The sequence below is a fragment of the Desulfovibrionales bacterium genome (assembly GCA_028715605.1).
Classification (GTDB): Bacteria; Desulfobacterota; QYQD01; order QYQD01; family QYQD01; genus QYQD01.
On record JAQURM010000009.1, the window covers coordinates 1 to 57,671 of the forward strand.

The 57,671-nt window shown below is 50.9% G+C and carries 52 protein-coding genes and 3 riboswitches (1 of these 55 running past the window's edge); of the genes, 21 read left to right on the plus strand and 31 right to left on the minus strand.

All coding sequences use genetic code 11. The features are described 5' to 3' along the window. Positions 1 to 492 precede the first annotated feature (492 nt). Positions 493 to 714, minus strand: coding sequence for a hypothetical protein (locus tag PHT49_09260; GenBank protein ID MDD5452065.1), 222 nt, complete (start codon positions 712 to 714; stop codon positions 493 to 495). Between the two features lie 322 nt (positions 715 to 1,036). Here PHT49_09260 and ettA point away from each other — a divergent pair, with 322 nt between their 5' ends. From ettA to PHT49_09275, 3 genes are all read left to right on the plus strand, one after another. After that, complete coding sequence (gene ettA, locus PHT49_09265) at positions 1,037 to 2,722, plus strand: energy-dependent translational throttle protein EttA (protein MDD5452066.1); 1,686 nt, start codon at positions 1,037 to 1,039, stop codon at positions 2,720 to 2,722. A 52-nt stretch (positions 2,723 to 2,774) separates the two neighbouring features. Then, positions 2,775 to 3,116, plus strand: coding sequence for a translation initiation factor (locus tag PHT49_09270; GenBank protein MDD5452067.1), 342 nt, complete (start codon positions 2,775 to 2,777; stop codon positions 3,114 to 3,116). 223 nt (positions 3,117 to 3,339) lie between these two features. Then, positions 3,340 to 3,540, plus strand: coding sequence for a cold-shock protein (locus tag PHT49_09275; GenBank protein MDD5452068.1), 201 nt, complete (start codon positions 3,340 to 3,342; stop codon positions 3,538 to 3,540). Positions 3,541 to 3,627: 87 nt separating this feature from the next. Here the strand turns inward: PHT49_09275 and PHT49_09280 are convergent, their stop codons facing one another. The 5 genes from PHT49_09280 to PHT49_09300 all read right to left on the minus strand — a co-directional run bounded on the left by PHT49_09280 (position 3,628) and on the right by PHT49_09300 (position 8,584). Then, positions 3,628 to 5,142, minus strand: a complete 1,515-nt coding sequence (locus PHT49_09280) for an MAC/perforin domain-containing protein (protein ID MDD5452069.1) — start codon at positions 5,140 to 5,142, stop codon at positions 3,628 to 3,630. Positions 5,143 to 5,733: 591 nt separating this feature from the next. After that, a complete protein-coding gene (locus PHT49_09285; protein ID MDD5452070.1) occupies positions 5,734 to 6,318 on the minus strand; it encodes an HNH endonuclease in 585 nt (194 codons plus the stop codon). A 13-nt stretch (positions 6,319 to 6,331) separates the two neighbouring features. Beyond that, positions 6,332 to 6,937: a dephospho-CoA kinase gene (gene coaE, locus PHT49_09290; protein ID MDD5452071.1), complete on the minus strand. Its 606-nt coding sequence runs from the start codon at positions 6,935 to 6,937 to the stop codon at positions 6,332 to 6,334. Next, complete coding sequence (locus PHT49_09295; GenBank protein MDD5452072.1) at positions 6,934 to 7,875, minus strand: RluA family pseudouridine synthase; 942 nt, start codon at positions 7,873 to 7,875, stop codon at positions 6,934 to 6,936. The genes coaE and PHT49_09295 overlap by 4 nt, the downstream gene beginning before the upstream one ends. Positions 7,876 to 8,098: 223 nt before the next feature. Beyond that, positions 8,099 to 8,584, minus strand: a complete 486-nt coding sequence (locus tag PHT49_09300) for a CarD family transcriptional regulator (protein MDD5452073.1) — start codon at positions 8,582 to 8,584, stop codon at positions 8,099 to 8,101. Between the two features lie 132 nt (positions 8,585 to 8,716). On the opposite strand from PHT49_09300, the gene PHT49_09305 reads away from it, so the two are divergent. Then, positions 8,717 to 9,802, plus strand: coding sequence for a hypothetical protein (locus PHT49_09305; protein ID MDD5452074.1), 1,086 nt, complete (start codon positions 8,717 to 8,719; stop codon positions 9,800 to 9,802). A gap of 206 nt (positions 9,803 to 10,008) precedes the next feature. Here PHT49_09305 and PHT49_09310 read toward each other — a convergent pair whose 3' ends face one another. From PHT49_09310 to PHT49_09370, 13 genes are all read right to left on the minus strand, one after another. After that, on the minus strand, positions 10,009 to 10,821 hold the full coding sequence (locus PHT49_09310; protein MDD5452075.1) for a class I SAM-dependent methyltransferase: 813 nt from the start codon (positions 10,819 to 10,821) through the stop codon (positions 10,009 to 10,011). Further along, positions 10,814 to 11,497: an alpha/beta hydrolase gene (locus tag PHT49_09315; GenBank protein MDD5452076.1), complete on the minus strand. Its 684-nt coding sequence runs from the start codon at positions 11,495 to 11,497 to the stop codon at positions 10,814 to 10,816. The genes PHT49_09310 and PHT49_09315 overlap by 8 nt, the downstream gene beginning before the upstream one ends. Then, a complete protein-coding gene (bioA, locus tag PHT49_09320; GenBank protein ID MDD5452077.1) occupies positions 11,497 to 12,852 on the minus strand; it encodes an adenosylmethionine--8-amino-7-oxononanoate transaminase in 1,356 nt (451 codons plus the stop codon). Before bioA ends, PHT49_09315 begins: the two co-directional genes overlap by 1 nt. Next, entirely contained in the window at positions 12,842 to 13,585 is a 744-nt protein-coding gene (gene bioD, locus PHT49_09325; GenBank protein ID MDD5452078.1) for a dethiobiotin synthase, read from the minus strand. Before bioD ends, bioA begins: the two co-directional genes overlap by 11 nt. A 225-nt stretch (positions 13,586 to 13,810) precedes the next feature. After that, positions 13,811 to 14,989: an 8-amino-7-oxononanoate synthase gene (gene bioF / locus PHT49_09330; protein MDD5452079.1), complete on the minus strand. Its 1,179-nt coding sequence runs from the start codon at positions 14,987 to 14,989 to the stop codon at positions 13,811 to 13,813. After that, a complete protein-coding gene (gene bioB / locus PHT49_09335; protein MDD5452080.1) occupies positions 14,976 to 15,977 on the minus strand; it encodes a biotin synthase BioB in 1,002 nt (333 codons plus the stop codon). Before bioB ends, bioF begins: the two co-directional genes overlap by 14 nt. Before the next feature lie 708 nt (positions 15,978 to 16,685). Next, positions 16,686 to 17,393, minus strand: coding sequence for a response regulator (locus tag PHT49_09340; protein MDD5452081.1), 708 nt, complete (start codon positions 17,391 to 17,393; stop codon positions 16,686 to 16,688). A gap of 120 nt (positions 17,394 to 17,513) precedes the next feature. Continuing rightward, positions 17,514 to 20,183 (minus strand): sensor histidine kinase KdpD, encoded by a 2,670-nt coding sequence (locus PHT49_09345; protein MDD5452082.1) that lies wholly within the window; start codon positions 20,181 to 20,183, stop codon positions 17,514 to 17,516. Between the two features lie 119 nt (positions 20,184 to 20,302). Continuing rightward, complete coding sequence (kdpC, locus tag PHT49_09350; protein MDD5452083.1) at positions 20,303 to 20,872, minus strand: potassium-transporting ATPase subunit KdpC; 570 nt, start codon at positions 20,870 to 20,872, stop codon at positions 20,303 to 20,305. Between the two features lie 194 nt (positions 20,873 to 21,066). Further along, entirely contained in the window at positions 21,067 to 23,136 is a 2,070-nt protein-coding gene (kdpB, locus tag PHT49_09355; GenBank protein MDD5452084.1) for a potassium-transporting ATPase subunit KdpB, read from the minus strand. 1 nt (position 23,137) lies between these two features. Then, positions 23,138 to 24,922 (minus strand): potassium-transporting ATPase subunit KdpA, encoded by a 1,785-nt coding sequence (gene kdpA / locus PHT49_09360; protein ID MDD5452085.1) that lies wholly within the window; start codon positions 24,920 to 24,922, stop codon positions 23,138 to 23,140. Between the two features lie 382 nt (positions 24,923 to 25,304). Then, positions 25,305 to 26,099: a hypothetical protein gene (locus tag PHT49_09365; protein ID MDD5452086.1), complete on the minus strand. Its 795-nt coding sequence runs from the start codon at positions 26,097 to 26,099 to the stop codon at positions 25,305 to 25,307. Positions 26,100 to 26,186: 87 nt separating this feature from the next. Beyond that, a complete protein-coding gene (locus PHT49_09370) occupies positions 26,187 to 27,761 on the minus strand; it encodes an ASKHA domain-containing protein (protein ID MDD5452087.1) in 1,575 nt (524 codons plus the stop codon). Positions 27,762 to 28,148: 387 nt separating this feature from the next. Here PHT49_09370 and PHT49_09375 point away from each other — a divergent pair, with 387 nt between their 5' ends. Further along, on the plus strand, positions 28,149 to 28,607 hold the full coding sequence (locus tag PHT49_09375; protein MDD5452088.1) for a hypothetical protein: 459 nt from the start codon (positions 28,149 to 28,151) through the stop codon (positions 28,605 to 28,607). A 39-nt stretch (positions 28,608 to 28,646) separates the two neighbouring features. Further along, a complete protein-coding gene (locus tag PHT49_09380; GenBank protein ID MDD5452089.1) occupies positions 28,647 to 30,062 on the plus strand; it encodes an HDOD domain-containing protein in 1,416 nt (471 codons plus the stop codon). An 11-nt stretch (positions 30,063 to 30,073) separates the two neighbouring features. Here the strand turns inward: PHT49_09380 and PHT49_09385 are convergent, their stop codons facing one another. The 3 genes from PHT49_09385 to PHT49_09395 are packed head-to-tail and all read right to left on the minus strand — an operon-like array spanning position 30,074 to position 33,399. Beyond that, a complete protein-coding gene (locus PHT49_09385; GenBank protein MDD5452090.1) occupies positions 30,074 to 30,439 on the minus strand; it encodes a response regulator in 366 nt (121 codons plus the stop codon). Positions 30,440 to 30,442: 3 nt separating this feature from the next. Further along, complete coding sequence (locus PHT49_09390) at positions 30,443 to 32,314, minus strand: ATP-binding protein (protein MDD5452091.1); 1,872 nt, start codon at positions 32,312 to 32,314, stop codon at positions 30,443 to 30,445. Positions 32,315 to 32,319: 5 nt separating this feature from the next. Beyond that, positions 32,320 to 33,399 carry a spermidine/putrescine ABC transporter substrate-binding protein gene (locus PHT49_09395; GenBank protein ID MDD5452092.1) on the minus strand — a complete coding sequence of 360 codons (1,080 nt, stop codon included), beginning with the start codon at positions 33,397 to 33,399 and terminating at the stop codon, positions 32,320 to 32,322. A 304-nt stretch (positions 33,400 to 33,703) separates the two neighbouring features. Further along, a riboswitch (cobalamin riboswitch) is annotated at positions 33,704 to 33,942 on the plus strand. A gap of 147 nt (positions 33,943 to 34,089) precedes the next feature. Between PHT49_09395 and cobD the strand changes: the two genes are divergently transcribed. The 9 genes from cobD to PHT49_09440 all read left to right on the plus strand — a co-directional run bounded on the left by cobD (position 34,090) and on the right by PHT49_09440 (position 42,281). Then, a complete protein-coding gene (gene cobD, locus PHT49_09400; GenBank protein MDD5452093.1) occupies positions 34,090 to 35,271 on the plus strand; it encodes a threonine-phosphate decarboxylase CobD in 1,182 nt (393 codons plus the stop codon). Next, positions 35,261 to 36,202: an adenosylcobinamide-phosphate synthase CbiB gene (gene cbiB / locus PHT49_09405; protein ID MDD5452094.1), complete on the plus strand. Its 942-nt coding sequence runs from the start codon at positions 35,261 to 35,263 to the stop codon at positions 36,200 to 36,202. Before cobD ends, cbiB begins: the two co-directional genes overlap by 11 nt. 2 nt (positions 36,203 to 36,204) lie before the next feature. Next, positions 36,205 to 36,384: riboswitch (cobalamin riboswitch) on the plus strand. A 29-nt stretch (positions 36,385 to 36,413) separates the two neighbouring features. After that, positions 36,414 to 38,282 (plus strand): TonB-dependent receptor, encoded by a 1,869-nt coding sequence (locus PHT49_09410; protein MDD5452095.1) that lies wholly within the window; start codon positions 36,414 to 36,416, stop codon positions 38,280 to 38,282. A gap of 58 nt (positions 38,283 to 38,340) precedes the next feature. Further along, positions 38,341 to 39,186 (plus strand): ABC transporter substrate-binding protein, encoded by an 846-nt coding sequence (locus PHT49_09415; GenBank protein ID MDD5452096.1) that lies wholly within the window; start codon positions 38,341 to 38,343, stop codon positions 39,184 to 39,186. A gap of 3 nt (positions 39,187 to 39,189) precedes the next feature. Next, positions 39,190 to 40,194: an iron ABC transporter permease gene (locus tag PHT49_09420; protein ID MDD5452097.1), complete on the plus strand. Its 1,005-nt coding sequence runs from the start codon at positions 39,190 to 39,192 to the stop codon at positions 40,192 to 40,194. Next, complete coding sequence (locus PHT49_09425; GenBank protein ID MDD5452098.1) at positions 40,179 to 40,991, plus strand: heme ABC transporter ATP-binding protein; 813 nt, start codon at positions 40,179 to 40,181, stop codon at positions 40,989 to 40,991. The genes PHT49_09420 and PHT49_09425 overlap by 16 nt, the downstream gene beginning before the upstream one ends. Beyond that, on the plus strand, positions 40,988 to 41,686 hold the full coding sequence (locus tag PHT49_09430; protein ID MDD5452099.1) for a diphthine--ammonia ligase: 699 nt from the start codon (positions 40,988 to 40,990) through the stop codon (positions 41,684 to 41,686). Before PHT49_09425 ends, PHT49_09430 begins: the two co-directional genes overlap by 4 nt. 173 nt (positions 41,687 to 41,859) lie before the next feature. Beyond that, positions 41,860 to 42,060, plus strand: coding sequence for a type II toxin-antitoxin system HicB family antitoxin (locus PHT49_09435; GenBank protein MDD5452100.1), 201 nt, complete (start codon positions 41,860 to 41,862; stop codon positions 42,058 to 42,060). Further along, positions 42,060 to 42,281 carry a type II toxin-antitoxin system HicA family toxin gene (locus PHT49_09440; GenBank protein MDD5452101.1) on the plus strand — a complete coding sequence of 74 codons (222 nt, stop codon included), beginning with the start codon at positions 42,060 to 42,062 and terminating at the stop codon, positions 42,279 to 42,281. Before PHT49_09435 ends, PHT49_09440 begins: the two co-directional genes overlap by 1 nt. An 849-nt stretch (positions 42,282 to 43,130) precedes the next feature. On the opposite strand, the gene PHT49_09445 is transcribed toward PHT49_09440, so the two are convergent. From PHT49_09445 to PHT49_09460, 4 genes are all read right to left on the minus strand, one after another. Continuing rightward, complete coding sequence (locus tag PHT49_09445; protein MDD5452102.1) at positions 43,131 to 43,487, minus strand: hypothetical protein; 357 nt, start codon at positions 43,485 to 43,487, stop codon at positions 43,131 to 43,133. An 18-nt stretch (positions 43,488 to 43,505) separates the two neighbouring features. Then, positions 43,506 to 44,273, minus strand: coding sequence for an RHS repeat-associated core domain-containing protein (locus tag PHT49_09450; protein MDD5452103.1), 768 nt, complete (start codon positions 44,271 to 44,273; stop codon positions 43,506 to 43,508). Positions 44,274 to 44,944: 671 nt separating this feature from the next. Continuing rightward, positions 44,945 to 45,277, minus strand: a complete 333-nt coding sequence (locus PHT49_09455; protein MDD5452104.1) for a hypothetical protein — start codon at positions 45,275 to 45,277, stop codon at positions 44,945 to 44,947. Between the two features lie 1,198 nt (positions 45,278 to 46,475). Then, positions 46,476 to 47,687, minus strand: coding sequence for an RHS repeat-associated core domain-containing protein (locus PHT49_09460; GenBank protein ID MDD5452105.1), 1,212 nt, complete (start codon positions 47,685 to 47,687; stop codon positions 46,476 to 46,478). On the opposite strand from PHT49_09460, the gene PHT49_09465 reads away from it, so the two are divergent. After that, positions 47,568 to 47,993 (plus strand): PIN domain-containing protein, encoded by a 426-nt coding sequence (locus PHT49_09465; protein MDD5452106.1) that lies wholly within the window; start codon positions 47,568 to 47,570, stop codon positions 47,991 to 47,993. The two genes, PHT49_09460 and PHT49_09465, sit on opposite strands and share 120 nt — an antisense overlap. Positions 47,994 to 48,149: 156 nt before the next feature. Here PHT49_09465 and PHT49_09470 read toward each other — a convergent pair whose 3' ends face one another. The 4 genes from PHT49_09470 to PHT49_09485 form a co-directional block, all read right to left on the minus strand. Further along, the gene (locus PHT49_09470; protein MDD5452107.1) at positions 48,150 to 48,521 is read right to left on the minus strand and encodes a hypothetical protein; all 372 of its coding nucleotides are present in this window, start codon (positions 48,519 to 48,521) and stop codon (positions 48,150 to 48,152) included. A 13-nt stretch (positions 48,522 to 48,534) separates the two neighbouring features. Beyond that, on the minus strand, positions 48,535 to 49,302 hold the full coding sequence (locus PHT49_09475) for an RHS repeat-associated core domain-containing protein (GenBank protein MDD5452108.1): 768 nt from the start codon (positions 49,300 to 49,302) through the stop codon (positions 48,535 to 48,537). A gap of 442 nt (positions 49,303 to 49,744) precedes the next feature. Then, positions 49,745 to 50,275 carry an RHS repeat-associated core domain-containing protein gene (locus PHT49_09480; protein MDD5452109.1) on the minus strand — a complete coding sequence of 177 codons (531 nt, stop codon included), beginning with the start codon at positions 50,273 to 50,275 and terminating at the stop codon, positions 49,745 to 49,747. A 9-nt stretch (positions 50,276 to 50,284) separates the two neighbouring features. Next, a complete protein-coding gene (locus PHT49_09485; GenBank protein MDD5452110.1) occupies positions 50,285 to 50,740 on the minus strand; it encodes a hypothetical protein in 456 nt (151 codons plus the stop codon). Between the two features lie 53 nt (positions 50,741 to 50,793). Next, a riboswitch (cobalamin riboswitch) is annotated at positions 50,794 to 50,989 on the plus strand. A 544-nt stretch (positions 50,990 to 51,533) separates the two neighbouring features. Here PHT49_09485 and thiC point away from each other — a divergent pair. The 5 genes from thiC to PHT49_09510 all read left to right on the plus strand — a co-directional run bounded on the left by thiC (position 51,534) and on the right by PHT49_09510 (position 57,265). Further along, positions 51,534 to 52,844: a phosphomethylpyrimidine synthase ThiC gene (gene thiC, locus PHT49_09490; GenBank protein MDD5452111.1), complete on the plus strand. Its 1,311-nt coding sequence runs from the start codon at positions 51,534 to 51,536 to the stop codon at positions 52,842 to 52,844. A gap of 379 nt (positions 52,845 to 53,223) precedes the next feature. Next, a complete protein-coding gene (icd, locus tag PHT49_09495; GenBank protein ID MDD5452112.1) occupies positions 53,224 to 54,450 on the plus strand; it encodes an isocitrate dehydrogenase (NADP(+)) in 1,227 nt (408 codons plus the stop codon). Then, positions 54,408 to 55,181: a ComF family protein gene (locus tag PHT49_09500; GenBank protein ID MDD5452113.1), complete on the plus strand. Its 774-nt coding sequence runs from the start codon at positions 54,408 to 54,410 to the stop codon at positions 55,179 to 55,181. Before icd ends, PHT49_09500 begins: the two co-directional genes overlap by 43 nt. Positions 55,182 to 55,190: 9 nt before the next feature. Beyond that, positions 55,191 to 56,438, plus strand: coding sequence for a D-glycero-beta-D-manno-heptose 1-phosphate adenylyltransferase (gene rfaE2, locus PHT49_09505; GenBank protein MDD5452114.1), 1,248 nt, complete (start codon positions 55,191 to 55,193; stop codon positions 56,436 to 56,438). A 68-nt stretch (positions 56,439 to 56,506) separates the two neighbouring features. Beyond that, positions 56,507 to 57,265 carry a hypothetical protein gene (locus tag PHT49_09510; GenBank protein MDD5452115.1) on the plus strand — a complete coding sequence of 253 codons (759 nt, stop codon included), beginning with the start codon at positions 56,507 to 56,509 and terminating at the stop codon, positions 57,263 to 57,265. Between the two features lie 93 nt (positions 57,266 to 57,358). On the opposite strand, the gene PHT49_09515 is transcribed toward PHT49_09510, so the two are convergent. Beyond that, positions 57,359 to 57,671, minus strand: the final stretch of a protein-coding gene (locus PHT49_09515; protein ID MDD5452116.1) for a YkgJ family cysteine cluster protein. It continues 602 nt past the right edge of the window; the window shows 313 of its 915 coding nt (coding positions 603-915); the start codon falls outside the window, past its right edge; its stop codon occupies positions 57,359 to 57,361.

Genomic DNA, 57,671 nt, shown 5'->3' on the forward strand with positions numbered 1-57,671 from the left:
TTGGTGGTGCTTACTCTTTCTTCTTAACAGGAGGTTCCTTTTTTTGGTAGATAGATAATTATTTCTTTCTATGCCACCATTGGGGGTGTAACTTCTGGATGCTTCAATATATAACGCTGGTAAAAAAGTAACAAAACCTTGTTCGATTAATTGCAACCCATTTTCGCGGGCAAGGATTTCCAGGTTGAGTTTAGATTATTGCGATAAATCTATCTCTTTTGCCTTTTGGCTCTCTTATAAATTCCTTCCCTTGTCCCAATAATGGTAATGGTAATTAGATCGTCTTCAATATGATAAATTATCCGATATTCTGGCTTTCTGCCAAAATGGTAAGACCTTTCTCCCTTTAAAGCTCCTATCAGTGGTTCACTGCTAACATAGGGTTCCCTCTCTACTTTTGGAAGATGTTCGAAAACGATCTTTTTTTGGATCGGCCCCGGCAATTTTTTAAGGTCCCGTTTGGCTGCAGGCGAGATTTCCAGGCGGTAGGTTTTATGCATATTCGTTTTGCAGTTCTTTTAATGAAGAAAACCTCTCCCCCCTTTTTTTAGATTCTATCGCCTCTCTGGTTCTCATGTTGACATATTCGATGAAATCGTGGTCTTCTTTTATTTTCAAAAACTCTATATAATTGAGCACTTCCTCTTTTTCCCGGCTTGATAGCATTTTGATACCGTTCAGAATTAATTTATCAACCTTAAGCGCCTGTGTCACGTATCTCCCCCCTTCTGAAGTTTTATCGAACTATAGCACTGTAAACTTTAAAAGGCAATAAGCTTCGGCACTGGCCCGGTCGGTCTGGTTCTCCTTAAGTCGGGAAAACAGATGGTGTGGGAATGTGGAACGCCCTTAAGATTCTAAGTTGACAATGTATTAGGGTGGGGACTGGCGGGACGTCTTGCCCTAGGGCGGACGGTGGATTTGGGCATACTGAAATAATAGGCATTGTCCGGGCGGTATGGTATATTTACAAATTCCATAGGCTTCGACGTGCTGGAAACATTACAAGGTTTGTAAAGAAAGGATTTGGAATCAGATGAGCAATGAACCGAATAAGGTTATTTATTCCATGATCGGGGTAAGCAAGTATTATGATAAAAAGCCGGTCTTGAAAAACATCTATCTCTCTTATTTCTACGGGGCAAAGATCGGAGTCCTTGGTCTCAACGGGTCAGGAAAAAGCTCCCTTCTCCGTATCCTTGCGGGAGTGGACAAAGAGTTCAACGGAGAGACGGCCATTTCCCCCGGCCACACCGTAGGTTTCCTCGCGCAGGAACCGGAATTGGATGACAAAAAGACAATACGGGAGATTGTGGAGGAAGGGGTGCAGGAGATAGTAAATACCCTTAACGAATACAATCTCATTAATGAAAAATTCGCTGAGCCGATGTCGGATGATGAGATGAGCAAGCTTATCGAGCGTCAGGGAGAGGTGCAGGAAAGGCTGGACGCGCTGGACGCATGGGACCTGGATTCACGCCTGGAGATGGCCATGGATGCCCTGCGCTGTCCACCAGGCGATACACCGGTTAATATCCTCTCCGGAGGGGAAAGGCGTCGCGTAGCCCTTTGCAGACTCCTCCTGCAGAAACCTGACATCCTGCTCCTGGACGAGCCCACAAACCACCTCGATGCCGAGACCGTGGCCTGGCTGGAGCGCCATCTGCAAGGCTATCCGGGCACCGTCATCGCAGTGACTCACGACCGCTATTTCCTTGATAATGTCGCCGGGTGGATTCTGGAACTGTACAGGGGACAGGGTATCCCCTGGAAAGGGAATTACTCCTCCTGGCTGGAACAGAAGAAAAACCGCCTGCAGCAGGAGGAGAAAACCGCGAGCGAAAGGCAGAAGACCCTTCAGCGCGAGCTTGAGTGGATACGGATGTCTCCCAAGGGACGCCACGCAAAATCGAAGGCGCGCATCAGTTCTTATGAGGAACTTCTCACCCAGGATAGCGAAAAGAGGTCAAAAGATCTCGAAATCTATATCCCTCCCGGACCCCGTCTGGGTAATGTAGTCATTAATGCCGAAAACGTCAGCAAGGCATATGGCGATAACATTCTTATGGAAGGCCTGACCTTTTCCCTTCCTCCAGGCGGGATTGTCGGGGTCATTGGAGCTAACGGAGCGGGAAAAACCACCCTTTTCCGGATGATCACCGGCCAGGAAAAGCCTGATTCAGGCACCCTCAGGACAGGAGAAACCGTAAAGCTGGCCTATGTCGACCAGAGCCGCGACGACCTCGATCCGAATAAGACCATCTGGGAGGCAATCTCCGGTGGAGAGGATGTCATTCAGCTCGGCAAACGGCAGGTCAACTCACGTGCCTATGTGGGGCGCTTTAATTTCTCCGGAAGTGATCAGCAGAAGAAGGTTTCCATGCTGTCCGGCGGAGAAAGAAATCGTGTCCATCTGGCCCGCATGCTGAAGGAGGAGGCCAACGTCCTTCTGCTTGATGAGCCTACCAATGATCTGGATGTAAACAGCATGCGTGCCCTGGAAGAGGCATTGGAGAATTTCGCGGGCTGTGCCATGGTCATCAGCCACGACCGATGGTTTCTCGATCGTATCGCCACCCACATACTCGCCTTTGAGGGCGACAGCAAGGTGGTCTGGTTCGGAGGGAACTACTCCGAATATGAGGCAGACAGAAAGGCCCGTCTCGGCGTTGCCGCAGACCAGCCCCACCGCATCAAATACAGGCATTTGTCGAGAGGGTAAGCGCTCCGCGAAAGGGGGAGGATAAATACCCCACGCGTACTAAAATTAAACTATGCCCGACGAAAAATCGAAGTTAGTGTATTCCACAGAACAGGCGATCCCCCGGAAGGAGAACCCCGTTGCAAAGAATCTCCAGGCAGGCTTGCGTCCCGCGCAGCAGAAGGTTACTGTCCGGCTTGACCGGAAAGGCCGGGGCGGGAAGTCCGTCACGGTCATCGAGGGCTTACAGATGCCGCGGGAGGAAAGCGAGGCGCTCCTCAAGCAATTGAAGGCGAGGCTCGGCACGGGCGGCACGGTTAAGGATACCTCCCTCGAAATCCAGGGCGACCACCGTGACGCGATCATGATAGTGTTGGAGAAGATGGGCTGCAGACCGAAACGCTCCGGCGGCTGAGAATAGAAAAGGGTCTATAGACAAGGAAGAATTGCGGGATGACTTTTTTAATATAATCTCCCCTTCTATTTTTCCCCTTGACAACTATTCCAGAACATCGTATTGTCACTCAGGAATTTTAGAAGTTTTTGCGTTTACAGAGGCCACAAAGACTTTTGACTTTGTGGCTTTTTTTTGTTGAGGCCTTCTGAGATTTCAATTTATAGAAAAGGAGGTAAAAGAAATGGCACAAGGAACTGTGAAATGGTTTAACGACAGCAAAGGTTTTGGTTTTATTGCTAACGATGATGGAACTGAAGCTTTTGTCCACCACACGTCCATCCAAGGCGACGGATTTAAATCCCTTGCCGAAGGTGACAAGGTCAGCTTTGATACTGAAAAGGGCCCGAAAGGCCCCAAGGCAATCAATGTCGTAAAAGTCTAATTAGCGGGGCAAGGCTCTCTCACTGGAGGGAGCCTTGCATCTTATAATGAAAACCTGCCCCCCCCGTCCTCACCAGACCGTTTTCAGTTAGTCATCTTCCTCCTGCTCATCCACTCTTTCCAGGCAATACGGGCCGTCAGGATCCTCAGGGAAATTACGCCCCTTTACCGCATAGAACGTCCCTGCATCCCAGCTTTTTGCAGAATCCTTTGATTCAATTTTCCATACGCTGGTTTGCGCCCTTGCGTTGAAGCCGATATCATCCCAAATGGGTGTTTTGTTAAGTTTACCTTTCTTTACCAGTTCTTCATGGACGCACCTAAGCCCTTCGATTTCTGAACCATGCGGTTTTTCCCACCCGGTCCTGCTATGCCGGCAAAGGAAAAGATACCCTAAAGCTACATATCTGGGGGGCGGAACAATTTTCCATAAGGACCAAGCCCAATTAAAGCCGGAACCAGCGTCAGTCCAAACAATTTGAAAATCTATGGGCTTGGCAAGCGAGCCTGGTTTGGTTTCTTGGAGAATTACGGTCTTACCATCTTCCGGGCCTGAATAGTGGCCAATCCAATACCACCCAGAGCCGGTTTCAATAATCGGCCGGTAAACGGTCCATGGCTTCATTTTAAGTTTAATAAAAGGAGGTCTGGGGGTGACAGCTGATGGAGTCTGGGAAACCACATTGAAATTCTTGGTTTCTTTTACTTCAATTCCAAGGCTGCGCTGTTTGGCATATTCTCTAAATGCCTTTTTGAGGTCATCAGTCCGTTTCTGTTTTCCTTCCGAAACCAATGTCCAGATTGGAATAAGGCTTTTTACATCAGGGAGTTCTATTAATCTCGGTTGATCAGCGATCGATTTCAACCAATCTGCGTAGAGCCTTGCATTGGGCTCACCTTCTACATCGAGTATTTTTAAACCGCCTACAGTTTTTGTGCGGGTAATCGATCTTTGATTGAATTTGCTAATTTGTTCTTTATAAGTCTTACTGTCTGTAACCGAAATATTACCAATTGCGCTTTTTAAACTCATCTCTGCAACGGTAGTCAGAGTGCTTTCAGATTTGAAAGTCATCTTTTCAACAGCGCAGTTGTAGTCCAATCTCCCACCGATGATGATGTCTGCCAAATAATGTGTCCCATAATTATCGAATAATTCAACAGGATCCATAGCATCAATATCCTGCCGGGCTTCCTCTAATACCATATTTCCTACATGCACGGGTAATCTTAGGCGGTAGGCCCGAACAACATTCTGTACTGTTACAAATTCATATTCTCTGGACTGAAAGAGGGTTTTATCGAAGCCTACCTCCACGGAACCTGAAAAAAAAGCATACTTCCCTGCAATTTTTGTTGTTGAATTAAAACTACTGTAATATTCAAATATATCTTTGCCATAAACGTGAAGATAATCTGTATCCCCCATGGGTATGAAATCAATACATTCTGGTATTTCATATTGTTTCTGTCCCCAGGTCTCTGCTTTCATTTTCCGCCCAAAATCAAACAATGGTGCTTTTACAGATTTATTGTTAGCATACTCTCCAAAAACATCGTAGCCCCGTCCGATAGTTTCGCTACCTGAAATTGCACTACACATTCTAACACCTCCCAGCTATGGTCCGAGATTCAGGTCTAAAGTACTCTTTTCAGCATTTACTGGTCTTATTTGTTGTGACCCCGGGTTAAATACAACGCATATTTTCTGCTTGACCTACTATTAGGTAATGCGTGAGAGCGCTTTTACTTTCGGTCGAAGAAATATGATTATTCGTTTTATGAGAATAACTTATAGTTAGCTCCAGAGAGGAACAACTATGATAATGTTTGCATGAACTACTCAAAGAATCAATCTTAATTATCGACTCCTGCATAATTAATGTCCTATACTTTGGGCAGGACTGGCGGGACGTTCATGCAGAACGTGCTTGACGAATTGGGAATAAGTGGGACATCCGCCTGAGTTTGACGGCATTTACAATATCTCCCGCATCATCTACAGAGTCATGGACAAGAACGTCTATGTTCTGCTGATTGTCGATGGCCGTCGTGACATGCAGACGCTGTTGCAGCAGCGATTGTTAGACGCGTAATGCAGTGCCGGATTTGTAAACGGGAGTTTGATCTGTGGAAGGTCTTGCCGGAATCGCTGGTACGCTTGCCCCTTGGCGTCCATGTTCCCGCTTTGGTCTTAGAACAGCCCCGCGAATTCCAGGAACTTTTTCCATTCCTTTTTCTTGCCGGAGGGGAATTCCTCCATCAGCAACTGTTCCCAGCGCGGGGCATGGGGCTTCTTTAATAAGGTCATGCCGGCTTCTTCGAGGGTCTTGCTCCCCTTTTTCAGGTTGCACTTCTTGCAGCAGAGGACCACGTTTGACCAGATGGTCTTTCCACCCCGGGAGCGGGGTATGACATGGTCAACACTTCTGTCCTTGGAGGCCCGGACACTTTTTCCGCAATATTGACAGGCGTAGGCGTCCCTCACAAACAAGTTGGCCCTGGTAAAGATAATATCTGTCTTGGGAAGCTGATCAAAGCGGGAGAGAATGACGGCCTCCGGGGCCACGATAGAAAAGCTGGGGCTGTGAATCAAACGTCCGTTGTTATGGAATTGTGACACTTTCACCCATTCGGCAAAGGAATGAGTGGTCCAGTCCGATGTGATCACCCTGGCCGTTCCCTTGTAGAGGTGACAGATGGCCCTTTGTACGGTGGTCACATGAACCGCCTGATAGTATTTATTTAATACCAATACCTTATTATCTAATATCTTCAACAAAGGATGCTCCTTATGCAGGATAGCCGCGCAAGATAGTCATTAGAGACAATACCTGTTTCCGGGTTTTTTCAGGCGGGCCGTTATTGTCCACCACATAATCAGCCAGTTTTTTCTTTTCATCAATAGGCATCTGAACGGCGAGCCACTTTTGGGCCTCGGCAAGGGATATGCCGTCTCTTCTTATCAGACGGTCCATCTGTACCTCGGGCCGGGCATAAACCAGGACGGTCTTATCAAAACAGTCTTTCCAGCCGGCCTCGAAGAGTAGCGGGACCTCAGCCACCACAAGATCGGCCGTCCCACTTTCCTCAATCTTTCCTAAATCCTTTAAAATAATCTCCTTTACCCGGGGATGGATAATTTTGTTCAAAGCCAGGCGCGCCTTCCGGTCGGAAAAGATAAGCCGCTTTAACCGGCTGCGTTTAAGGCCCATATCCGGGGCGAAATAATCCCGGCCAAAATGTCTATATATTTCCCGCCAGGCCTCCTGATAGGGCTGGGCTATCTCGTTACAGAGCCGGTCGGCGTCGATGACGGTCACCCCCGAGGCCCGAACCATCTTGAGAACAGCGCTCTTCCCGGTAGCCAGGCCGCCTGTAAGACCGATTTTTATCATGAAAGGGCCTCAATTATCTCTTGCATATCAGGGGGCATCGGGGAATGAAATTCCATAAACCGGCCGGTTCGGGGATGTACAAACCCAAGCTCCCTGGCATGCAGTAACTGACGGGAGACACCTTTTATAATGTTTCTCACGGTTATCTTACGGATATCCGCCCACTTCTGTTTACCTCCATAAACCGGGTCTCCTACCACCGGATGCTGCATTGAAGAGAGGTGTACCCGAATCTGATGGGTACGGCCCGTCTTAAGGGTCAGTTCCAGGAAGGTCAATCCGTTGAAAGACTGAATGACCTGCCATATAGTAATCGCTTCTCTGCCACCTGTGCTCTTTACCGACATCTTCTTTCGCTGGGTGGGGTGCCTGCCGACAGGCGCCTGAATAATCCCGCTCTTTTCCCGAAAATCGCCGTACACAAGCGCTACGTACTTCTTATGAACCTCTCCGGCCTTAAACTGTCCGGCCAGTTCCTGATGGGCCCGATCATTTTTGGCGACCACCATCAGACCGGATGTGTCTTTGTCCAGACGGTGAACAATACCCGGCCGCAGAATGCCGCCGATGCCGGAAAGATCCGAACAATGATGGAGGAGACCGTGCACCAGTGTCCCGCTACCGTGCCCGGCCGCAGGATGTACTACAATACCCGGCGGTTTGGACAAGACCAGGATGTCTTCATCTTCATAGAGGATGGTAAAGGGGACTTTCTCCGGTTGAATACCTAAGGGACGTGGCGGTGGGATTTCTATGCTTATCGAATCATGGGGGTTAATCTTATGACTGGCTTTAACCGTCTTTCCGTTAACCTTGACCCGGCCCTCCCGGATAAGACGGTTGATCTGCGAACGACTAAGAGAAACAAGCTTTTTCGTCAAATAGACGTCAACCCGCTGATCTTTGTCCGCGGGTTCCGCATACAATAACTCCGGCATGATATTGTGAAATTTACAATTTCAAATTTCGTAACACTTTAGGTTTCTGAAAAATATGTCTAAGCAAGGTGCTATAAGAGCTAAAATCCCCCTCAATCCCCCTTTTCCAAAGGGGGAAGTGTTTCTCCTCCCTTTGAAAAAGGAAGGTTGGGAGGGATTTAAGAATACTTTTTTAAACAGCTAAACTGATACCAAATTTCGAAGTTGAGACGTGGCCCGGCCGTCATGAGGCGTCAAAAAGCGCTTCAATATCCTGCCTGACCCGGCCTTCTTTCACATTACGGGCTATGGAAAGCTCCTTTACCAGCAGATTCATGGCTGTGTCCAGCATCTTTTTTTCACCAAATGAAAGCGGTTTTTCATCTTTCAATATGTACAAATCCCGCAAAACCGCGGCCACTTCAAATACTGAACCCGTCTTTATCTTATCCATGTACTCCCGGTACCGCTTATTCCATGTCTGGGTCGCAATCTCAACACTTCGATCTTTCAAGATATCCAACACCATGGGAATATCTTTTTTGTTTATAATGCTTCTAACGCCTACTGATTGTAAGTTGTGGGTAGGAATCATGATTACCATGTCGGTATCAATGATCCTCATGATGTAAAAGTTCTGTGTTTCGCCGTTGATCTCCCGGCGCTCAATAGACTCTATCACGCCTACGCCGTGGGCCGGGTACACAGCTAATTCCCCTGCCTTAAACATCCGTCCCAACCCTCCGATTTGAAAGAAACATTTTAATATTATTAATATTTAACATTATTTATTAAATAAGGCAAATACAAATTGACAGAAAGACTGCCCCCGTGTTATGGATGCGCGTTGTAATTTACTGTCATGACGTTAGACCCTATCCCATCATTCACGGCCAATGGACTGGCGTCCCTGATCGGCAGCCTGCCCTTTAAAGACCATGAGCAGGCCCTGGACATGATGTTAACCTATGTCCCGGAGATCCCGCTATGGATACAACTGCCGTTCTATCCGGAAGAACGGCTCCTCACACAATTTTCCGGGGAACTGCCGGGAGTAGTCATCGAAGGCGACCGGGTATATTTTGACACGGCCTCGCCGGGTTTTGAGGATGAACTCCTTGCTTTTTATGAGGATTACATCTCGGTCTCCGAAGGCAACTCACCCCTTTTAACGTCCCGTTTCGCCTTGGGGCCACATACCGGAAAAGGTCTGGCAGCGTTTATCAACCGTATGGGCAAGTTGGCAAGACCTCCCTACGCCATCAAGGGACAGATCACCGGACCCTTTACCTTCCTGACCGGGATTAACGATCAGGAGAAAAGATGTGCCTTCTATGACGAACGCCTGCGTGATGTTGCGGTTAAGGCCTTGTCACTAAAGGCCGCCTGGCAGGTGGAAGTGCTGCGGCAATTCAAGTCGCCGGTCTTTGTCTCTATTGACGAGCCGGGCCTGGCCGGTTACGGATCTTCTGCCTTTGTCAGTATAAATCGTCAGGATGTAATAACCATGCTCAGAGAAATGGCACAGGCCATACACAGGGCCGGTGGACTGGCCGCTGTGCATGTCTGCGCCAATACAGATTGGTCCCTGCTCATGGAAAGCGATATAGATATTATCAGCTTTGATGCCTATAATTATTTCGACCGGTTTATACTCTACCGGCCGGCCATCCTCTCCTTCCTGGCCCGGGGAAAGATTATCGCCTGGGGCATAGTGCCCACTGCCAACCCTGCTGATATTGAAAAAGAAAGTGTGTCGTCACTGGCGGTACGCTGGAAAGAGGAGGCGCAGAAACTGGCAGGAGACGGGATTACCCCGGTGGCCCTGCTGAGGCAGTCGCTTATTACCCCCAGTTGCGGCACCGGTTCCTTACCCCAGGCCCTCTCTGAACGCGTCCTGTATCTGACCAAAGAGGTCTCCGATCAATTAAGGAAGGACTTACTTTAACCCTGATCCACCAGCAAGACATCATCTGCGGCGTTGCCTTCGATCGCTCCTCCTTGCGGCGTATTGCTCCATACGCCTCAGTCGTCAATCCTCGGCGCCTTGCATCTAATATCTTGCTGGTGTTCAGGAATACTCCGTAATCTGCTGATTTTAATTTTGATAGCCTAATCAGACGGTGTATTTGGGTTAATCCCCAATCCTCCCGGTTAGTTCTGTTTTGTCTTTTGCTTTTTCTGCGGACCTTCGCGGCGAAAAATAGCTATGCCTATAGGCCAGGCATAAGAAATAGCTTCTTTTTCCTGGAGCAAGGCCCCGGCAATATTTTCAGCCGCAGCGGCCTTATTCCCAAAAAAACCAAAAAATACACCCCGCACCCGGAGGACTTCCAGAAAGTCGCTTGCCCTGCGGAATCTCTCCTCCATACAATATCGTTCAAAGCGGATAGGTACCAGGCCCGGCAGACTCCTTACCACCTCGTTCCAGTTTAACCCGCGCGTACCCCGAAACGGATGCCAGGCCGGCTGCATCTCTTTCAGTCTCCGAAAGATGGTCAGAAGCAGGCTGTTCCCCTCTTTTTTCGGAAAGGGCATGATCAAAGGAAAGGAGATGACCAGGACGCCGTTTTCCTTCAGGGCCTTCCTCAAGGCCCGCCGGTCTCCGGGGGACAACCAGTGGTAGGACATATTGGCTATAATGAGATCGAATCTTTTTTCGGAGACCGGGAGGTCTTTGGTATGTCCGTAACAGAATGTGACGGTCCTTATATCCCCTTTCTTTCTGGCCAGCTCCAGCATGGAAGGGGATCGGTCCAGCGCCGTGACCTCGGCCCCGGGGAAATGTTTAACGATCTCTACTGTAGAGATACCCGTGCCGCAACCAACGTCCAGGATTGCCTCCGGCTGAACGTGTTCTTGCGCCAGGATACATAGTTTTTCCGCCAGGTGACTGTAAAAAAAGTGGTGCTGGGGCTGATCGTAGGAGGAGGCCACCTGGTCATAATGGAGAAATGCCTCAGACATGAACCACCTGCCCGGCCAGCCACGCCCATATCACACCCCACGTCTCGCGTGAGGTAAGTATGTCGTGATGGTCACTGTCTTTTATCTCTTTGACGGTGTAATTATCCGGCGACGCTGCCTCAGCCGTCTTCTTTACCACCGGAAGGTCATATTGCCCGAACAATAGCAGGCCCTTTTTATCAGGATCAGCCGGGAGATGTTCGCCCAATCTATTTAGTGTCTCTACCAGGCCGGCAAAAGGAGCAGCCTCCCTGACCCGCCGGGGTCTCAGAACGCGTATCATCTCTTTTTTCCCGCCTGCAAAACCGGTGGAAAGGGGCGGTGAAATGAGCACATTCCAGGAAAGGTCAAGCGACAAGACCAGACGGCCGCCGATGCTGTGGCCTATGGCCGCAACAAAACGATTTTTCTTTAGTTCCTGCCAGTAAGTCAGGCATCTCATCGTATTTTCATAATCAAACAAACCGCCGCACTCCCCGTGGCCGGGCAGGTCTGCGGCTAAGATTGGAATCCTCTTTCCCGCCAGGAATATGGATAGCGAAAGCATCTCTTCCTTACAGCCGCCGTAGCCGTGCAAGACGAATAACCACCCCGGTGACGCATTCTCCGGCTCAACCTCTAAACCGGTAAATTCTCCGCCTCCAACCGGCCTGATATGAATTTCAGTGTCCGCCATCAGCCTTCTTCCGTAACCTTCCTTATAGACCTATAGGTGATGGATACTATCTCCTCCAGTTCTTCCAGGCTCACAGAAAGAGGCGGCATAAGCACAACCACATCCCCCAGAGGCCGGATTATGAGTCCATGCCTGCGTGCCTCCAGGATTACCCGCCTCCCCATCCGCACGGACACAGGATAGGGTCTCCTGGTCGCCTTGTCTTCGACCAGTTCAATGCCCACCATGAATCCTCGTTGACGGACCTCACCGACATGAGATAGTTCATTAAATTCTTTCAGTTTTTCTTTTAAGTATTTGATTTTTGGTTCTAATGATAAAAGAGTCTGATTGGTCTCAAACAGGCGCAGGCTGGCCAGAGCGGCCGCGCAGGCCAGGGGGTTCCCGGTATAGGTATGTCCATGAAAAAAGGTCTTCTCTTCCTCGTAATCGCCATAAAAGGCGGCAAATATCTCTTCCGTGGTCAAGGTCGCGGCCAGGGGCAGATAACCTCCGGTGATACCTTTGGCCAGGGCCATCAGATCCGGGCTGACCTCTTCCTGTTCACAGGCGAAGAGGGTCCCGGTACGGCCGAATCCAGTGGCCACCTCATCGGCAATAAGCAGTATCCCGTATCGCTCCGTAAGCCGTCGCAGGCGTCTGAGATACCCATCCGGCCAGATCAGCATCCCGGCCGCGCCCTGGACGCAGGGCTCGATGATAATGGCGGCCAACTCGTGCGCATGTCCGGCTACCGTATTTTCCAGCTCCTTAAAACAAGCCAGTTCACAGTCCGGATAATCAAGCCCCAGATGACAGCGGTAGCAATAGGCAGCCGGAACCCGCATGGATTTTACCGTCAACGGCCCATAAATACGGTGAAAGAGGTCGATCCCCCCTACCCCGACTGCGCCCAGGGTATCGCCGTGATAGGCATTTATAAAGGAAAGAAACCCGGTCTTTTGCTTGTGCCCGGTCTGCTGCGCGTATTGAAAGGCGATCTTTAAGGCCACTTCTACCGCTGTGGAGCCGTTATCCGAATAAAATACCCGTTTAAGACCGGACGGCGCACGGGCTATAAGCTCCCGGGCCAGCTCAATCGAGGGTACGTTACCTAATCCCAGGAGCGTAGAGTGCGCTATTTGACCAAGCTGGGCCATAATGGCCCGGTCGATCTCCGGACAGCTATGTCCGTGCACATTCACCCACAGAGAAGACACACCATCCAGATAACGTCTCCCCTCGGTGTCAATGAGATAACTGCCCTCTCCGGCAGCGATAATCGGCGCTTCTTCTGCCTCATACTCTTTGGCCTGGGTAAAGGGATGCCAGAGGTAACGCAGGTCATCAGCGCGCAAAGAATTATTATTGGACATGTTCCTCCCCCCAGCGAGAAAGCCGTTCCAGCAGGTTAAACTTTTTATCCACGGCCTGAGCCACCTTTTGAAGGTCCCCTTCTTCTCCCTCTTCCACGGAAAGGCCGGTGATACGTGGTACAATAGCCAGAACCGGCACTCCGGCAAATTTTTCGATGGCGCCGGGATTATCTGTTTCAGCCAAGCCCGGCTTGGCCGGGAAATTATTTATTATTATACCGGCTACTTCAAGACCCCTCTGCCTTGCCACAGACACCGTCAATAGGGTGTGGTTAATCGTCCCAAGGGAAGGCCGGCTGACGATGACGAGAGGAAGCCTGAGCCGGGCCGCCAGGTCGGCCATAAAGGAGTCATCGTTCAGAGGCGCCAGGAGTCCCCCCGCACCCTCTACCAGGACCGCGTCGTACCTTGAACGCACTGCGGCATGATCGCACTCAATCCTTGCCAGATCTATCGTGACACCCGCCCTTGCCGCAGCCAGGTGCGGGGAAACAGCCGGAGTAAAGGCATAGGAATAGACCGGCCCCTCCCCGGTAGAAAGCGCCTTCTGCAGAAAGGCCAGGTCACCTGCCAAGGCCGCATCCCCACCTGCCTTCACGCCGGTTATGACCGGCTTTTCCAGACCGACCCTTACGCCCGCCTCCTGGTAGAGCAAGGCCAGAAGGGACGTGATAACCGTCTTTCCCACGCCGGTATCCGTGCCGGTAATGAATATCGAAGGTAATCTAATCAATGATGATCTCGCAAAAAACCGAAGTATGGACGGCACAGTAAAAAGCTTCAGTTGCAAGGCGCGCAAATCCTATTATCCGTTGACCGTTGACCGTTATCCGTTGTCCGTCAACAAACCATGCACTTACGGTGAACGGTAAACAGTGAACGGTGAACCATGTCATAGCTACGCCGCAGTGATCCGCCGGAGGCGGACAACGCAGCGAATGGACTTTTTACGAAGCCGTCAATCAATGATCCCTTCCTTCCTGCCTAATTCAATCAATGACTCGGCCGCATTTTCCAATTCGGCCTGCTGATGCGCCGCGCTGACCGTAAACCTGAGCCTGGCCTGCCCGGCCGGAACCGTGGGCGGCCGGATGGCGGGTACGTATATGCCGCCTTTTTCCAGTAGGCCTCGACTCATGGCCACGGCCTTTTCCGGGGCGCCGATAAAGATAGGCATAATGGGTGTCTGACTGCCCATGAGATTGAAACCGGCGGATATCAGGATGTCGCGCATATAACGTACGTTGAACCATAGGCGTTCGATAAGGGAAGGTTCTGCCTCTATAAGTTTTAGAGCTGCTGTAGCCGCAGCTATGCTTCCCGGTGGCAAGGCCGTTGTATAAATAAAGGAGCGGGCCTTGTTTACAAGATAGGCTATCAAATCGCCGGACCCGGCGACAAATCCCCCTATGGATCCGATAGCCTTACTGAGCGTACCCACATGGATGTCGATGCCCTTACTCACCCCAAGGTAGGCAGCAGCGCCCTGCCCTTTTTCTCCCATAACGCCTGTACCATGGGCATCATCGACTAAAAGGAGACATCCATGTTGAGAAGAGATGTCTGCGAGCTGTTTAAGCGGCGCTATGTCGCCATCCATGGAAAAGACGCCCTCGGTTACGATTAATATTTGGCTTTTCGTCTCCCGGGCATGGAGCAGATCTCCCAGGGAGTTCACATCATTGTGACGAAAGCGATAGGGTTTTGCCCGGCTCAGGATGCAGGCGTCGATGAGGCTGGCATGGGCCAGCCGGTCACAGAATATAAGATCATCTCTGCCCATAAGAGCGCTTATGACGCCCATATTAGCGGCATAACCGGAGGAAAAGACCAGGGCCTTTTCTGTGCCCTTGTGCCGGGCCAAGGCGTCCTCCAGTTCTTCATAGAGATGGGAATGGCCGCTTATCAGTCTGGAGGCCCCGGCACCCGTCCCATAACGCTCCGTGGCCTTTATAGAGGCCTCAATTACTTGCGGATGATGTGTCAGGCCGAGATAGTTATTGGTGCAAAATAACGTTACTTCTCTGCCCTTAAGATAGCCGCGCGTCGGGCTGACTGGAGTAATGGAGACAAGCTCCCGATAGAGCGAGATGTTCTTCAGATCGGTCAGTTCTTGTCTGAGGTTAGTTACAGGCACGGACACCCTGCTTAATTATAGATGGTTTCAGATTTAACGAAGCGATCATCTCATGGTCAGCCTGTATTTCAGCCCCTTTTGTCGTCAGGTAGTCGCCGATCATGAGTCCATTTATCCCTGCCTTTATGGCTGCCGCCTGTTTATCGCCAAGGACTTTTGCCCTTCCTCCGGCCAGTCTTACAGGAATATCAGGGATTATAATACGGAAAAGGGCGATGGTCATTATGACCTCATCCGGTGTGAGGAGCGGCTGTGCCTCCAATGGAGTCCCGGGGCGGGGATCAAGAAAATTAAGCGGGATGGAATCCGGGTTGAGGTGTTTTATCTCCAACGCGAATTTAACTCGATCCTGAACGGACTCTCCTAATCCTAATATCCCCCCGACACAAATCTCCAGACCAGACTCCCTGGCTATATGAATCGTAGCCAGGCGATCCTCATAGGTCTGAGTAGTGCAAATCCTGGGATAAAAATCGCGGTTCGTCTCCAGATTATGATGGTAGCGCACCAACCCGGCCTTCTTTAGTAAAAGGGCTTCATCGATAGTGAGTTTCCCCAGCGAAACACAGGGCAAGAGTGTTGTTTCCTGCTTAATCAGGCTAATTGCCTCACATACTTTAAGGAGCTCTTCTTTAGAAAGCCTGGCTCCGCTCGTCACTATGGAAAAGCGATGCGCCCCGGATTTTTGCGCTGCCTGAGCCGCCTCTAAGAGACCCTTGGGTTGGCGAAGAGGATAGGCCTTAATAGGGCTTCGGTGATGACTCGATTGGGCGCAAAAGGAACAATCGTGCGGACAAGCGCCGGATTTGGCATTGACGATAGCGCAAAGTTCGATAACCGGGCCATGATATCGCCTCTGTATTTCCTGGGCCATGGAAAGCAGACCTGCGCCCTTACCGCCGGCCACAAAATTTGCAAGCCGAAGGCCATCGTCAGGGGTGAGGGGGATGTTCTCTTCAATCTTTTTCTTAATATCCTTTAGTATCATCCATCTATCCGGTTGTTTTTATCTGAAAATCCCCCTGTATCCCCCTTTTCCAAAGGGGGAATAGATGTGTCCCCCCTTTACTAAAAAAGGGGGGGTGAGGGGATTATTTTTATTGTCCTTTGTCCGCCGCAGGCGGATGTGTGTTTCATAAAAACATAGATGAGAAACATAGGTGAAAAATTTAAGGTTGTCAATAAAGGGGCGTCTAATTTTTATCACGACCAATCCTGGGTGAAAAGACAGAACCGGGGTCCGCCACAACGGCCCGAAAGGATACCTTGGAGATGGCCAGCCTGAGAGAGCGTTATGCAAAGACAAAAGATCAGATTGAGCAATTGGAGAAGCTGATTGCGGGCCTTAAGTTAGTATAACATAATGGTTTTGACTCGGACATTTGTGAATGGAGGCGTACCCTGCGAGGATATTCGATATTTTCTGGGTATATCCGAGAGGACCGTAAAGAGGCATTTCAAACGCGGAAAGGACTAACTCCAGAGGGGCTTCCACCTCAAGCAGGTCCAGAAAAAGGCTATTGTAGAACTACATCACAAGAGCCGTGATCTTTTCGAAATATCCAGGCAAATTGAGCTTCCCGCCAAATACGTGCTCAAAAGCGAAAAAGGAAGGACGAAAAAAGCCATGAATATGAATCTCACCTTATACCCAACAAGCAGCTCCTATTTCCAGAACACGGCATAACGTTGATGCTCAATAATCCACCCGCAGCCGATATCCTACTCCTGGTTCGGTCAGGATATATCGGGGGCGAGACGGGTCCTTTTCAATCTTGTGACGCAGGTTGCTGATATTAACCCTCAGTACGTGAGGTTGCTCAATGTAGGTAACACCCCAGATCTGCCTGAGGATTTGGCGGTGGGTCAGGACCTTCCCCGCATGTACCACCAGCAGGCGCAGCAGTTCGTATTCAGTTGGGGTTAATTGTGTTTCCTTACCATATACCAACACCCGCCGGCGTGTCAGGTCAACATCGAGATCATCAATTCTGAAGACAGGTTCTGGGGCCTGCTGCAAGGAACGTCGCAGAGCAACCCGAATCCGAGCCAGAAGTTCGGCAACTCCAAACGGCTTGGTCAGGTAATCATCCGCGCCGGCATCCAGTGCTTCTACTTTGTCATCCTCCCGTTCCCGCACCGAAAGTACGATGATCGGGACGGGTGACCACTCCCGTATCCGCCTTATCACTTCGACGCCATTGATGTCCGGCAACCCTAAATCAAGGAGAATGATATCCGGCCTGACCGTAGCGACTGCTACCAGCGCAGCATGACCGTTCTCCGCCTGATGCAGGGAGAACTCCCCGGTGTCCAAAACGGTACGCAAAAAACGTTGGATGGCCACCTCGTCATCAACTACAAGGATGCGAGGCAGGTTGGTATTTTGCTTTTCGTTCGGCATAACGTATGTTCACAGTTGTCAGTTCACCGTTGACCGTGTAATCCGTTCACGTTTATCCGTTATCCGCTCCACCGATGACGCGTGGGGCATGACAACCGATTCTTTCCTGTCGGATAACGATCAATGGTTAACGGTTAACGTTATTATTACCCGTAGTCCGCCTTCAGCTCGGTTTTCGGCTCGGATAGTCCCTCCATGCACTTCGACAATTGCCCTGCAAATCGACAGGCCCAGCCCGGTCCCGCGGGCGCCTTCGGGGACGGGAATACGATAGAACTTGTCGAAAATCCTTTTCAGGTCGGAATCCGGAACACCAGGGCCGCGATCGGAGACCTCTATCTTAAGCAGGGGACCATCTACCCTGGCAGCAATCTCAATGCTACTCTCAGGAGGCGAATATTTCAATGCATTATCGAGCAGGTTCACCAGCACCTGTGTCATCAGGGCCATGTCCATTTTGACCAGTGGCAGTCCGGACTGCAGACGCACATCGATTCTTCTACTGCCGAGTTGTTTTTCGAGGGCTGCAAGGGCGCAACCGACAACATCCTGTATGTCGCAGGGTTCCTCCTTCAGCTTGATCGCGCCTGCTTCCAGGCGGGTCATGTCCAGCAGGTTTCCCACAAAGCGATTCAGTCTGGCTGCCTCTTCCCAGGCGGCGTCAAGGAGTTCCTTCCGGGCTTCAGCATTGAGCTGCTCCCCCTTATCCCGGATCGTACCCAGGGCCCCGGTTATGGACACAAGCGGAGTACGCAAATCGTGGGAAACGGAATTGAGAAGCGCCCGCTCCAGACTTTCCCGGGCCTGGAGGATTTCGGACTGCTCGGCCTGCTTGACAAGCCGGACCCGTTCAATGGCAAGGGTGGTCTGGGCGGCAAAGGCCTCCAGAAGCCTTCGACTCTGTGGGGAGGCATAGTCTCGGTCATCCTTAAATTCCACCCCTAAAACTCCCAGCATACTGGCTGAGGTCTGTAAGGGCAAACAGAGTAAGCCTGCTGATATAAGGGTTTCAGTCCCGCGCCCCGCAGCTTGACGGTTCCGAAAAACCCATTCGGCTACTGCCAGCTCCTTCATATCAAGGTGTATGTCCTGATTTGCGGCCCTTATTTTTAACCGCTCGCCCTCTGAGAGAAGGATGGCCACACGGGCATTAAGACTCTCCCCGATATTCTTGATAGCGGCGTCCAGGATAGAGTCGATATCCGCGGCAGCGGCCAGGTCACGGCTCAGGTAGTAGAGACTTGCCGTCTGAGCTTCCCGTTCCCGGATAGTCTCGGCGCGTTCGCGGGCCTTTGCCACAAGGGTACTGATGACCACGCCTACCGCAAAAAGCCCCAAGAAGGTGATCAGATACTCCGTATCGGCAACGCTGAAGGTAAACTTGGGCGGCACGAAAAAGAAATCAAATGCTAAAACGCTCAGAAACGCCGCCATGATCGCCGGTCTAAGCCCAAGGCGAATAGCCGCCAGGACCACTGCAAGTAGGTAGATCATAACCAAATTAGTCGGAGCAAGAAAGCGGCGAACCAGCTCGCATACCAGCGAGGCTGCCGCAACCAGAGCCAAGCTGTTCAGGTATCCGGACCAGAAAACCGGTCTTTTCATCCCTACAATGCCCGCCTCGGGACTCTTTTCGGCAGGGGTTATACTGACGACATAGACGTCAATCGTCCCGCTGAGGCGAATAATCTGGTCCACGAGAGGTGGGTGGAGGAATTCCCGCCAGCGTGGTTTGCGCGGTTTGCCGATGACAATTCTTGTAATGTTGTGTCTGACGGCGTAGTCAACGACTGCTTCGGCTATGGTAGTCGCCGTAACTTGCGCTACTTGCGCGCCGAGGCTTTCGGCCAGCCGGAGGTCGTGCCAGACCTGTTCGCGGTTTTCTGTGACTTGTTTGCCGATGCCGGGGGTTTCGATGTAGAGCGCGTGCCAGGGGGCCTTCATTTCGTCCGCCAGACGGCGGGTCGTGCGGATCAGCCGTTCGCTGAAGGGACTCCCGCTGACGCAGACAAGAAGTCGCTCCGCTGCCGGCCAGGGGCCGTGAATGGAGCGTGACTCCATATAGGCCCGCATCTGATCGTCTACGCGGGCGGCCGCACGGCGCAATGAGAGTTCGCGCAGCGCCATGAGGTTGCCCGGCTTGAAAAACTCCTCTGCGGCCAGGGCAGCCTGCTCGGGAATGTAAACCTTTCCTTCTCGCAAGCGCTGGAGTAGATCTTCGGGGGGAATATCAACGAGTCGAATCTCAACCGCCTCATCAAGGAGGCGGTCTGGGACGGTCTCCCGCACCTTTACCCCGGTAATTTGCGCTACGACATCGTTCAGGCTCTCGAAATGCTGGATATTGACCGTGGTATAGACATCGATCCCGGCTACAAGAAGCTCCTCCACGTCCTGCCAGCGCTTTTCGTGACGAGATCCGGGGGCATTAGTATGGGCCAGCTCATCCACGAGTGCGATCTGGGGATGTCTGGCCAGTACTGCGTCAGTATCCATCTCCGGGAGGAGCACCCCCATGTACTCAATCCGAGCCTTGGGAATGACCTCCAGTCCTTCCAGAAGCGCATCAGTTTCGGGACGGCCGTGCGTCTCAAGATATGCCGCCACTACGTCCCGCCCTTCGCGTTTCCGCCTTTGAGCGGCCTCCAGCATGGCATAGGTCTTTCCCACCCCGGCGGCATAGCCGAGAAAGATACTGAGCTTGCCCCGTCCCTTCTCGGCCTCTTCAGCCTGGGCAATCTTCAGCAGTGCCTCAGGAGAGGGGCGTTTGTCATCATCATTGTTCGTCATGAATGCATGCCGTATCAAAAAAATCTTTTAAATTTATATTATGGCTCCCCAAGGATGCTTTTGCAACGACTATAAGGAGCATATGCCAGGGAAAAGCAACCAAAAGACTCGGTGGCTCGTCATTTCGCCAGCTTATCCAATGCCAGATTCAGCATAACCACATTCACTCGCGGCGCTCCCAGAAAGCCCAACTGGCGGCCTTCGGTATGGGCGGCGACGAGGTTGTTCAACTCTTCTTCGGTCATCTTGCGCATCCGGGCGACACGGGGAATCTGCATCGTCGCGGACTCCGGCGTGATATGCGGATCGAGCCCGCTCGCCGAGGCCATTACCAAGTCCGAAGGGACATCACCGTAACTGGCTGTTTCACGGATGACTTTTACCCGATCCCCCACCTTATCGATAAAATCAGGATTGGCGGGACCGAGATTGGAGCCGCCGGAAGCGGCGGGATTGTAACCGAAGTCACTCGTGGCCGAGGGGCGGGGCCAGAAATATTTCGGGTCGGAAAAAGGTTGCCCGATCAGAGCGGAGCCGACGGTCTGTCCGTTTTGGGCCGTAATAAAACTGCCTCCGGCCTGTTTTGGAAAGACCGCCGAGGCAATGCCGGTGACAACAGCAGGATAGATGCCTCCCAGGAGTATGGCAAGGGCAATTAACAGCAGGATAGCGGATTTAATGTCCTTCATAGTAGTCTACCTCCAAAAAGGGTTTGAAATTCATTATATTCGCTGCTCGCGCCCTTTGGTTGCTAAGGCACAGAATGCACGGGGGTAAGATGTTTTTATATTCATACCACTCTCAGGTGAAAGCGGGAGTTTTCCCCCTCGGTATCCTCTCCGCAAAAAGGAGAAAAGTCTTCTCTGTGCTCTGTGGTAAGAAATCATGCAAATAGTCCGATCACAAGATCAAGCGCTTTTATCCCCATGAACGGTGCAATCATCCCGCCGAGGCCGTAGATGAGCAGATTGTAAATCAGGAGCTTTTCGGCCGGCATGGGACGATACCTGGTCCCCTTCAGTGCCAGCGGGATCAGGAGCGGAATGATAACGGCGTTGAAGATGACCGCTGATAAAATGGCGCTGAAGGGGCTGGCCAGCCGCATGATATTCAGCACTCCCAATTGCGGGTAGATCGAGACGAGCGAGGCAGGAATGATGGCAAAATATTTTGCCACATCGTTTGAAATGCTGAAGGTAGTCAAATTGCCGCGCGTCATCAGGATCTGCTTGCCGATCTCCACGATGTCCAAGAGCTTGGTCGGATTGCTGTCGAGATCAATAATATTGGCAGCCTCACGGGCCGGTTGCGTGCCGGTATTCATGGCCACTGCCACATCCGCCTGGGCCAGAGCCGGGGCGTCGTTGGTGCCGTCGCCGGTCATGGCCACCATATAGCCGGCCTGCTGGTTCTCCTGGATCAGATGGAGCTTGTCCTCCGGCTTGGCCTGGGCCAGAAAGTCGTCCACCTGGGCCTCGGCGGCGATGGCGGCAGCAGTCAAAGGATTGTCGCCGGTGATCATCACAGTCTTGATCCCCATGCTGCGCAATCGCTGGAAACGCTCCTGGATGCCTCCCTTCAGGATGTCCTTGAGATTGATGACTCCGAAGATCTCGGTGTTGCAGCAGACCACGAGCGGTGTGGCCCCGGCATGGGCGATCCTGTCGACCGCGGTCTTCAAGTCATTCGGGATCGCCTTTCCACCCAAATTCCGCACAAAGGCGATGACGGAATCGGCCGCCCCCTTGCGATACACCTTGTCCCCGATGTTCACTCCGCTTAAGCGGGTATCGGCGCTGAAAGGAACGGCCTGGCTGCCTGCGGGAAGCGCCTCCAGTCTAAGGCCGTACTTCTGTTTTGCCAATACCACGACGCTGCGTCCTTCCGGGGTTTCGTCGGCCAAAGACGCCATCAGGGCCGCCTCAGCCAGTTTCTGTCCGCTTTGTCCCCCTAACGGCACGAACTCCACCGCTTCCCGGTTTCCGAGCGTGATGGTGCCGGTCTTATCGAGGAGAAGCACATTGACGTCGCCGGCTGCTTCAATGGCACGTCCGGACGTCGCAATGACGTTCTTCTGAAAGAGGCGGTCCATGCCGGCAATGCCGATGGCGGGCAGGAGCGCGGCAATGGTGGTCGGTGCCAGGCAGACAAAGAGAGCCACCAGTACGGTCAGCGAGACCGGGGACCCGTGTCCAGACGCCCTGGCACTATAGATCGAGAGCGGACTCATATTCGCCACCACCAGCAGAAAGACGAAAGTCAAGGCCACGAGAAGCACCTCGAGGGCTATCTCGTTAGGGGTCTTGCGGCGCTTGGCCCCTTCAATCAGGGAGATCATGCGGTCGAGAAAAGTCTCCCCGGGGTTGGCGGTCACGCGGACGATAATGGAATTGGCGATGACCTTGGTGCCGCCGGTCACAGCGCTCCGGTCTCCTCCGGATTCCCGCACTACCGGAGCCGATTCGCCGGTCACGGCAGCCTCGTTCACCAGTGCGGCGCCGAGGACGACTTCGCCGTCACCGGCAACCAGATCGCCTGCCTCCACGAGAATACAGTCACCTTTCCGCAACTGATTTGCGGGCAGTGTCTCGTACTCGCCGCCGAATTCCGGTTTTTTCAGACGCTTGGCCATGATCTCGGTGCGGGTTTTCCTTAGCGATGCGGCGCGGGCCTTCCCCCGCCCTTCGGCCAGGGCCTCGGCAAAGGTGGCGAAGAGAACCGTCATCCAGAGCCAGAGGGAGACCATGCCGGTGAACCAGACCGGCTCCCTGGTCGCTCCCGTCAACGACATAATAAAGGTAATCAGCGTAATTATGCTGCTCACCTCTACAGCGAACATGACCGGATTGCGCCAAAGGGCACGCGGATCGAGTTTCTTCAAAGAGTCGACCAGGGCCGAGCGCATCAGTGCAGGGTCAAAAACCGAAGTCGGTTGCGTAGTGCGTTTGGTCATCTTACTTACCTCCCAGCATGGTCAGTTGTTCGGCAATCGGTCCCATAGCCAGGGCCGGGAAAAAGGTCAGGGCGCCGACGATCATGATAACCAGCACGAGCCAGAGGACGAACGGGGCCTGATCGGTAGGGAGGGTGCCAAGACTGGGGGGAACATACTTCTTTTCCGCAAGCGAGCCGGCCATGGCCAGGACCGCGACGGCCGGAACAAAACGGCCGAGACACATGGCGACAGCGGTTGTCACATTGTAGAAGACCGTGTTGGCATTCAGGCCGGCAAAGGCGCTGCCGTTGTTATTCGAAGCGGAGGCAAAGGCATAAAACACCTCTGAAAGCCCGTGGGCGCCGGGGTTGGCCATGGAAGCGACTGCTGAAGGGACGAGGAAAGCCAAGGCCGAGAAGAAAAGCACTGCCAGCCCGGAGGTGAGGACCGTCAGGATCGACATCCACATCTCGCGCACCTCGATCTTTTTACCCAGGTACTCGGGTGTCCGCCCGATCATGAGCCCGGCCACAAAGACCGCGATGACCACGAAGGCAAGCATGGTATAGAGCCCTGAGCCCACTCCGCCAAAGACCACTTCGCTTAGGAGGATGAGCATCATCGGGACCATCCCGCCGACTGGGGTGAGGGAATCGTGCATGGTATTGACCGCGCCGCAGGAAGTACCGGTAGTAGCTGTGGCCCAGAGAACGGAGCCTCCGAGCCCGAACCGGACCTCCTTCCCTTCCATGTTCCCTCCCCGGACCCCTAGCCCGGCCACAAGGGGATTACCGCTATTTTCCGCCCAGTACAGGACGCCGGTAGCCAGAACCAGCATGATCAGCATGGCCGCAAAAAGCGCCCATCCCTGTCTGGGACTTCCGACCATGCTGCCGAAGGTGTAGGTCAGGCCTGCCGGGATAAGGAGGATCAAAAAAATTTCCACGATGTTGGAGAGCGGCGTCGGGTTTTCATACGGGTGGGATGAGTTGGCGTTAAAGAATCCACCGCCGTTGGTCCCAAGCTCCTTTATCGCCTCCTGTGAGGCGACCGGGCCCATGGGGACCGTAACCTCTTTCACCATCACTTTCTCGATGACAGGCTGGCCGGAAGCATTCTCCAGAGGATTCCCCTTACCATCCGGCTTCGACTTTTCATAACTAGTCGGCTGTAAAAGCGACACTTTTTTATAAGGGCTGAAGTTCTGGATTACCCCCTGAGATACCAGAAAGACTGCGGCGATAAGGGACAGCGGCAGGAGGATATACAGGGTACCCCGGGTCAGGTCCACCCAGAAATTGCCGAGAGAGGTGGCCTGCCGCCGCGCCAGGCCGCGAATAAGGGCGATCACAATCGCCATGCCGGCAGCAGCGGACGCGAAGTTTTGCACCGCGAGTCCCGCCATCTGGGTAAAATAGCTGGCAACCAATTCACCGCTGTATGCCTGCCAGTTGGTATTGGTTACAAAGCTCATCGCGGTATTGAGCGCCAGATGCCAGGAGAATGCCGGAAATTTCTGCGGATTGAGAGGCAAAAATCCATGGAACATCAGTATGCCAAAGAGTGCCGCGAATGAAACAAAGCTAAAAATCAGCATGGCGAAGGCATATTCCTTCCAGTCCATCTCCGCGTCCCTGTTCACTCCGCAGATACGGTACAGGAGGTTTTCAACCGGTCGCAAGACATGAGTGAGAACGGTCCGCTCCCCCTTGTAAACCCTGGCCATGAAAGCGCCAAACGGCTTTGTTAAGGTCAGTAGAACGACAAAAAGAAGTATCGCTTGCAGCCATTCGTATATATTCATAACGAGTCTCCTATCGCCCAAAAAGGCGGAGTGTCTACGAAAGAGCCCGGTTCGCTGTGACCCGTATCTCCCCTCAGATAGACGGGGTTTTGGAATAGAATTGATAGGTCTTCATAGTTATGCCTCTAGCGATATCAGAAACCATTCTAACTCATTGGGCATAAAGAAGGTCTCAAAATAGTAGGGAAAAGCGTCAAAAATTCATCAAGATTAGAATCTAGATCTGCCGGAAGTAAACAACCTTGCAGATTTATCCAGATGATAAACATAGTGAAAATCTGCGTATTATCAATAACCGCCTGTTCTAAGATTGGAAATGGTTTCTGAGAGACAAGGTTAACTTATTGAAAGAACTTCTATATAGTTAGGTTTGCAAGGTGGGTTAGAACAGTGTAAAGGTAGCGATCATGTTTATTAAATCCTGGATAGCCGCCGGGCTGGACATAGCCTGATTATAGTTGGCCGAGGCCACGAAGACCCGGCTTCTGGCCCGGTCAATGATAACCTTTTGATAAGACTGTCCCATAGTCATCGGGTTCGTAAAGACAGCAAAGGCAGTCTGTGAAGGAAAATCATAGCTTACCGTGGGCATCTGTTGGATAACACCAGACTGAATCATCTGCTGGATGTTTTGCGTGACAAACATCTGGATATCCATTCCCGGCATAATAGGCCCGACACCAATATTAAGGTGTGATCCTTCTCGATTATAGATGGTATTTACCGGGATAGTGGGATTTTGCAGGCCGGCCGGGTTATGCATTACCTGCCAGTTCTCCGGATGCAGTACGGTCAGAAGAAAACCGAGATTCTGATTTATAAAATTTTTCCCGGAAAATTGGGTCGGCTGAGATGGGCTCAGGCTCCGAAGCTGATTAATGACAGCCGGGTCTGCAATCTTACCTTCCGTAAACTGGATATCATTACCCTGGGCTGAGGCCGTCGAGGTGCCGATATTAATCTGATCTACTATGGGCTTTTCCAGGCTCAGGCTGATTTTCCCCTTACCCGGCTCCACAGTAAGCGTCCCCTTTCCTCCGCCCATGGTCCCTTGATAGACAACGTATATCCCGGCGGAACCCAACAACAGGGTGGCAAAAACGATTATGACCAGACGGATCGTTTTTTGTTTCTCTATGCCGAGGGATTCAGAATCCTTGGTGGCGTTTTCATTCATAGGTCACCGATATCGGGTTTTTTAATGAGGTGAGTATAGGGTAAAGAGAGTTTGGGCGTCAAGTGTAATCTGTAGGGATAAGAGATATCAAGGTACAGAAACTGAGGGGAACAGGTTGCGGTCGGTGTGGGGGATAAAGCGGGCGGCGCTGAATCTCTGCATGAATTCCGCATTCACGTTCATCTCGATATAGGTAATACGGTCGCAAAGGCTCCGGGTCTCCTCCCGCAGTGAAAAATTGCAGAGGGCCTGTAAGGCCCCGGTCAGAGAGCTATTCCCTAAAGGGATATACCGTTCGAGGGGCAAATCCGGAAGCATCCCCAGGGTAATGGCCTTTACCGGATCGATATAGTTCCCGAAGGTTCCAGCTACGTAAAAATGGGCCAGATCCTGAAAGCGGAGGCCCACGGAATCAATAATAGTGGCCAGTATGGTGTACATGGCGGCCTTGGAGCGTAAAAGGATATCCACGTCTGCCTGAGTTAAAACCAGTTCCTCCCCTATGCCCGTCTCCCGGCCCGGAACCAGGATGTAGGCCAGTCCGGATGTGGTCTCCTTGAAGCGGGAAGGGTTTCGCTCCGGGACAAACTTTCCCCGCCGATCCAATAGTCCCACGGAGAAGAGATCAGCCGCCAGGTCAATGAGCCCGGATCCACATATCCCCAGGGGAGCTACCCCGCCAATCACCGAGTAAACGGGTCTTAAGGTGTTACGGTCCAAACTTACCCGGTCGATGGCCCCGTCGCCGGCGGTCATGCCCATCTGAGCCACCCCTCCCTCGAGAGCCGGACCGGCCGCACCGGCGCAGGCCATGAGCCAGTCGCTATTTCCCAGAACCACCTCGGCATTGGTGCCCACATCCACCAGGATAGAGACCTCGTTCTGGCGGGCCAGACCTGAGGCCAGGAGCCCGGCGATGAGGTCGCCGCCAAAATAGCTTCCCACATTAGGGAAAATGAAAACTCGGGCATTAGGATGGATGGGGATCTCCAGTTCTCCGGCAAGCGCCGGATCGGGGCGGTTCACCAGAGGGATATAAGGTTCCCGGGGCATAGAGCTTGGGTCCAAACCCATAAAAAGGTGGGTCATGGCCGTGTTCCCGGCCACAGTCATAGAATAGATACTCCCGGTCTGCACCCCTGCTTTAGCGGCCAGTTGGGCGACCATTTTGCCGATCCCTTCCCGCACCACGGCGGTCAACTCCTTGAGGCCGTTCGGGTCGTGGGCATAATGGATGCGGGTAAGGATGTCGGCTCCATATCGAATCTGGGGGTTGTCCATGGAGTGTTCGGAAAGGACCTTTCCTGTCCTCAAGTCCACCAGTGCGCCCACCATCCGGGTTGTCCCCAGATCCAGGGCCAGGCCGAAAAAATCCTTTGTAGTATCACCAGGGCTGATATCCAGAAGCTCCCATTCTTCTCCCTCTCTGACCACCGTGGCCGTCACCCGGAAAGAGGCCTCTCGCATGACACGAGAAGAAAACCCTATCAGGCTGTAGGGTATCCGGACGGACTTAAGGCCCTGCCCGGCTTGCAGTGCTCGCCGCAGCCGGTCAATATCCCCGGTATTATCCTTTAAACTGGGGAGGGGAAGGTCTAGGTATAGCTTCTTGACCCCGGGATCCAAATCTTTGTTTGATATTTTATCCTGACCGGGCAGCATCTACTGCAACCTCTAAAGTTTATGCCTTGCGTCGCTGTCGAACATGCATAGCGAGCGCATTCCCCGCTGCTTGCCATCAGGTCCGACCCTGGCGGGCGACGGGGTTAGCAAGCGAATACGATGCATTTTACCTTGCATACGGAGATTCCCCGTCCGCCCTCCGCCTGGGGCGGACGGGGAGCTTCAACTATGAACAAAATCTGAGACAAAGGTCAATGAAAATTTAAGAAAATATCATTAAAAACTTTCACTTTACAGAGATATGCATTTGTGATGAGATAATAAGGTAGGAAGCAATTTTCGGAAGGCCGGAAATTTATGAACCATTATCTGGAAATTGGGGTGGGCTTGGAACAGTCACAAAAAAGAGAAGAAAGGAGAACAAATATGAGACGGACAGTAACCTTATTAGTAATACTTTCGGTCGTCAGCCTTTTAGTTGCAACAGAAACCTTTGCCCAGCGCGGTATGCGGTGGAGGGGTAGCGGCGGCTGGGCAACAGAAGGTAGGTATGGCCGTATGTACGACCCCAAAACGGTGGAGACCATCAGCGGAGAGGTGGTCAGCGTAGATAAAATCACACCGATGAAGGGTATGTCTTATGGCGTACATCTGATGGTAAAAACAGACAAAGAGACCGTTTCTGTCCATCTGGGGCCGGGGTGGTACATAGGAAATCAGGACGTAAAGATCGAACCAAAGGACAAGGTTGAGGTTACCGGCTCCAGGATCACCTTACAAGGGAAACCGGCCATCATTGCGGCTGAGGTTAAAAAAGGAGAAGGGGTCCTGAAGCTCCGGGATGAAAATGGCCTTCCGGCCTGGTGTGGATGGAGGCGCCGATAGCCTGACTGAAGCCCACCCAATTTCAGTTCCGGCTCCTGGTTGTATCCACGCCATCTGTCCCGCATCCCAACATGGGCAAGAACGACCGGGACTATTTGTCTAAAGTTCTCTCTTAAGGTGGTCGATATACACATTACTGGAGAAAGGTCCCTTGACGGAGGAACAGATAACTTCATAAAGATGAACAGGATCTCGCCTAATGTTAAGGTCTTGGTAGTAGATGATGATGCCGGTATCAGGTTGGCGGTGAAAACCGTGGTACAAAAGATGGGTGTCGAAGATGTGGCAGAGGCAACCAACGGACATAGCGCCCTGAAAATGATCAAGGAAAACCATTATGATCTTATTGTTTCCGACTGGAATATGCCTGAGATGGGCGGTGATGAGCTTTTAAGGGTCGTAAAGGGTAACGAAAAAACCAAAGATACTCCCTTTATTATGCTTACCTGCCGGAGACATCACGATGACGTAGTTAGCACCCTCAGGGCCGGAGCCAGTAATTATGTCGTAAAGCCGTTCAGCATTCAAGACCTGGCTCAAAAAATCTCAAATATAATTTGCCCGCATCCGGAAGAAAGCATAACCGGCAATGCCGATGATACCGGAGATAAGTGGGCAGCATCCCTTGTTGAGCAATTAATAAAAAAACTGGACAGGGGCCAGGTCAATTTACCAATCCTGCCGACCGTAGGCATCAAAATCCATCAGTTGCTGCGTGACCCCAAATTGTCCCTTAATGATATTGCGAAGCTTGTGGAAAAGGAGCCCGTTATTTCTTCAAAACTCCTGGCCATATCAAATTCACCCTTTTATGCCGGTATAGGCAAAAATGATAATCTGGAACGTGCTATATTGAGGATAGGCCTTAAGAGTGTACTCAATACAGTATTTGTACTGATTAACAGGGGTCTGTATGTCATAAAACATGAAAAGCACGAGGCAATAGTTAAGTCCCTATGGGAACATTCCCTGGCCTGTGCCTACGGCGCCCAGCAGACGGCCTTTATGCTAAGAATGGTGGAACCGGATAAATATTTTATGCTGGGCCTCCTTCACGATATCGGAAAGGTGGTATCGCTACAATTATTGCTACATCCGGACACACAGAAGTGGACGCCCGATAGCGACCATTTGATTTCCACCCTGAACCAGATACACAACGAGATAGGGGCGTTTGTATTAAAGAGATGGAACTTTGATCAGGATTATATTGACATTGCTTCTTACCACAACCAGGAGGACATCTCATCGGATACCCCAAAAGAACTATTAGTAATCTACTTTGCCAACCTCCTGGCCCGAGAAATGGGCTATGGTCTAAAAAAATACGAGGGACCAGCTATTATTGAAGATAAGTCTGTATCGTTACTAGGGTTAGACCCTCCAGGAATTGAAGCCATTCGGGAAGACATCCATAGATTTATGGAAGGCGTTAGCGGTCAGTTCTTTCTATAGCTCGCATGCAATCAGCCCAATATTTTCCGGAGCCTGTCTTTCAGGTCGCGGGGGCTAAATGGTTTTTTGATATATTCGTCTGCCCCCGCCTCCATCCCTTGCTGTTCATCCATGCGTTGTCCTTTGGCTGTCAGCATCACGATATAAATGTCCATGGTCTCTGTATCCTTCTTCAATAATTCACAGACCTCATAGCCGGTCAACTTAGGCAGCATAACATCCAGAAGTATCAGATCCGGCCCTTGCTCCTTAGCTATCTTAAGGGCCTCCTCTCCATCCGTCGCGGTTAATAACTCAAAACCCGCCTTCCGAACCACAAAACTGAGGGACTCCAGGATATGTGGTTCATCATCACACACCAGGATTCGTTTGGCCATTTCCTATATCTCCTTGTACCGAGGAACTGTAAAATAAAATGTGCTGCCCTCGCCCAATTGGCTCTCTACCCATATCTTGCCCCCATGATGTTCTATTATTTCCTTGCAGATGGCCAGCCCTAACCCCGTGCCCCCTTTTTTTCGGGTAGCAGATGAATCCACCTGGTGAAATTTCATAAAAATTTTATCAAGCTCATCTTCTGGTATTCCGATTCCGTTATCTGCTACCGCTACCTGAACCCGGTCTTCGTCAACAGCAGCAGAGACAGTAATAAGGCCGTCATTATCCGTAAATTTTATGGCATTGCCCAATAAATTTGTAATCACCTGGGTCAATTTGTCCCGGTCCACGTAAATCTCGGGAAGTCCTTCCTGTACTTTCTTATCTATCACAAGACCTTTTTTTTCAGCAAGGGACGACACGGCAGCCACAGATTCATCTATCACCCTTTCAATATGGTGATAGCCCATCCTCCATACCTGCCTGCCGGATTCGATCCTGGACAGATCCAAAAGGCCATCTATCAATCGTGCCAACCGGTCGCTTTCTTCGTTAATTATATTCAGGAACTTTGTCTGTGTCTCCATATCCTCTCCTGCGTTGTCAAGCAGTATCTCGGAAAACGCCTTGATGGAGGTCAATGGCGTCCTTAATTCGTGGGAGACCGTGGACAAAAAGTTGGTCTTTATCTGGTCTAATTCCCTGAGCCTTGCGTTGGCCGCTTCCAGTTCTGTAGTCCTTTCCCTGACTTTGCCCTCCAGAGTCTTACTATATCTCTCAATCTCTTCTCTCGACCTCTTAAGGTCCTGGGTCATCCGGTTAAAGGATTGTCCTAATTGGCCAATCTCATCATCCCCTTTTACCTCAGCTAAATAGTTCAAATTCCCTCTTGCGACCTCTTCTGTCCCTATCACCAGGGCCTTGATCGGCTTAGTAATACTCCAGGTCAATAAGATGCTGGTCAGAATAATCGCCAGCAGGCCCGCCAGGGTGGCTATCTGTAACTGCCGGTGCGTCCTCTTTATGATGTCATAGGCCTCATCCGTCTTTTGACAGATGCCGACGCTCCACTCCTTTCCCGGAAAATCCAAATGGCCTTTCAGTCTGGAGTATGCACAGACCCGTCCCGCTTTCTGTGCACCGGTAAAATCAACCGTTCCCTCTGGATTGTGCGTTATGCGTCGTCTGAGTATATCTGGAGAAAGTTTTTCAAAAAGCTTTTCCTTATCAGGATGGGCAATAATCACGCCCTCTTTATTGGTCATGAACATGAATCCGGTCCTTCCGACCCGAACCCGGTCTGTAATATCCCATATCTTTCCCATGTTCACCTGACCAGCCACTACCGCCTGCACCCGGCCGGCTTTATTCAGGACCGGAGCCGTGGTCACAAAGATAAATTTTCTCGGATTCAGGATAATATGGACATTAGATACGACAGATCTGCCTTCACGGGCTTCCCTATACCAACTCTTGCTGTTCCAGCTGCCGCGATAGTTATATGTAGTCGAGGTAATAACATTTCCCGTAAGATCGATCAGGGTAATGTCTTCAAAGACCTTGTAAAAATCCTGGACCCGTCTCATCTCGGCTAATTTCTCATCTACATTCGTAAAGCTTGAACGAATGCCGGGACTGGCTGACAGAGTCTTAATGTTCATGTAGGCATTAAAAATGGAGCGGTCGATCTCGGTGCCTACCTGCTTGGTCAATGCCAGGAGATTTTCGCTTACCATATTATTCAGGGATTGCTTCACATAGGTCAGGAAGGATAGGCCCAAAATCAATAATGGCAGGAGCCCGGTAATCAGAAAGAATAAGCTGATCTTTCTACCCAGTCTTTTCCTGAAAATAATTTTTTCTCCAAGGCCCATTTTTCTTATTTGTTCATAAGTTCAGACCATATCTTATTTCTTATGGCGTGTCCCTTTCCTATTTCCTGATCCGTTCCTGCTTCCTTAAAGAACTCACATCGCCGGAGGATTTGCGCTGGCGGGTAAATAGCAGGGTCTTCCAATATCTCCTTCAGTGTATACCTCGCAGCGGCCCTATTGCAGTTGGCATACCAGAGGTAATTGGCTATCTTAGCACTTGCCTCCGGGGCGAGAATGTAATTGATAAATACCTCGGCCGTATACTTATTTCGTGAATCCCTCGGGATACAGATGTTGTCAACCCATATGGATGCTCCTTCTTTGGGAATCACATATTCGATATCTTTATTTTTATCTGCGGCATAACAGGCCTCGCCACTGAACTGGTGAGCCAGCCAGATTCTCCCGGATATGAGATCGCCCCTGGTCTTTATACAGTCATGATAGCCGGCAATAAGGGGCCTCTGCCTAAAAAGTAATAACCGGGCCTCCTCAAGTGCCCGGGGATCATTAGTATTAATGGAATAGCCTTTTGTCTTCAAGGCCATCGCTATTACCTCATCCATGTCATTTAATAAACTTATCTTTCCCCTGTACTTAAAGTCCCACAGTATTTTCCAGCTATTTACCTTTTCCTTAACGAACCTTCGGTTTACGGCAATACCCGTGGTACCCCACAAATATGGAACCGAATACCTGTTGCCCGGATCATAAAAGGGATTTTTAAACATAGGGTCTATGTTTCCAATGTTGGGGATATTTCGGTAGTTGACCGGCGCCAGAAGTTTCAATGCCCTCATCTCCTGTACCAAAAGGCCGCTAATTATGATGATATCGTACTTCGCCGGGTCTGATTGGACGGCAGATAACATTTCCTCTTCATTTTTATAGGTTTCGAGATGGACTTTGACTCCAAATCTCCTTTCAAAATCCCGGATGGTGGTCTCACCCAGATAGTCTTCCCAGTTATAGACATTTAACACCCGGGAAAGGGACCTTTCGTTGCCAGCAAAGGCTACTGGGGCCAATGATGACAATAACAAAAAAATACTTATCGTCATCAGTATCCTTAAAAGCCTGGGCATCTGTTCTCCTTTTAGCGGCGCTGTGAACATGCATAGCGAGCGCATTCCCCGCTGCTTGCGGCGGGGTTAGCGAGCGAATACTATGCTTTTTACCTTACATACGGAGATTCCCCGTCCGCCGTAGGTCCGCCTGCGGCGGACGGGGAGCTTCAATGGCTCAGTCCTACTAACCGTTCTATCCCACCCCCAGAAGTTTTCCGGGATACAATATATCCAACAACTTACGAATTACATCGAATAATTCGCCCCTGAACTTAAATCCTGCCGCAAGAAAGGCCCTTTTGCAGATTTTCAGGGCCTATATATCACTTGACAGTCCACCGGCCGTGCAGTATAAAAACCCTATCCATGGGTTAAAGGGAACCCTGTGCAAATCAGGGACGGTCCCGCCGCTGTATTCGGGGACGAAACCCACCTTTAAAGCCACTGTCAAAAGAATCGGTTTAAACCGTTTAAACAGTTTGAACCGTTGAGTTGACGGGAAGGCGTGGGGAGTAGGCAGATCCGTGAGTCAGAAGACCTGCCCGGGACGTAAATAGAGGCCTTTTTCTTCGCGGAAAAGAAGGGTGAAGTCAAGCGGGTGCAGCCCTTAAGTCCAACTAGTGGGATTTAAGGGCTTTTTGTTTTATGCTTTCTTGACAAGACGGCATAGTAAAAAGCTTCAGTTGCAAGGCGCGCAAGTCCTGAGGAATGAGGCGTACTTATAGCTACGCCGCAGTGACGAAGGATGCCGCGCAACGCAGCAAATGGACTTTTAACGAAGCCGTCTTTTATGGAGGAGATGTGACCAGGCCCATCCACGGTGGCAACATACGGAAAGTCCAGGATAAATATGGCTTGAGTAAATCTGCCGTCCTTGACTTTAGCGCCAGTATCAATCCTTTTGGCCCGCCCCGGGGCGTAAAAGAAGTCATCAAAAAATCCATAGATGACCTGCCCAACTACCCAGACTCCGACTGTCTTGAACTGCGCCAGGCCATCGCCGCCTACTGGAAGATTGACCCGGACAACTTACTGGTCGGTAACGGCTCTACCGAGCTTATCCATCTTATCACCCGCGTCTTGACGCCAAAACAGGCCCTCATCCCCATACCAACTTTTACCGAATACGAGGACGCCGTCCGTCTCGCAGGCGGCAGATGTCTGTTCATCGAGGCCCGCCCGGATAAAGACTTCTCCTGGCCCATGGAAACAATCCTGGGCCGATTAGACCATGCGGACATACTCTTTCTCTGTACACCCAATAGCCCTACGGGTTATCTCATACCCGAGGCTGAGATCTACAACATAATCCATGCCTGCAAAAAATATAAAATTGTCCTGGTCATTGATGAGACATTTCTCGATTTCGTGGATGGCGGCGAACAGTGTTCTTTTGTAACCCTTGCCGCCAGGGCGTCTAATATCATCGTCCTTCGCTCGTTTACCAAGCTCTACGCCCTACCCGGCCTTCGCCTGGGTTATCTGGTCGGCGGCAAGACCCTGGTCAGAAAGCTCAGTCGGATGCAGCCTCCCTGGATGGTGAATATCCTGGCACAAGCAGCCGGCCTCGAGGCCCTTAACGATATGACATATCAAACACAGACCCTTGCCCGCCTTGGCCTTGAGAAAGAAAGGCTTTTATCTGAGCTTGCTAAAATCTCCGGACTTCTCCCCTATCCTTCTGCCGCCAATTTTATACTCTGCCGCATAGCCACCAAGAAAATCGACTCGGAAGCCCTTACCGACGAGATGGCCCGTAAGGGCATATTAATCCGGAATTGCAGCACCTACCAGGGGCTAGATAAGCATTTTATCCGTGTTGCCGTGCGTACCAGAGAAGAAAATGCCCGGCTCATCTCGTCCCTGCGAGAGGTCCTAAATGGCCTTTGAGCTGATGATCGCCTACGGCCTGGATATTCTGATTGGTGACCCTACCTGGTTCCCGCACCCAGTCAGGGCCATTGGCCGGGGTATAACGGCCCTGGAGAGATACTTGCGGCAGACTATCATTCCCCTGCGACTGGCAGGAGCTATTCTTACTATAACCATTGTGGGTTTGACCTACGGCCTTGTCTGGCTTGTTTGCCATCTGGCAGGCATTTTTCATCCTTACCTCGGAAAGGCCATAGCCATCCTTCTTATCTTTATGTCCCTTTCCGTGCGCAGTCTGGCTCAGGCCGCTAAAAAAGTCTATTCCCCCCTTAAAGCAGGCAACATTAATCAGGCCCGCAGACAACTCGGCCAGATCGTCAGCCGTGAAACCGCCACCTTGGATCAGGACGCTGTTATTCGTGGAACGGTAGAGACTGTAGCCGAAAATACGGTAGATGGCGTTGTCTCTCCCCTATTCTATGCCCTTATTGGCGGCGCCCCGCTGGCCTGGGCCTATAAGGCCATAAATACTCTGGACTCAATGGTCGGCTACAAGGATGAGCGATATCTAAAGTTCGGCTGGTTTTCGGCCCGCTTGGATGACATTGCGAATTTTATCCCTGCCCGTCTGAGCGGACTTGTTATCCCCCTGGCGGCTTTATTGGTCAGCAGAAATAGTATTCAATCTATAAAGACCGTGTTCGCCGATGGCCGGAAGGCGGAAAGTCCGAACGCCGGATTCCCGGAGGCCGCCTTTGCCGGGGCCCTGAATATTCAACTGGGAGGAAGGAATATCTACCAGGGCAAGATTACCAATCGTCCATTGATCGGCCAGCCTCTCCGTCCGAGACAAATAGAAAACATAAAACAGGCCATACACCTGCTGTATGCCACGTCTTTGGTGGCCCTGATGGGAGGAATGATTATTGTCTGGTTATTGAATTGCTAAAAACAAGCTTATAGGCATTAAGTCTGTCAGATCAAGGAAGCCGGTCAAAGGCCGGCGCTGCCCCGCAACTGTAGGCGGAACGAAATCCACGCAATACCACTGATTCCTAAAAAGGGTTGGGAAGGTGTGGAGAGTAGGCCTTGCCGCAAGCCAGGAGACTTATCTGACAGACTAAAAAACATCCTGACCGAGGGAGGAAGGAGAATTGGAAATGAAGAGGTTGTTAAACTGTGTTATTGTATCATTTGCATGTTTATTTACGGTATCATCCACTCCGGTAACTGCACAGGAGGATACCGGGGCCATAAAAATGGAGGCGGTGGTAGTAACTGCCAGCAGGTTGGAGGAACCGTTGAGATACTCCCCTGATTCGGTCACGGTAGTCACAGGGGAAGAGATTCAGAAAAAGGATAAGAAGACGGTTGTTGATGTCCTCAGAGATGTTCCCGGTGTCTTCATCAGACAGAATAGTTCATTCGGCGGGGACTCTTCTATATACCTGCGCGGCACCAACAATGCACATACGTTAATTATGATCGACGGCGTAAGGATAGGCGACCCGATGGCCGGCGATGGAAAGATGAGCATCTCTGACCTGTCTACGGATAATATCGACAAAATCGAAATCATCCGAGGCGCCCAAAGCGTGTTGTATGGATCAGATGCCATCGGAGGCGTCATCAACATCATTACCAAAAAAGGCAAAGGAAAGCCTGGATTTTACCTTTCAACCGAGGGAGGTTCGTTTGAGTCCTTCAGGGAGAAACTCGGGGTCAGCGGGGCAAATGATAAGGTGGGCTATTCTGCTTTTATATCCCATCTGGATACTAAAGGTATCTCCAAGGCGGATGAAGACCTGGGAAATACGGAACAGGATTACTACCACGATACCAATATCTCCGTCCGGCTTGATGCCCCGTTTAGCGAAACGGTGCGGGCAGGTTTTTCTGTTCATCACGCTCAGTCAAAGATGGACTATGATGGCACGGGGGTTGATGCGAACAAGGTTCGGGATACGGATATCACTACTATCTCTACAAACTTTGAGCAGGATGTCTTTGGCTGGTGGCAGCACATTATAAAACTGGGCACTACGGAAACAAATAGGGAATATACCGCTAATGGCGTTTTTGATGGGACATATAAGGGAACGACAAAGTTAGCCTCCTGGCAGCATAATTTCTTTATTCAAGATAAGGATACCATCACAGCCGGTTTCGATTATCAGGAAGAGAACGGCGACGTCCAGAGTACCGGGGGGAATATTACGGAAAAGAAGATTGATACCAACAGCCTCTTTATCCAGAACAAGTGGACTCCGTTTCAAGGCTTCTCTTTTACCCTTGGTGTGCGTCATGACGATCATCAGACCTTTGGCGGTGAAGACACCTACAAAGGCGCACTGGCCTATCTCTATGAAGAGACCGGAACCAAGATAAGGACAAGTTATGGAACCGGCTTTCGCGCCCCCTCCCTCTATCAACTCTACTCATCCTATGGCGATCCCAACCTGAAGCCGGAGGAGAGCAAGGGCTATGACGTGGGCATAGACCAGGAACTGTTCGGGAGAAAGGTGTTACTGTCTGTGACCTACTTCCAAACTGAGATTGACCAGTTGATTGACTGGAATTGGACGACCTGGAAGTATTATAACGTCGGTAAGGTCAAGACAAAGGGCTGGGAGACGTCGGCCTCTTTTAAGCCGCTGGCCTGGTTGAGTCTCGATGCCCATTACACCTACACCGGGGCGAAAGATGAGACCCCCGGAGGTACAAGCCAGGGCAAGTATTTAATATACCGGCCGAAGCATACGGCGGGGGCCTCTTTAAATGTCAAGCCGCTGGAAAAGCTGAACGTGAATCTCAATACTCAATATGTGGGTAAACGGTATAGAAATACGGGCAACACCGCCGAGATGCGTTCTTATACACTTGTAAATCTGGCGGCATCCTACGAAGTTACTCAGTGGCTTGAGGTCTTCGGAAGGGTGGATAACCTGACCGATAAAAACTACCAATCCATATACCAATATGGCGAACCCGGTATCGGCATTTATGGCGGAATTAAGGCGACTTTTTAGATTTCGGATTTCGGATTTCGGATTTGGGATTTGGGGCGCCCCTTGGTGTCTCCTCTGCATGATCTTTTGCGCGGTGATCCTGGCCATCTCTCCGGCAGTTGCCCGGGGAGACGGCCTGCCGCAGCGCATCGTCTCTCTATCCCCCTCTATTACCGAGGGACTCTTTCAGCTCGGCCTTGCCGATAAAGTTGTGGGCGTTACCACCTTCTGTCTGTATCCTCCTCGCGCCGCACAGAAACCCAAGATCGGCACCGTCATCAAGCCGAATGTTGAAAGGATCGTCTCCCTTCAGCCGGACATAGTCCTGGCCACAGAGACCAACCCGCAACCGGATCTTGATAAACTATCTTCCCTGGGCATACGGATGTTGATCCTCCCGCCAGAGAAGAGCTTTACCGATATCTGCCGCAACTTAAGCCTACTGGGCAAGGCCCTGGGGGTAGAAAAGACCGCCGAATCTGTAATAAAAAAGGCAAACGAACGTATCATGGCTATAAAATCCCGGCTCAAAGATACCCGTCCCGTAAAGGTCTTCTGGGAGGTGGGCGCCTCTCCTCTGGTCACCGTGGGGAAAGGCACTTTCGCCGATGAACTCCTCTCCATGGCCGGAGGAATCAATATCGCGCATAATGCCCCGGCCCGCTATGTGCGTTACAGCCGGGAAGAGGTCTTAAGACAGGATCCGGAGGCTATTATCCTGGTCACCATGGGCGATGTAACGGCCCGGGAAGTCGCCTCCTGGCAAAAATACAAAGGATTAAAGGCCGTAAAAGACAGGCGGATATATGTAATCGAGGCCCATCCGGTATGTTCCCCTACTCCTCTTACCTTTGCCCGCGGACTGGAAAAAGTGGCTTCTTTTCTTCATCCTGACTGCGTCAGGCCGAGACCCGAGGTCTTTTAAGAGATGACTTATCGCCATACGAAGGTCTTTATAGCCCTCTTTCTTCTGTTTATAGGGACATTCTTGCTAGGCCTGGCCTTCGGCGGGAGTAACCTCTCGTTCTCCTCAGTAGTAACTGCTATCTTCCAGCCGGAAAAGGATAGTATCGCCTCTACCATTGTCCGGCAACTCCGCGTGCCCAGATTTTTCCTGGGCGTGCTGGTCGGGGCCGGACTCTCTGTAGCCGGTTGTGTATTTCAAGGACTTCTGCGTAATCCCCTGGCTGAGCCCTACACCCTGGGCATATCCGGCGGGGCCGCCCTGGGTGCGACCCTGGCCATTGTCTTTGGACTGCCGGGCGTCTTAGGCCGGATAGCCTTACCCTTAGCCGCCTTCTTGGGCGCCTTTCTTTCTCTCTCACTAACTTATGCGGTGGCCGCGCGGCGGCGTTTCTCCATCCCCACTCTTATCCTGGGTGGTGTAATCCTGAGCTTTCTTTTTTCCGCCCTCGTCCTCCTGATACTCTCCGTAGCCGATACCGATAAAGTCCACGGAACCATAATCTGGCTTATGGGCGATCTGTCCGCCACAGAGACCGGTATGGCCGGAGTTGCCGCCTTTCCCATAGTGGGCGGTATAGTGATAATGATACTCCTGGCCCAGCAGTTAAACATCCTCACCCTCGGCGAGGAAAAGGCCACCTATCTCGGCCTGAACACCGAGTCTCTGCGCAAGATATTCTTTCTGGCCGCTTCTCTAATCACCGGCGCTTGCGTAGCTGTCTCCGGACTGATCGGGTTTGTCGGCCTCATTGTGCCTCATTTCCTGCGCCGCCTGCTCGGACCAAATCATAAGATACTTATCCCGGCCTCGGCCCTGGGCGGGGCCATTTTTTTGCCCCTTTGTGATACTATCGCCCGGACCATTATAGCCCCGCTGGAATTGCCGGTAGGGGTAATTACCGGCATTGCCGGTGGGTTGGTATTTATCTCCTTTATTCTGAAAACCGGAAGTTGGGAGATTTTTTGATGGATGCCTTTCCCTTGCTTAAAGTCAGCGACCTGGTGGCCGGATACCAGGATCAAAAGATAATCGACGGCATATCCTTCAGCATACCCAACGGCTGTTTCCTGGGCATCATCGGCCCTAACGGCTCGGGGAAGACTACGCTCTTCCGGGTCATAACCGGATTTCTTAAACCATGGGAGGGTGAAGTCCTGTACCAAGGCAAAAACACGTCCAGGATAACTGCCGCGGATCTCGCCAAAGAGATAGCCGTCATGCCGCAGGGCATGGAAAGTACTTTCTCTTTCAGTGTGGAAGAGCTGGTCGCTATGGGTAGATTTCCTCATCTCGGACGCCTCCGGAAATCAGGCAAAAGAGATCGGGATGTGATCCGTCAGGTTCTGGAGCTGACGGATACGGAAGATTTCAAAGACAAGAAACTTTTTGAGCTTTCCGGCGGCGAAAGACAGCGCGTATTTCTCGCTCAGTCCCTGGCCCAGGAACCCAAACTTCTTCTTTTAGACGAGCCGACCGCTCACTTAGACATTGGTCATCAAATAAGAATTCTGGATGTCATAAAGAGGCTAAATCGCACGGAAGGTATGACCGTGATCGTCGTCCTCCACGACCTGAACCTGGCCAGCCTGTATTGCGACCGGCTGATCCTGCTTAAAGACGGCTCCATCTTCGCGGAAGGATCACCCTCCGAGGTTATGACTTACGAGACCATCGAGGCAGTATATGAAACCGTGGTTCTCGTTAACGAGAATCCGGTTACCAAAAGGCCCCACGTACTTCTGGTATCAGAGGAGCAACCATGAACGTCTATCATATTACATCGGGACAACCCCATAAGAAGGCCGCCGCCCTCTGGAGCGGAGGGAAAGACAGTTGTCTGGCCTGGCGGCTGGCCACGGAACAGGGTTATGAGGTGGCCACACTCGTCAATTTTTATAGCGGAGAACGATCCCGCTCGCACGGCCTGCCCACTGCACTGATCTGTGACCAAGCCAAGGCCGCCGGGATGTCCATAATTCAGAAAGAAGTTAAAGGAAACTCTTACGAGGAAGCCTTTCGGAACACGCTGGCCGAATTAAAAGAACAGGGCATCGAAAACCTTATATGCGGTGACATCAACCTTATGGAGCACAGGACGTGGCTGGAACGCGTAGCGGGAGAATCGGGGATTTCTCCGGTCTTTCCCCTCTGGGACAGGGATACCGGGGAACTTATGGCCGAGTTTGTAAGACGGAGATTTGAGGCCATCATCGTCGCCGCCCGCAGCGATATCCTGGGCAGGGAATGGCTGGGCTGTCCGATCGACGGCGATTTCAGGCAAAAACTTGAAGGCCTGCCGTATAAAATCGACCCCTGCGGAGAGTTGGGCGAGTTTCATACCCTCGTCATCTCCGGGCCGGGGTGGCCGGGTCGGCTGAATATACTGGAAACAGCGCCAATCGAGGAGGATAGACACTATTTCTTAAATATCACGAGATGGGAAGTTGTAGGGCGGTAGGCTCATCCTTCTTATTATCTCCCCTTTTAGTAAAGGTATGTCTCTTATGATCCCCACGCCTACTTTTTACCAGGAGTCCCCATTGTCCTTGCCTTTGTTAACTATCAGATTTTGACATGAACAGGATTTTATGATATTTTTTAACCAATTCCAACTCTCAATAAGGTGATCATATGAAACTGCATGTGATAATTGAAAAGGATGAAGCTGGTTACTATGTAGCCGAAGTTCCTGCACTTCCAGGATGTCTTTCCCAGGGGAAGACTTATGAAGAAGCCATTGCCAATATTAAGGAAGCCATTGAAGGGTGGCTTGAGGTGATGGAATCCAAACAGTCGTTTGATTCTACCAGACTTGTGGAAGTCGCCGTTTAATGGGTACAGATTTAAAACTCTGTTCAGGGGCCGAAGCAGTCCGAAAGTTTCAAAGAGCAGGTTGGTCTGCCGTCCGTCAAAAAGGCTCGCATGTAATGATGACAAAGCCCGGCTATCAGTGGACATTATCCATACCTCAACACAGTGAGCTTGGCCCTGGCTTGCTTCGTAAATTGATCCGCCAGGCAGGTCTTACAATAGAAGAATTCAATGAAATATAACGATCCATGCCTTATTTTAAGAAAATTTACCCACACTCTTTCACGATGAGTCTTTACTTAGTTATAGACGTTCCCATTTTTCCCCGCTCCTCTCATTGCCCCGAGCGGTAACATGATAAAACGCCCCCTCATATTCAATCCGTAACGGTCGAGCCATTATCCCTGCTAGTCTTGCCTGTCTTGCTTATTGTCCAATGTCAAGGGCTGACCCCTGACCCCTCTTTTGCCTCTTGCCTCTTGATTTTCTTTGGCTTTGCGCATCGCTACCGCGCCCCTGGATCTCTTGCGAACCAGAAAATCGCAACTATGAACGCAATAAGTAGCAACAGCACTCCCATTTCTATGCGCTTCGACCAAATTAGAAACCACGGGTTATGGCCTTGTCGCTCCGCGATCCGTTTTGCCTTACGGTAATCAATAAACGGTGTGAGATTGAACGTGACATTCTCTGGTCGCTCTCCGTGTAACCTGAGATACCGACGAATCCAGATGGCCCAAATGAGATTTCCTGCCAAACCAAGCGCTATGGCGCCGCCTAAACAGATGTACGCGAAGACTTTCATAACGCTACCAACCATCGCATCGGATAGTTAAAGAATACTTCAGTTCCCGATCCTCCCAAAAACCGGATGTGACAGCATCCCGTCGCTCCGCTCCACAATTCCAGAAGGACTGTACCACTACTGTCCAGTCCCGTAGGGTGGGCACAGCCCACCGTCTTTGTCGTCCTTCATTCTCCACCGACATCGATCGGAATCTCCACCAGTGTCGCACCCCAATCCAGCGAGTAGTGGTTTTGGTGGGCAAGATAAAGCTGTGCCCACCCTACGTTACCTTGCCTTGTCTTCGTTACTTTTCGTCCAAATCTTTCAGGTCCGGGTGCCTATCATAAAATCCTTCTAAACGTTCAAGTTCAATATTGCATTTTGGACAATGTCGATCGGGAACAGTGTTTGATGCATATGTGTCTTTGCATCGACGACATATCAGATACTCTTCCTCTTTGAAAGCAAGCTCCGTTTTCTTCCGGATGCCCAGCCATACGCTGAGGCCTGCAATAATAAACGCGAGAATGCCCACTGGAATAGGAGCATCGCCAAGCATTATAGGCTCACCGTAATGAGTCCATGCTCCGTGAACTATAATATCACATCCAATGATTACCGCGAATATCGCGCCAAAAAGAAAAATTATTCTCGCCACCATCAAGGGGCCCCTTTCAGACTACTCGTCAAACCAGATCTTACCGAAATCTAGATCTCTTAACGCCTTCAATGCATCGACACCCAATTGTATCAGGACAGCCTCTGGAGTTGATGGTGGACCAGGCTGCAAAACATCGGGTATTATCTTATTTATGACTCTCTGCCCGTATTGGGTGCCCGCCGCAGCCATCCCGCTCGCATAAGTTGCCTTTACGGCTGGGGCAGCGGTAGCGGCCTGTATCGCCGGCGTAGCGACCGCAGCGCCTGTACCAACAGCGGTGACTATCCCAGCAGTCTTGGCAATCTGCGGCAGATTGTTCAGGCCACTCTGATTGACATAGTATTGTGTAAGAGAAGCACACCGGTCGGCAACACTGCACAACCCCAGCGGATCAATCAATACAATCGGATTATTCCCCACATAGGCATACAGGTTCACATCCCCGCCCTCAAACCCTATCGGGTCTTCGGAGATGAACCGGCCTACGTTGGGGTCATAGTACCTGGCACGCATGTAATAGAAGCCGTTAGGTTCGGTCATGACCCCGTACTGACCCACGAACTTAAAGGGCTGGGATATGGCTTCCTGCTGGTTCAAGACTTTTCCAAACGGATCGTAGGCATATTTGTTCACCATGTTCTGGCTCTGATCGGTCATGGCTACGGTGCTGCCTGTGGCGTTGAAGTGGTAGCAATAGACCTGGTCTGAGGGTGTTACCATGGCCACCAAGCCAAGACCGTGGATGTAGTATCTGGTGATGTTGTTTGCGCCATCTGCCTCGGCCATTTTTCCCCGCTCCTCTCGTTGCCCCGAGCGGTAACATGATAAAACGCCCCCTCATATTCAATCCGTAACGGTCGAGCCATTATCCCTGCTAGTCCTGCCTGTCTTGCTTATTGTCCAATGTCAAGGGCTGACCCCCCTTGACCCCCGCATTGCTTCAGCCCACCCTACATGGCTGCTCCGATAATGAGGAGAATTATGCCGACGAAAAGAAAAGCGGCACCAAATTTAAGCAGCTTGATATCAGCGGGTGTCGGTTTCTTTGTCAGGCTCCGGTAGTAACCGCCATGCCGAGCTGCATGCCTCTGCTGTACTACTGCAAAGCAAATACTAGCTACAGTAATACACGTTAGTCCTGACCAAGATATGATCTCATAACACTGCATTATGCTTCTCATATAAAGACACGTTTGGGGCAATAGTTCATTGCCCGGTAATCCACTTAAGAACGCCTTCTATCCCGCTAGCAAGTCCCTTGGTGAAGCGTTCCATTGTCGTACTGACGTTGACTTGTGGAATACCAAGACCAGCACCTACACGAATCGATTGTCTACTCCGGTCAATGTTTGAAGAATAACTAAGATATTTGCTTCCTGCACTTACGCTCACAAAGATGTCATCCTTTGGATTCCGAGTCCCGTAGGGTGGGCACAGCCCACCGTCCTTGTCGTCCTTCATTCTCCACCGACATCGATCGGAATCTCCACCGGTGTCGCACCCCAATCCGGCAAATAGATTTCCTTCTCAACATAGCGATGAAAAGTCGAATACGGCCAGTCCTTCGGTGCATCCACAATCCGATGCCTTACCGGATTGTAATGGATGTAATCACAATGAGCCGAAAAGTCCCGGTCGTCTCTAATCATGTGTTCCCAAAATCTTCGTTGCCACACCGTGGCCTCTCTGTGCTTTTCCCGGGAGGTAGTCCCCTTCGGCCGGTCAAACCACACCTTGGATCCTTTCGTAAATTCCGCCTTGATTAATCCCCACCGCAGTGAATAGTTCATATCCCCCTGGGGCAGCCGCCAAATACAATGCATATGATCCGGCAGCAAAACCCACGCTTCGATAATAAAAGGATGCGAGCCACGGACCTTGAAAAGGATTTCACGTAACAGGTCTCTCGATTCCGGGAGACATAGAATCGGTTGCCGTCGATATGTAACAACCGTGAAGAAATACGCATGCCCCTCCCGTGCCCGTCGATAGTTTGGCATTTTTATGCAACCAGCATCAGCAATATACCCGCGTGATTTCGGTGGGCATTGCCCACCCTACCAGGCTACGTTACATGGTGAACACAGCCCACCCTACTTGGGTGTTTTTTTATTTCCATCTTTTCTTATAAAATCAATTAGTAATTTTGTGACATATACTGCATGGACAAAAATGGGTGCTGATAATGCGCCCGAACCTGGCTGTCGTGTTAATAAAGTATAAATGATGATTAAGACAGCGACAAATTTAAGAATAATAATTTTAAAAAATCCATGCCTTCTATGAAAATCAAAGTATTCATTTTCTAATAATGGCTTACGAGATTTAATTAGAAAAATTAAAAAGGTATCGATAGTTATAAAACATAAAAGAACGGATATAAGCACTACCCTTATCAACGTCGCAATTTTTGTAGAAAATATCATATAAATCTATTTCCCATACCACCATTTTCGAAGATTCTCTATCCGTCTACCAATTCTTTCTGCCATCTCGCGAAATTCTTCAGTCCCGTAGGGTGGGCACAGCCCACCGTCTTTGTCGTCCTTCATTCTCCACCGACATCGATCGGAATCTCCACCGGTGTCGCACCCCAATCCAGCGAGTAGTGGTTTTGGTGGGCAAGATAAAGCTGTGCCCACCCTACTTGGCTGTCTTGCTTATTGTCCAATGTCAAGGGCTGACCCCTTGCTCCCCACAAGGCTTAAAAATGTCCTCCGAAAAACAAATTTTCGTTCCCGTGAAATCCATAGTACCTAACTAAGCCCTTGTAGAAGCTGTAAAGTGCCGTAAAGAGGAAAACAGGGAACCCGAGAAGGACAATTACCATGATACTCCGGCTATCCATGCCCAGTAGAGCAAGGATAGTTACTCCAATTATGAGGCCTAAGGTCAACGAGAATACAATCAAAAAGATGTATTTTCTTATCGAGTACCGCACGTTGCTAGCCATTTGTAAGCCTCTATTTCGCTACTTTTACAGATTTGCTAATGCTTTGGGAAAAAATCAAACTTGGGTATAAGATCAAACCATTTAGGCAAATTAAATCGGTGCCTTAATTGGTCAGAAATTATGTCAGCACCTATTGCTATTTGGCTGAGTCCTCCGACGGCAGTGACTGCGCCAGCCGCACCTACTACGACTCCAGCAGGTCCAGTAACAGGCGTACTTACAAGCCCCGCTCCGGCTGTTATCGCGCCAGCCCCAGTGGTTACGGTACCGCTTGTAATCAAGCCTCCCGCAACGAGATATGGTGAAAAAGGCTTTTCGATATACTTTACATATGCTTCTGGAAGATTACTGTTAGAAGCAAGAAGTATATTTCTATTAACTGTAGGTGCCGTCGCCGTTTTGGCACACAACCCTAACGGATCGATCCTGTTCACCGGATTGGCGCCGACGTAATTGTACAGATTCACATCTCCACCCTCAAACCCAATCGGGTCTTCGGAGATGAACCGGCCTACGTTGGGGTCATAGTACCTGGCACGCATGTAATAGAAGCCGTTAGGTTCGGTCATGACGCCGTACTGCCCCACAAATTTGAAGGGCTGGGATATGGTCCCTTCCTGATTTGTGACCTTGCCAAACGGATCGTAGGCATATTTGTTCACCATGTTCTGGCTCTGATCGGTCATGGCTACCGTGCTGCCTGTGGTATTGAAGTGGTAGCAATAGACCTGATCTGATGGTGTCACCATAGCCATAAGTCCAAGACCGTGGATGTAGTATCTGGTAATGTTGTTTGCGCCATCTGCCTCGGCCAAAAGGTTCCCGGCTATATCTAATTGACTAACCCCTTTGATTTTGGTAATCTTACAAAAAAATGACCAAGGTGAGAACGATGCCTGTCCAAGCCGAAAAACAGAAAAAAATAATAAATATTTTGAAAAAGTTACCCCCTGAAAAACTTGACGAGATAATAGACTTTGCCGAATTTTTGAAAAATAAAAGAAAAGCGCCGCCAGGGTTAAGCAAGAAAACCCCGCCTCTGACAATTCCGACCTTTCATCTCGGTCATATCGCGAAACAGGCATTTGACCGGAATAAACTTTACGGGGAATACCTTGACCACAAAATTGATTGATACAAACATCCTTGTATACGCCAACAACGAGGATTCGAAATTCCATGCTGTCTGCAAATCCCTTGTTGAAAAAGCTGTAAACGGCAGGATAAAAACCGTTGTCTCTGTCCAAAACCTCATGGAACTCTATGCCGTTATCACTGATCAAAGAAGGGTCGAACATCCTCTATCCCCGATAAAAGCAAGACAACTCATTGAATTTTATAAAAGTAGTCATATCCGGGTCATAGTCCCCCTGGCTCAAACTGTGGATACCGTAACCAAGCTCATCGAAAAACACGGTCCCAAGTCGCAGTCTGTCTTCGACTACCTTCTCGTAGCCACTATGCTGGATAACGGTGTCCATGGAATTTATACTGCCAACAGCGAACACTTTAAGCATTTCGATTCCATCAAAGTCATCAACCCGATCTCCTAAATAAAAAAGCTGAAGGCCAGAACCATAGACATGATCCATCCCTTAAGGCTGCGTGTGCTCTTCATCTTACCTCCGGTGCATGGTAAAAGTTGGTTCGTATGCTCTCATGTGCAACGCTTTTGGTGGGCACGATAATGCTGTGCCCACCCTACGTTATTACATCTCCTCATGAGGCTTTTCTTGGCCCAAGTCTTTCAGCTTCGGATGTCTGTCGTAAAAGCCGCTCAGCGGCTCTAGCTGCGCATTGCATTTCAGACAACGGCAATCTGGAACCTTATCTGAAGTGTATACTTCTTTGCATTCAGGACATATTAAATATTCTTGTTCGTAAATACGCGCTGTCTTTTTTCGGATACCCAGCCATATGTTTAGGCCTGCAATGATGAAAGAAACAATCGCTACAGGAATAGTAGTTTCACCGAGTTTGATGAATTCACCGAAATAAAGAAACCCTTTCTCCATCATGATTAGAACACCGAACACTGTAAAAACAACTCCACCTGCGATAAACATTATTCTTGTCATCATCAAAGACTAGCCTCTAATAATCTAATATACGTTTTTCACTGTGATTACCCAACATATGTATTGCCCATTTTAATAGCTCTATTACTACTTGGGTGGTTTGCCCTCCACGAGTGCTCGGCGGTCCTGGCGTCAAAACATCAGAAATCGTCCTTAAAATTCTCTGACCCTCTGGCGTTCCGGCCGCAGCCATGGCTCCAGAATACGCCGTTCTAGCGGCTGGAACAGCGGCCTGTATCGCCGGCGTAGCGACCGCAGCGCCTATACCAACAGCGGTGACTATCCCAGCGGTCTTGGCAATCTGCGGCAGATTGTTCAGGCCACTCTGATTGACATAGTATTGTGTAAGAGAAGCACACCGGTCGGCAACACTGCACACTCCCAGCGGATCAATCAACATAATCGGATTATTTCCCACATACGCATACAGATTCACATCCCCGCCTTCAAACCCGATCGGGTCTTCGGAGATGAACCGGCCTACGTTGGGGTCATAGTATCTGGCCCGCATATAATAGAAGCCGTTGGGTTCGGTCATGACTCCGTACTGACCCACGAACTTAAAGGGCTGGGATATGGCTTCCTGCTGGTTCAAGACTTTTCCAAACGGATCGTAGGCATATTTGTTCACTATGTTCTGGCTCTGATCGGTCATGGCTACGGTGCTGCCGATGGCATTGAAATGGTAACAATAGACCTCATCTGATGGAGTCACCATAGCCATAAGTCCAAGACCGTGGATGTAGTATCTGGTAATGTTGTTTGCGCCATCTGCCTCGGCCATTTTTCCCCGCTCCTCTCGTTGCCCCGAGCGGTAACATGATAAAACGCCCCCTCATATTCAATCCGTAACGGTCGAGCCATTATCCCTGCTAGTCCTGCCTGTCTTGCTTATTGTCCAATGTCAAGGGCTGACCCCTTTAGCTTTTTAGGGCTGACCCCTTTAGCTTTTTTTAGCTTTTTAAAAGTGTCCTCCAAAGAAAAGGTTCTCGTTGCTCTGAAATCCATAATACTTAACCAGACCCTTGTAAAAACCGTAAATGGTGCAGAAGAGGAAGACAGGGAATGCCATAATAATAATTGCTAAAATAGAGCGACTATTCAAGCCTACCATACTAAAGATAGCTACACTGATTATAAGACCTACAGTGGACGAAAAAGTTAGCAACAACATGTACTTTTTTATTGAATACCGTGGACGGCTCATTGCTTAATTCCTCCACTTGCTAGTGCTTTTGGAAAAAATCGAACTGGGGTATAAGATCGAACCACTTAGGCAGGTTAAAATTATGTCTTATTTGGTCAACATAAATGTCAAGCCCTACGGCAACTTGCCCAACTCCAGTTGCGGTAGTAACTAGTCCCGCAGTGCCCACTGCAAATCCAGCAGGCCCGGTTACTGGTATACTTCCATATCCTATAACAGTCGTTGTACCCCCAGCCATTGTAGTCGCAATACCACTTGAAATTAATCCTCCTGCCACAACATATGGTTGAACTGGTCCTTCCACCTCTACATATGCTTCCGGAAGATTAATGTTAGAAGCAAGAAGTGTATTTCTATTAACTGTAGGTACCGTCGCCGTTTTAGCACACAGCCCCAGCGGATCAATCAACATAATCGGATTATTTCCCACATACGCATACAGATTCACATCCCCGCCCTCAAACCCGATCGGGTCTTCGGAGATGAACCGGCCTACGTTGGGGTCATAGTACCTAGCCCGCATGTAGTAGAAGCCGTTCGGTTCGGTCATGACGCCGAACTAACCCACAAAGGTGAAGGGCTGGGATATGGTCTCTACCTGGTTCAAGACCTTGCCAAAAGGATCATAGGCATATTTGTTCACCACGGTCTGGCTGCTATCGGTCATGGCTACGGCGCTGCCTGTGGCATTGAAGTGGTAGCAATAGACCTGGTCTGATGGGGTCACCATAGCCAGAAGCCCCTGGCCGTGGATGTAGTACCTAGTGATGGTGTTTGCACCATCTGCCTCGGCTAAGAGGTTCCCGGCGGCATCGTAGATATAGCGGGTAGTGACCCCGTTTCTTACCGCCTCCAGCCGCCTGCCGCTTCCATTATAATATAACTCAGTAGAAGTTCCAATACTAATCAGCCGGTGCTCGTAGTCAAAAGAGTATGTGGATCCGTAGCCGGAATAGAGTTGTCCCTCGTTATCGTAGCTGAAACTCGCCCCTCCGGCAGACATCACGTGGTGCACTTGCCACTTGAATTTACCCTTGACTGCCGGGCATTATCTTGCTACTAAGTAAACACAAAATAGGCCCTGACGGTGATCCGCCTCCGGCGGATAGAATAGGGAATCCCGTGAGAACCGGGAACGGACCCGCCGCTGTAACCAGGGACGAAAGCCGCATTTAAAGCCACTGCCCGCCGCAGGCGGATGGGAAGGCGCGGTAAGTAGGACGATCTGGGAGTCAGAAGACCTGCCGACAGGGATCAGTTTTGCGGGAGATGGTAAATCCCCAGACTCTTATTTAGAGAGTTTGGGGATTTTTTTATTCTAGGCAAGAGAAATAAGCCACAGAGGACACAGGGTGCACAGAGCAAGGTAAAGAAATCAAAAGAAAAAGACAGAACAGTTAAGAAAAAAAGTAACGCTTTAGCCCTTTATAAAACTTCAAGCAGAATATGTCGGGAGTCCAAAAACACTAGGGCCGTAGTAAGCACATTGTCATTCCGGCGAAAGCCGGAATCCAGTTTTTTTATTTCGTGGCTTGGCCTCTGGATTCCGTGTCAAGCACGGAATGACAGAAAAGAGTTTTTGCAAAGAACTAAATTGTTACGAAAGAAATAGTTTTATGGGCGCTTCCGGGATCTGTGTACTTTCCAAGTCTGTAATTAAGCCATTTTCTGGAGACAAACAAGGACATTGGAGAAAATGGGGAGGGAAGGAACCAAATTCTGCTTTAACTTGCTTATATCTCTGTGTTCTCTGTGCCCTCTGTGGCAAGATTCTTGACATTACGGTATCAAGTATAAGGAGGTATCAAATGGCAACACAGGTTGAACAGGCAAAAAAGAAGATCATTACCAGGGAGATGCAGGAACTAGCCGGCGAGGAAGGCGTCTCTCCAGAGTACGTCTGTGAGATGGTGGCCGCCGGAAAGATTGTTATCCCGGCCAATCAAAATCACCTCTGTAAGGTAGTAGGTATTGGAAAGGGCCTTCGTACCAAGATAAATGCCAGCATAGGGACCTCGACAGATATTGTCGATATTGCGGAAGAAATAGAAAAGGCCCGCGCCGCCGAAGAAGCCGGCGCCGATACCCTGATGGAACTCAGCGTGGGCGGGGATCTGGACAAGATCAGGAGGGAGATTTTGCGGGCCGTGCGCCTGCCGGTAGGAAACGTGCCCCTCTATCAGGCCTTTTGTATGGCCGCCGAGAAATATGGAGACCCGAACAAACTGGATGAGGGAATGCTCTTTGATCTGATCGAAAGACAGTGTGCGGACGGCATCTCCTTTATGGCCATCCACTGCGGCATTAACTTATACACCCTGGAACGGCTGGAAAAACAGGGGTATCGCTACGGGGGCCTGGTCTCCAAGGGCGGCACCTCCATGGTAGCCTGGATGGTAGCCAACAAGCGGGAGAACCCGCTTTATGCCCAATTTGAGCGCCTGGTAAATATCCTTAAAAGATACGACGTGGTCTTATCCCTTGGAAATGGTCTGCGGGCCGGGGCCATCCATGATTCATGTGACCGGGCCATGATTACGGAACTGGTCATTAATTGTGAGCTGGCCGAGATCGGACGAAAGATGGGCTGCCAGACTATGGTGGAAGGGCCGGGACATGTGCCGCTGGATGAGATAGAGGCAAACATAATCCTGCAAAAGAAGATGAGCAATGAAGCCCCCTATTACATGCTGGGGCCCCTCCCCTGCGATGTCGCCGCCGGCTATGATCATATAGTGGCGGCTATCGGGGCCGCCCAGTCTGCCCGCTATGGCGCTGACCTCATCTGTTACATTACCCCGGCCGAACACCTGGCCTTACCCAACAAGGCTGATGTAATTGAAGGAGTACGGGTGGCCAGGGTGGCTGCCTATATTGGTGACACCATTAAACATGGCGCGCGAGCAACAAAGCGGGATATGGAGGTCAGCAAGGCCAGGCGCGATATGGACTGGGAAGGCCAATTTCGCTCCATGCTGTTTCCGGAGATCGCCCGAACGATCCGGAAAGACCGTCTGCCCCGTGATAACGCTACATGTACCATGTGCGGAGAATTTTGCGCCAATAAAGGGGCAAGTCGAATCTTTGCCGGGACGTTGCGAAAAAGTGACAAATTGTAACTTCAAGATTTCGTAAAAGTCCTTCTATTGCGAAGCAGCGATCGGCCATCAGCTATCAGCGGTCAGCAGTCAGAATCCAGCAGTCAGAATCCAGAAGTCAGGAGACAGAAGTCAGAATTGAAGCTCCCCGCCGCAAGCAGCGGGGAATGCGCTCGCTATGCATGTTCAGAAGCAAATGCAGTAGGACAGGCGTCTCGCCTGTCAAAAAGCTGAGCGCTGAATGCTGACAGCTAAATTGGCAGGATTCCGTCGCAGGCGGACTGTGATACAGCACCGGGTTATTTTAGGCGGTCGTTTTTGGATTCATTTGCTGTTGACGAATGTCCGTTTTTATACTAGGTTTTGAGGCCAGTTTTTAAAGATTAAGGAGTTACGTTTCATGACCAACCAACCGGCAAAGATCACTCTATCTGCTGACGGGAAAATCCAGGCGCCGGATTATCCCATAATCCCTTATGTCGAAGGGGACGGCATCGGCCCGGATATATGGGCGGCTGCCGTGCGCGTCTGGGATGCGGCTGTAGGCAAGGCCTATGGCGGACAGCGCAAGGTTTTCTGGCAGGAGGTGCTGGCCGGAGAAAAGGCCTTTGCGCAAAAAAACGCATGGCTGCCAACGGAGACTCTCAATACCATCCGCGACTGCCGGATAGCCATAAAAGGCCCCCTTTCCACGCCCGTGGGAAAAGGCATCCGCAGCCTGAACGTGGCCCTGCGGCATGAACTTCAGTTGTATGCCTGCATCCGGCCCTCCCGATATTTCCACGGACTGCCCAGCCCGGTGAAGGAGCCGGAAAAGGTGGACATGGTCATCTTCCGGGAGAATATGGAAGACCTCTACACAGGCATAGAATGGGAGGAAGGAACGCCGGAGGCGTCCAGGGTAATCTCATTTATCAAGGAGACCACGGGCAAAAACATCCCGTCGGATTCCGGGATCGGCATAAAGCATATCAGCCGGGGCGGGACCAGGCGACTGGTCCGTAAGGCCATAGAATATGCCCTGGAACATAAAAAAAGCAGCGTCACCCTGGTACACAAGGGAAACATCATGAAATTCACCGACGGGGCCTTCCGCCTCTGGGGATACGAACTGGCCCGGGAGGAATTCCCGGAGGCCACTATTACCGAGGAAGAGGTCTCTGCCCGGTATGGCGGCAAGCCTCCACAGGACAGGATCGTCATTAAAGACCGCATAGCAGACGCCATGTTCCAGCAGGTCTTGCTGCGGCCTGAGGAATACAGCGTTATCGCCACACCAAATTTGATCGGCGATTACCTGTCAGACGCCTTGGCCGCACAGGTCGGAGGTCTGGGGCTGGCCCCCAGCGCCAACATCGGCGATGGTTACGCCCTCTTTGAACCCATACACGGCACCGCGCCGAAATATTCAGGCCAGGACAAGGTCAACCCTGGCGCCCTCATTCTGGCCGGTGGAATGATGTTTGAATACCTGGGCTGGAAAGAAGTCACCGAACTGCTCTACAAGGGCATCCAGAAGACCATCTTGCAAAAGAGGGTGACTTACGATCTGGCCAGGCAGATACCCGGGGCCGTTGAACTCAAATGCTCAGAGTTTGGCAATGCAGTCATAGAAAACCTGTCTTAGCAGGCATAAGGCCGTTCCTTTCGGCTATAGGACAGCTTTTCTTCCCCTCATCCTGCCTGCTGTGCAGCGCCCCCTTACCCGGCCGGCCGGCGGTGCTTTTTTGCTCCAAGTGCATGAGCGGCATCAAGTTCATTCACAGCCCGGCATGTACTGCATGCGGGAGGCCTTTTGCGGCGGAAGGGCAGCCGGAGCACCTCTGCCATACCTGTCTCAATACGCCCTACCACTTTGACAGGGCCCGGGCTGTCACCTTTTACGACGGGCCTATACTTGAGGCCGTCCACCGATTCAAATTCGGGAAAAAGATTATCTATGCCCGGACTCTCGCCGGATTAAAAAATGGGGATGGGCCTTTTAACATGGATCAGTTTGACCTCTTCGTACCCGTGCCGCTTCACGTAAAGAGACTTCGGCAACGGGGCTTTAATCAGACGCTGCTCCTTCTAAGAGAATGGGCCGGAGGAGAAAAAGAGGAGAAAATAGACTTTACGACACTGGTTCGCCACAGGTGGACAGAGCCCCAGACAACTCTCAAACACCACGAGCGCCGGAAAAACATAAAAGGGGCTTTTATCGTGGAAAGGCCGGATAGGATTCGGGGCAAAAACATCCTTCTATGCGACGATGTCTTTACCACCGGCGCCACGGTAAATGAATGCGCCCGGGTACTTAAAGAGGCCGGGGCCGGGGAAGTTTCTGTCCTGACGCTGGCGCGCGCCATAGCACAATAAGAGGGTAAAATGAAGTTCGGCATAGTCCAGTTCTCCATAGAAACAGGTGATACGCAACACAACCTTGACCGGGCCGTTAGCGGCCTGGAAGGTCTGGGCAAACAGAATGTCCGCCTGGCGGTCTTGCCGGAGATGTGGGCCACAGGCTTTGCTTACGATAAGCTCCCGGCCCTGACCCGGGAAACGCCCCGGCTGCTTAGCGCCCTCCAGGCCGTAGCCGACGACTACAACATGGCTATTGCCGGCAGCCTGCCTGACGAAGAAAACGGCCGTTATTACAATACGGCATTTCTCCTCGATGGAAAGCGAGGTCTGATCGGCAAGTACCGCAAGACGCATCCCTTCCCGCCTACCGGAGAGGATCGTTATTTTACCAAAGGCCATGCACTCCCGGTCTTTGAAGCTGATTTTGGCAGGGTCGGAATAATTATCTGCTATGACCTGCGGTTCCCCGAACTCTGCCGCCACCTGGCCGGCAATGGAGCGGCGTTTATTATTGTATGCGCCGAGTGGCCCCTGGTGCGCCTTGGGCACTGGCAGGCCCTCACCACGGCACGGGCTATCGAGAATCAGTGTTTTGTGGTGGCCGCCAACTGCTGCGGAACAGATGGGAAGACCGTATTTGCCGGGCATTCCCGCATCATAGGGCCGGACGGCTCTATCCTCTTTGAGGCAGACGAAAAAGAATGTCTTGTGGCCATAGATATTGACCCCTCCCAGGTAGAAAAAACACGGGATTTCTTCAATACCGTCCCCTCCCCTGCTTTTGCACCCTCATCCTATCAGGACAAGATCATGTCCCGGGATGCGGCCAAAGAGCTTATCATGCGCATTAAAAAGGAAGGGAAAAGAATCGTGTTTACCAATGGCTGTTTTGATATACTCCACGTCGGCCATGCCCGTTATCTGGCGGAAGCCCGGACACAGGGCGATTTCCTTATAATCGGCGTAAACAGTGATGAGTCCGTGCGGGCCATAAAAGGGCCGGACCGGCCCATAAACAATGAGAAGAACCGGGCAGAGCTTCTGGCTGCCCTGGCCACAGTAGATGCGGTTGCTTTATTTTCTGAAGAAACGCCCTACGCCCTGATCGAGGCGCTTAAACCGGATGTGCTCGTAAAGGGGAGCGACTGGGAGGAAGAGGATATCGTAGGCGCCGATATGGTTAAATCCTACGGCGGCCGTGTGGTCCGGATACCCCTGATCGAAGGGGCATCGACCACGGGAACCATCGAACGTATCCTCGGGACGAAGTAACTAAATAGTGTTTATCCGGAAACTGCCAAATCCCCCCACACCCCCCCCTTTGCTAAAGGGGGGAACTATTGAAATCCCCCTTTGGAAAAGAGGGATACAGGGGGATTTTCGGATGGGAACTAAATAGAAATATGCTAATCATTACCGGTACGGGACGGTCGGGGACCGGCATGTTCGCCAGGCTATTCGGCGGATACCATGAGTTCCGGGTCGCCTATCTCCTCGATAAATATTTTTCTCTTAAAGATCCCCGTGCAAATCCTTTCGACCGCCTTGAAAAAAGGATTATGGTTATAAAAGATCTCCACCAGGGCATCGACCCGGAGAGGTTTATTGATTCTTCCAACCTGTACATTCACTTTCTTGATGCCATCTATTACCTTAACCCGTCAGCCAAATTTATCCTCGGAGTAAGGAACGGCAAGGACTTTGCCCGGTCAGGGATCACGCGCAAATGGCATGAACAGGGTATGTTTGGCACAGTGCCCCTCCGTAATGATCCTTATTTTGACAGGTGGGATGAGATGACCCCGCTCCAGAAAAACGCCTGGATATGGACGCACAGAAACAGGATTGCCCTGGAAGGATTAAAGGTCATTCCTGACAGCCAAAAGCTCATCGTGAAGATCGAAAACTGTACAAGCGATGCCGCTCTCGACAAACTTGAACAATTTGCCGGAGTGCCTATGGCAGATAGATTGTGGGCCAGACGGCGTTACAACGCCAATCCCACCTACACCTTCCCGCCCAAAGAGGAATGGTCAGATGCTATGCACAAAGAGTTTGACGAGATTGCCGGAGAGATGATGGCCTTTATGGGATATTAATTCCCATCCATTTAATCGAAGCGGCCGGACTTAAACCACATCTGGCCGAAAGACCGGTATGCCGGACGACAAAATGAGGCCTATCTAAATATCTTACTTCTTGTTCCTGCGGAAAACCGGTTCAAGGCTGCTCAGTTCAGCAAACCGGATAATATCATCCTTGTATTCCTGCACATACGGACAATCCCATACGGCCAGGATTTTTTCCTGACTTACATAGTAGTGATCCTTGTCCGTCAAATCGTTGAGACTCACGCCGTTTGCCGATGCAATACCCTGGACGCCTTCCGGGTCAAACACCTTTTCCAGCACCATCGGGAAAATCTGTGGCCAGCGACAGACCCCTGGCCGCTTCTCATATATCAGGCAGCGGCCGTTATCTCTGTTCAAATTCGGACAAAAAGAA

Bases quoted from the DNA above. Each gene is read 5' to 3' on its own strand.
- ettA (MDD5452066.1), top strand. From the start codon at position 1,037: ATGAGCAATGAACCGAATAAGGTTATTTATTCCATGATCGGGGTAAGC.
- PHT49_09270 (MDD5452067.1), top strand. From the start codon at position 2,775: ATGCCCGACGAAAAATCGAAGTTAGTGTATTCCACAGAACAGGCGATC.
- PHT49_09275 (MDD5452068.1), top strand. From the start codon at position 3,340: ATGGCACAAGGAACTGTGAAATGGTTTAACGACAGCAAAGGTTTTGGT.
- PHT49_09280 (MDD5452069.1), bottom strand. From the start codon at position 5,142: ATGTGTAGTGCAATTTCAGGTAGCGAAACTATCGGACGGGGCTACGAT.
- coaE (MDD5452071.1), bottom strand. From the start codon at position 6,937: ATGATAAAAATCGGTCTTACAGGCGGCCTGGCTACCGGGAAGAGCGCT.
- PHT49_09295 (MDD5452072.1), bottom strand. From the start codon at position 7,875: ATGCCGGAGTTATTGTATGCGGAACCCGCGGACAAAGATCAGCGGGTT.
- PHT49_09300 (MDD5452073.1), bottom strand. From the start codon at position 8,584: ATGTTTAAGGCAGGGGAATTAGCTGTGTACCCGGCCCACGGCGTAGGC.
- PHT49_09305 (MDD5452074.1), top strand. From the start codon at position 8,717: ATGACGTTAGACCCTATCCCATCATTCACGGCCAATGGACTGGCGTCC.
- PHT49_09310 (MDD5452075.1), bottom strand. From the start codon at position 10,821: ATGTCTGAGGCATTTCTCCATTATGACCAGGTGGCCTCCTCCTACGAT.
- PHT49_09315 (MDD5452076.1), bottom strand. From the start codon at position 11,497: ATGGCGGACACTGAAATTCATATCAGGCCGGTTGGAGGCGGAGAATTT.
- bioA (MDD5452077.1), bottom strand. From the start codon at position 12,852: ATGTCCAATAATAATTCTTTGCGCGCTGATGACCTGCGTTACCTCTGG.
- bioB (MDD5452080.1), bottom strand. From the start codon at position 15,977: ATGATACTAAAGGATATTAAGAAAAAGATTGAAGAGAACATCCCCCTC.
- PHT49_09340 (MDD5452081.1), bottom strand. From the start codon at position 17,393: ATGCCGAACGAAAAGCAAAATACCAACCTGCCTCGCATCCTTGTAGTT.
- PHT49_09345 (MDD5452082.1), bottom strand. From the start codon at position 20,183: ATGACGAACAATGATGATGACAAACGCCCCTCTCCTGAGGCACTGCTG.
- kdpC (MDD5452083.1), bottom strand. From the start codon at position 20,872: ATGAAGGACATTAAATCCGCTATCCTGCTGTTAATTGCCCTTGCCATA.
- kdpB (MDD5452084.1), bottom strand. From the start codon at position 23,136: ATGACCAAACGCACTACGCAACCGACTTCGGTTTTTGACCCTGCACTG.
- kdpA (MDD5452085.1), bottom strand. From the start codon at position 24,922: ATGAATATATACGAATGGCTGCAAGCGATACTTCTTTTTGTCGTTCTA.
- PHT49_09365 (MDD5452086.1), bottom strand. From the start codon at position 26,099: ATGAATGAAAACGCCACCAAGGATTCTGAATCCCTCGGCATAGAGAAA.
- PHT49_09370 (MDD5452087.1), bottom strand. From the start codon at position 27,761: ATGCTGCCCGGTCAGGATAAAATATCAAACAAAGATTTGGATCCCGGG.
- PHT49_09375 (MDD5452088.1), top strand. From the start codon at position 28,149: ATGAGACGGACAGTAACCTTATTAGTAATACTTTCGGTCGTCAGCCTT.
- PHT49_09385 (MDD5452090.1), bottom strand. From the start codon at position 30,439: ATGGCCAAACGAATCCTGGTGTGTGATGATGAACCACATATCCTGGAG.
- PHT49_09390 (MDD5452091.1), bottom strand. From the start codon at position 32,314: ATGGGCCTTGGAGAAAAAATTATTTTCAGGAAAAGACTGGGTAGAAAG.
- PHT49_09395 (MDD5452092.1), bottom strand. From the start codon at position 33,399: ATGCCCAGGCTTTTAAGGATACTGATGACGATAAGTATTTTTTTGTTA.
- cobD (MDD5452093.1), top strand. From the start codon at position 34,090: ATGAGGCGTACTTATAGCTACGCCGCAGTGACGAAGGATGCCGCGCAA.
- cbiB (MDD5452094.1), top strand. From the start codon at position 35,261: ATGGCCTTTGAGCTGATGATCGCCTACGGCCTGGATATTCTGATTGGT.
- PHT49_09410 (MDD5452095.1), top strand. From the start codon at position 36,414: ATGAAGAGGTTGTTAAACTGTGTTATTGTATCATTTGCATGTTTATTT.
- PHT49_09415 (MDD5452096.1), top strand. From the start codon at position 38,341: ATGATCTTTTGCGCGGTGATCCTGGCCATCTCTCCGGCAGTTGCCCGG.
- PHT49_09420 (MDD5452097.1), top strand. From the start codon at position 39,190: ATGACTTATCGCCATACGAAGGTCTTTATAGCCCTCTTTCTTCTGTTT.
- PHT49_09430 (MDD5452099.1), top strand. From the start codon at position 40,988: ATGAACGTCTATCATATTACATCGGGACAACCCCATAAGAAGGCCGCC.
- PHT49_09435 (MDD5452100.1), top strand. From the start codon at position 41,860: ATGAAACTGCATGTGATAATTGAAAAGGATGAAGCTGGTTACTATGTA.
- PHT49_09440 (MDD5452101.1), top strand. From the start codon at position 42,060: ATGGGTACAGATTTAAAACTCTGTTCAGGGGCCGAAGCAGTCCGAAAG.
- PHT49_09445 (MDD5452102.1), bottom strand. From the start codon at position 43,487: ATGGTGGCGAGAATAATTTTTCTTTTTGGCGCGATATTCGCGGTAATC.
- PHT49_09450 (MDD5452103.1), bottom strand. From the start codon at position 44,273: ATGGCCGAGGCAGATGGCGCAAACAACATCACCAGATACTACATCCAC.
- PHT49_09455 (MDD5452104.1), bottom strand. From the start codon at position 45,277: ATGAACTATTCACTGCGGTGGGGATTAATCAAGGCGGAATTTACGAAA.
- PHT49_09470 (MDD5452107.1), bottom strand. From the start codon at position 48,521: ATGATGACAAGAATAATGTTTATCGCAGGTGGAGTTGTTTTTACAGTG.
- PHT49_09475 (MDD5452108.1), bottom strand. From the start codon at position 49,302: ATGGCCGAGGCAGATGGCGCAAACAACATTACCAGATACTACATCCAC.
- PHT49_09480 (MDD5452109.1), bottom strand. From the start codon at position 50,275: ATGACCGAACCGAACGGCTTCTACTACATGCGGGCTAGGTACTATGAC.
- thiC (MDD5452111.1), top strand. From the start codon at position 51,534: ATGGCAACACAGGTTGAACAGGCAAAAAAGAAGATCATTACCAGGGAG.
- icd (MDD5452112.1), top strand. From the start codon at position 53,224: ATGACCAACCAACCGGCAAAGATCACTCTATCTGCTGACGGGAAAATC.
- PHT49_09500 (MDD5452113.1), top strand. From the start codon at position 54,408: ATGCTCAGAGTTTGGCAATGCAGTCATAGAAAACCTGTCTTAGCAGGC.
- rfaE2 (MDD5452114.1), top strand. From the start codon at position 55,191: ATGAAGTTCGGCATAGTCCAGTTCTCCATAGAAACAGGTGATACGCAA.